This window comes from Methylobacterium sp. NMS14P, assembly GCF_028583545.1.
Classification (GTDB): Bacteria; Pseudomonadota; Alphaproteobacteria; order Rhizobiales; family Beijerinckiaceae; genus Methylobacterium.
In genome coordinates, this window is sequence record NZ_CP087108.1 from 1 (window position 1) to 53,533 (window position 53,533).

Consider the following 53,533-nt stretch of genomic DNA (forward strand, 5'->3'; position numbering starts at 1 on the left):
CGATCATCACCCGAACGACGCAAGCCAAAATAGGAAATCGTGCGGCTACGTACTCCGCCACAGCCGAGCTATGGCCGTCGCATCCGGCTCGTCGGGTGCCCTCCGAAAACCCGGTGAGCACGCCCGGTTTCGGTCTTGGTATCTTATAAGGGTTGGCCGGGTGGGCTCACGGGGTGAGCAGATCCGGTGAGAGGCAACTTCGAGGGATGATCAGCGCAACCATGCCGGCCAGACTTTCGACCCTCGCGGACCTTCGCAAAGCAGGCATCATCAGCAGCCGGGAAATCGTCGCGGCGATCGACTGCTTCATGCGAGATCCGGCGACCGGCCCTTACCGGTTCATGAGCGGCCATAGCCTCGACATCGCAGCCATCGTGGACGCGACGCCCGGCCTCGATCGGGTGGAGCGGGCTGGGCCGCAGGAAAAGACGTTCCGGAACGGGCTGGCGACCGCCCTCATGGCAGCGCGTCCGACCAAACCGTAACTTCCTGCCGCTCGGCATCGCGCCGATCCGTCCAAGAGGCAGGATCTTAGCGCCGCGAGTTCGGTTTGCCTGGGATGGCCCCGCGCTTTGGCGGCCGATCCTCCCAGGAGGCACCGCAATGAGCGACGGTATACCACTCCTGATCCTGGCCCTCGGCACTCTCGGCGGTATCTGGTTCATAGCCGCGGCGGCCCGCAAACAGGTCGCGGACGCCAAAGGCAGCCCGGAACGTTCGAACATTATCCACCATCATGGCGGTGAACCCCGGCCGAACATGGAAGGCACGGAGCATTGAGCCCCGCCAGCCAGGTGAACGACAACCGGCCCCACTGTGGATCGCCCGGCATCGCAGGCGGGCCTCCGGCACCGGCTCGCCTTGGCGAAATCCGCTACGCTGGTGGGTTGGCAGCCCAGGCCGGGATAGCCCTGCTTGTGCTCGCGATCGCTTTGATTTCGGATGGGTCGTGGTAGCTAGCCCAGGTGACCTGACCGGCTGGCTTTGGACCGGGCTGATTGAGAGGATCAGCCAGGACCGAAGGAGTCGGACATGCGGCGAGGTCAGAAGACGAGCGCGGAGCAGGTGGTACTGAAGCTGCGCCAGATCGAGGTGCAGACAGCCCAGGGCAAGAGTTTGTCACTGGCGTGCAAGGAGGCGGAGATCTCCGAGCAGAGTTATTATCGCTGGCGCAAGGAGTACGGCGGCCTCCAAGTCGACCAGGCCAGGAAGATGAAGGACCTGGAGCGCGAGAACGCGCGGCTGCGGCGGCTCGTGGCTGACCTGTCCCTGGAGAAGCAGGTGCTGGCGGACGTCGCCTCGGGAAACTTGTAGCCCCCGAGCGGTGCCGGCAGGCGGTCGACGGCATCCGGGAGAAGTACGGCCTCTCGGAACGTCACGCCTGCCGGATCGTCGGTCAGCACCGCGGCACGCAACGCTACGTGCCGACCGTGCTGACGGACGAGGATGAGCTGACCCGCGCCATCATCGCCCTGGCGTCCGAGTACGGACGCTATGGCTATCGCCGCGTCACCGCGCTGCTGCAGGCAGCAGGGTGGCAGGTGGGCAGGGATCGGGTTCAGCGCATCTGGCGTCGCGAGGGGCTGAAGGTCCCGCAGAAGCACCGGCCGCGCAGCCGGCTTTGGCTGAATGACGGCTCGTGCGTGCGGCTACGGCCGCTCCACCGCAACCACGTCTGGAGCTTCGACTTCGTGCAAGCGCGGACCCACGACGGACGCTCGCTCCCGGTCCTCACGCTGATCGACGAGCATAGCCGGGCTTGTCTGGCGCTGAAGGTGGCGCGACGCATCAACAGCGTCGGCGTGATCGAGACGCTGGCCGACGCCATGTGCCTGCACGGCATCCCGAAGCACATCCGCTGCGATAATGGCCCTGAGATGATCTCGAAGGCGCTGCGCAAATGGGTCGCCAAAGCTGGCTCGCAGATCCAGTACATCGCACCCGGCTCGCCGTGGGAGAACGGGTACTGCGAGAGCTTCAATGGAAAGCTTCAGGATGAGTGCCTGAGACAGGAGATTTTCTACTCGCTGAAGGAGGCACAGATCGTGATCGGTCTTTGGCAAACTACCTACAACCGCGTCCGGCCGCACTCGTCCCTGGGCTATCGGCCGCCCGCGCCTGTCAGCTACCCGGATCTGGCCTTCCGGCTACCCATGGCAGCGGCCATGCAGTAGCCTCCCACTCGGCTCGGTCCAAAATACCGGTCAGGTCACAGGGCTATGCGCCCAACCTCGTGGCAGCGTTCTACCTCCCAGCGGATTTGGGACAGGATCCGCCGTCGAGCTTGAGAGTCAGGAAGGTCTGCCCATAAGCGTAGCAGCTCTTTTGCACTTGTGAGGTCGCTTTCGGGCTCAGCCTGCTGGAAGAATGTCTCGGGCGAGCAGCCAAGCGCCTCAGCGATGTGATGCAGCGCGGCCGCTGCACCCGTGCCCGGCCGATCGCTCGGATCGTCGTCTCTGCGTGTCATGTTCGGGCATCCCGGAGGCCAGGCTACCTACCTCGTGGATGACGAGGCCGCTCGAACACACGTTAGATTTGCGCTGCCGGCTGATCCACGCCGCAATCAATTCTCGGGTGGGTGCCGAGCTGCTACCTCATGGCCACCTTGCGCACCTCGGCGAGAAGAGCTTGGCGCACAGCGGGATCCTCGATCTTAAACCAGAGCCGGACGAGTTCGGCCATCTCATTCGGGTAGGACTCGAGGTGCGCGGCCCGCGTGAGTGTCTCGACGGGACATCCGAGGCTCGTGGCGATGCGGCGAACCGCGTCATGACCACGCTGGCGACGGCTCGTGGAAGCGACTGATCCCCATGCTGGATGACGCATGATCGACCTCTCAGACGCGCAATTCGCTCTCCTGAACACAACTTATGTCTGTGCGGAGGATCTGCCTAGCACCTATCGCGCGAGAACCTTCAAGCGCAGGTAGGCGTGCAGTGAGCATCGGTGCCGACGATGACGAGTTCGACGAGATGGTCGATGCCTGCCGCAAAGCGCACGAGATCGTGTCGGAGCACGGAACACTCGAGATGCAGGCATTCACCAAGGCGCTGCTGCACGCGTTAGCGAAAGAAGCGGCACGCCGGTCGACCTCGGGTAGGGACGGGCATGACGCTTGATCAGGCCCCCGGATCTACGCTGCGCCACCAGACCGACGCTGTAGGCCGGCCGGGTGTCTACAGAGCTATTGACGCTGTCCAAGCTGCTCGAACTGCCGGATGAACCGCTCGGGTGTCGCCTGCCACCGAGCTCGCACCCGCTCGCGTTCGGTTGCCCGCCAGTCGCGCGGCGTCAATCCGAAACGTGCGCGGAAGCTGCGGCTGAAGTAGGCCGACGTGCTGAAGCCGTGCCTCTCGGCCAGGCGAGCCACGCTCCTCATCTCCAGCGGATCGGCGAGTGCACCATGCAGTGCCAGCAACCGCTGCTCGTGCAGGTAAGCTCGAACCCCGCCTAATCGGCCGAACAATCGGTAGAGAGCCGAGCGCGACACCCCCAACTCCAACGCGATCGCGGCCGGCGTCAGATCCGGATCGGCCATGCGCGCCCGTATGTGCCGCTCAGCGAGCACAAGCAGCCCGCGGTCGAGTTCCCTTCTCTCTAAGACATCGGAGGCCCGCGAGCGGTCGAGGATGCCGCGCAGGAACGCGAGGAGTTCGGTCCGTAGCGCGGGTACCTCCGCCATCTCAGTGTGGGCGAGCTGACGATAGAGTGCTGTCAGCCGCGCCGTCAGAAGGCGGTTACGCACGGGGTCGAAGCGCACGCTGCGCCCCTCAAGGTCTAAGCCCGACAGCAGTGCGCGCGGCACGATCAGCCCGAGTGTGTCGGCGGCAGCAAACTGCAGATCGAGGGTCCGCCTCCGATCTGACAGCGCGACGGTGCCCGGCCCGCAGGTAGTGTTCGTATCCTCGACCAGCCCCGAGAAACCGCCAGTGCGCCAGAGCTGGAACGTGATGTGATCTGGGGTGGTCTCGACCCGCCGGCGATCGCGCGTGATGTGTTGGGTGGAGAACAGCGTGCGGTTGGCGATGAGGTCGCCGAGTGGATAGACGATGGTGCTGCCGCCAGGCTGACGCAGACCGTGAGCGCTTGGGCGTATGTCGTACATCGGCGCCATGAGGCGGCGCCACGTCTCAAAGCCGACCTCTGCCGGCAGGGTGGTGGTGTCGATGTAGAGCGACGGCAGGCGCGACATGCAACAAGGACTATCGCCCCTTCGGCGGAGTCAATGCCTATAAGCTCACCAATTGCTTATCCCTTGAGATATCCACCTCCCGAAACAGTGACGCAGGGCTGATGACCGGCTGCTTGCGAGGGGCTTCCTCAGCGAAAGAGGGGCTTCGGCATGGTCCGCCACTCATGCCAAGACCAATCTTAGGATATGTCATCTGGCGTACAATAAATCTCTGGTGCTTCTGAACTACTGCGATTTATTATAAAGCAATACTAAGAAACAATTTTGTCCAATATGTCATTTTAGCCCGAGACACGCACCCGCCGCACAGATATTGCTCGCAGCAAGCTCTACAGCATGGAGCCACGAGGGAGGCCGATGTTTCGGATGTCCGTGTTTGCGCGGGCGTTCAGTGGCACCCTGGAGCGATCCTTGTCCAAGCGCATACCAAAAAACCGAAAGACTGCTCGTTCCAAGCTGGGCTCCGAACAGGTCACGCCCGTTCGGCGCAGAACGCCGCCGAAGGCGGCTCCGGTCATTGCACACTCAAAAACACCCTTGGCATTTGGCGGCATGGTCCACGCGGTGATCCGTGACCGGTGGCAGTCGAACCGTCCCTTCGCGGGGCATACAGAAGACAGTTTGCGCCGGAAGGTTCGAAGCCCGGCGATCGCGAACCACATCAAGGAGCAGGCTCAGCGCGAACTGGCGTTGCGAGAGGGCCTTATATGGCTATGAGGCGATCGCCCACGATTGGGTTGTTCAGATCCGTGGACACCGAGCATGAGTGAAGCGGTTCAACGCACCTCGGTGAGATCGAAGCGTGCTTCGCCGACAGCAACGAATCTGTTCGATCATTGTTTATTATATTTAATTAACCAATATTGCCGCATGAATTGAACCTCCTCGCTGCGGTCCGCATAATTACATATCTTCTATGGGCACCAAAAGCAGAGGAGATATTCGATGTCTCATTGCATTTTTGTCCGCGAATGTATTGGTCCGAAAAACCGCCCTCCCGTTATGCTGGCATACGACATCTCAGATCGCGCAGATGCAGAGGCGATCATCCAGAGCATCGCACAATCATATTCTTCAAACGGGATTGATCTGAGCAGTGGAGTGCATTGGTTTTATCACGGGGATAGGCGGCATGAGATCTACGCCTGGCCACAGGGCTGATCTGCCGCCGTTTCACGAGCCTGATCTGCCGACCAAATTGAGGAGCGTTATGCCGGCCGCAGCGAGTACGTTCCCGCGGCCGCCCCAACGCATCGGTGGGACATGGATCACGATCGCATCGGCCGGGACTTCCGGAAGGGTGACCTCGGGCGCCTCGGCCTCGCGGTCCTGATCGCCGCCGCGCATGTAGACGACCTTGCTCCCATCGTGGTTCTCGGGCGCGGCCAGCGAGGGCTCAGCGTCGGCGCCGGCCTCGTCGTCCGCATCGCCGTCCATGCGATCGAGCACGGCGATGATGCGGTCGGCCGCGTCGAGGGCAGTCTGTGCCGCCTCCTCGAGGCTGGCGCGTAAGTCGGCCCCAGCGAGCGGCGGTAGGGCCTCCGAAGCGGTTGGTTTCGGACGCGGGGTGAAGGTGAGCACGTCGCCCATGGGATCAGGTCTCAGGATGTGATGGGAAGGCACGGCGGGATCCGGCCGGGGCGGTACGCACGGATACGGGAAGGCGGGAGGGATCAGACCCCTCCGTTCCCTGTCTCGGCCTCGACAGCAGCGAGCGAGGCCAAGAGGAAATCGCCGAAAAACTCCTGCTGCGCCTTGGCTCGCCAGTCGGCGCCGAAGGTGAGTTCCGCCTGGTAAGCCGCATGCCGGACGAGCGCGGCACGGCCCTCGGCAGTGCTCGGCACGGTGGCCCAGACCGCCGCGCGGGTGGCTCGTTGATCCCGCTCGATAACCTCCTCTTGGATCCGCTCGGCGTCCGTCATGCGGCGGCCGGCGGCGGACGCGGCAAAGGCCGTCATCGCAGCCTCGGCACTCTGGCTTGAGGCGATGGCCGCGAGAACAGGATCCGGAGTGCGAGGAGCCGGAGCGTCCTCGTCCGACGCCACGGGGTACTCATCCGCATGAGCCAGGGCGAACAGCTCCCCGATGCGCAGTTCGTGGGTGATCTGGGCGAGGTGGAGCTCCCGCTCGCTGGCGATGGGCTGCAGGCGGGCGAACTCGGCCACGGTGATCTCGCCGGCCTCCATGGCTCGGAGCAGACCCCGCGTGGTCCAGGCGCCGCCTGTCGGGTGGTTCAACTCGGGGCAGTCGTGGAGCGGTAGGGCCCGGATCGAATGCTGATGGCAGGCCGCGCGCCAGGCGGCCTTCGCCTCCGCGCTACCGGGCGCGAGCTGCGGAGTCGTGGGGCGACGGGATGCGCCGACACTGGCACGAGCCGAACACTCCGCCCGCTGACGAGGTTTCAGCAGACGGTGACCTACAGGGCCTGACGCGCTTCTTCGCGGGCTTCCGGACCAAGGATCAGTCGTGACTTACACCGTCCAGCAGCTCGCTCCCGGCAGCTACGACGTCCTGCTGGATGGCGCCGTCGTAGCGTCCCTTGTGCGTGAAGTCGACCGCGGCGGGACAGCGCGGGAATGGCTTGTCGACCTCCTCAATGAGCTATCGCCTGCCGAGCGACCTGAGCCCTTCACGGCCCAGCAGCACGCCTTCGACACGCGTGCAGAGGCGCTGGAGTGGCTTGGCATTGAAGAGTCCGACGCAAACTCCGAGCCGACCGGATGAACGTCATCATAGGCCGGATGCTCGCCATCGGCGTGGCGGTGGTGCTCGTGAGCGTCGAACGTGCGCTTGAAGCTGCGGGTTTGAAGTACGCCTTCGAGGACTGTGCCGTCGCGGCTTTCACGGCAGCCATCGTGGTGGTGGCCGCGGATCTACAGGCATGACCGCCGGCCTTTCCATCCTCGAGAACCGCGGCGGGGCGGGATCGGGTTTCGGGAGCGGAAGGGACCAATCTGGCGCCAGCTTCGTTGTGCGTCGTCGGACCATTCCGCTCAGGGACCAAACGTGCGCAGCCTGATCCTCGCTTTCGGCCTCGTTACTATCGTCGCGCCCACCTTGGCGCAGGCGCCCAACCGCGGCAACGCAGACCTACAAACCAACTGTGCGGGTGACGCCCTCGCATTCTGCGCCGGCATTGATCCGAACAGCCCGCAGATGGACGCCTGCTTTAAGAAAAACCTGAGCCGGATGTCCCCGAATTGCCGTCGTGCCATCGACGCCTACGAGAAGGCCGGCGGTAGGTAGCAACTCGACGATCGGTCACAACCCGACTGCCGCGAAGGGAGCGAACCTCAGTTCCATCGGCAGAAGGGATAGATCACCGAGCCAAGCCGTTAGCGCATCAACGAATTCCTCCGACCGGGCATCCAATATGCGAAGCGTCATCCTGGCACTCGGCCTCATCGCCGTCGCGACTCCCGTGCTTGGGGCTCCAGATGCGTCGGCCTCAAAGCGTGGGAATAAAGATCTGAAGACCTACTGCTCCGGCGATGCGGTCACGTTCTGCAGCGGCAATGATCCGGACAGCCCGGAGATGGACGCATGTTTTAAGAAGAACATGGACAAGATTTCGGAGAACTGCCGGCGTGCGATCACGGCCTACAAGGGTGGTGGGGGCAAGTAGCGCCTCCACCTTGCTTGTGAGACAGACACCCACGCCGAAACCGCTCGGCCATAGGAGTAGACGAGGGTGATCACGGGCCCGCAGCTTCTCGCGGCACGGTTCTCCGTAGGCTTAGCGCCAGCGGAGCTAGCCAAGCGTGCCAAGGTGCCTCTGAGTGTCCTGGCGCGAGCAGAGGGCAGCCCAGGCGAGCCGGCCGTCACCACCGCACAGCTCAACGCTCTGATACAGGTCCTGCGCGCTGCCGGCGCCAGCTTCCCGCCTGCCGATCCGCACGTGGGCGTTTCAATCCGTGGCCCGACCGCGGGTCGCTGTTGAGGCCCAACAACGGTACTTCGTCATACACTACACCATTCGCGATCAGTTCCCGGTGCGTGCCGATGGCGGCTGCATCATCGGCAGACCAATCGGGCCTGTTGCTTGCAACGGCGCTGAACCGCACCCACCCACGTCAGCACTCGGATTGCACGTCGTCAAACTGGACCACGAAAGGACCAGTGAGCCCTCACGCGGCTACGGCTAAGCTCGTATGCCGCCTTTCGGACACGCCAGCAGTCTCGGCACTGCTCCCGCCGAACAGATGTCGGTACAAATCTGCCGGGGTCCGAGCCGGGCCGCTTCCATCCGCGATGAGCACATCCGCCATCCCGGCGGCAATCAGGCTCATGCCCTGATCCAGCGCGTTCAGCAGAGAGGCGTGCTGGAAGGCGAACCGGCGCGCAGACTCACGGGCGGTGACGGTGAAGCTCACGGATGATGATCCCAATACGGTCACGGAGCGCGACCGATCGGGCGCTGCCGCTTACCTGTGGTTGCGATAGGGGAAGAGAGCGAAGCGAAGCCCTTGACGAGCATCGCGTCCCACGCGTCATCGTCAGCGATAACGACTGTCTGTTGAAGAAATCGTGTTCAACTTGCGGCTGCGGGCACACCTGCCAGCGACTCACCGTGTGAACTTCGTTTGCGGACCGCGCGGGGCCGCTACTTCACCGTGCGCCACTTCACGGGTGGCAGGGCCTCGCCGGGCGTGGTCGCGTCCCGCTGGTAGAAGGTCCGCCGATCGCCGGTCACGACCTCGGCGACATCATCGATCGCCTCAATCACCTTCGAGGTCGCGTTGTAGAGCGGGCCCTGCGGCGTGGCCCTCGTGAGGACTAGGACGCACTGCTGCCGCCAGCGCCGGACCTCCTCCAGAAAGGCGACCTCCTCGGCCCGCACGAAGACGCCTCGTCTCGCCATTCTGCCGCTCCGCCCGCACGATGAGCAGATAGAACGGGGCGCGAACATAGCTAGCGGGACGATGGAGAACGTCAGGTGGGTCACCCGCGTCCAGCGTCGACGCCGCTCGGCCCTCACCAGTTCGATACCCGCCTGGGTCATGCTCAAGGTCCTAGGATTACTCCTATGACCTCAGCCTCAAAGGGCCAGCTCACAAGGCGGCCTTCGCCGGATGCGTACCGTTCTCAACACCCGAGGCTCGGATCAGGGAAAGGCCTGCCCGATCCGCCGGCGCGGGCTTTTTCAATCTGAGGCGCCTGACCCTCTCCGGCCAACTTCACCCTGGCGCTCAGGCTCAAGTCGCATCATGCCTTGTCATCGAACGATTTGGACAAGGACAGACCGTGCCGCTCCTCGAGCTCAGCTCGGCCGGCATCGGTGATGCGGTACTCGACGTTCTTCGTATCCGGATCCGTTCGCCCCGTGGCTATGACCAATCCCAGCACCTCCATGCGACGCATGTAGCCGCTCACCTGATAGAAGCGGGCGCCGGTCTCGGCGAGCGTGCGAAGCCGGTAGAGGCTTCCAGGCGGGAGCTTGTACATCGTCCGCCAGTGTATCGATTGTCGGCTGACGCGTCAGGGATGAGGGCTCAGCATCTGCCGGTAGCCATGCTGAAGGTGTTTCGCAGGGCGTATCAGGTGGTTCACCGAACCGGCATGGCCCGCTTGTGTTTGCGACAGAGGGGCCCCTGATCCAGGAGGCGTGAGTGTCACGCTACTTCATCAGCACGGCCATCGGTCACGAGGTTCAAGACGAGGAGGGCGTAGAGCTACCGAGTTACGATGCTCTGCGCACTATCCTCCGTCACACGCTGGCGGCGATCCTCCATGACGAGGCGGAAGAAAGTGGAGAGACCGACCTTACAGCACGCGCCTACGACGAGGACGGTCGGTTGGTGATGCAGGCACGAGCCAGCTTCTCCGTCACGGATCAGTAGTACACCGTCTGGCTCAACGCTGCGGCATGCGCCGGATCGAGTCGACGTGTTCAGGCGATAGGTCAGCCTCGAAGGCTCCGTGGTGGCGCGCCTCCGCCCGCCTCATCTCCGCGCGGCGCACCTGTTCGGGCACGACCTTGGTGCCGACCGCCCCTGTCGTCAGCGGAGCATTGCGGTTCGGCCAATCTTCCAGACGGCGCGCCTTCGCGGATTTCTGGTCTCCGCAGCCATCACAAACCGACACCAGCCAGGACTGCCAGAGTCCGTCAGTCTTCTCCTGTGCCGACTCCGCTCGTTCACGGTGCGCCGACGCCAGCTCGAAGGTGTTCAGATCCGACTGTTTCTTCGGTTCGGTCGCTGCACGAAGCTCATCGAGCCGAACGTCGGGCTTTTGCAGAGGCGCCCTTGTTGGAAGAGCGCCTGTTGCGCTCGGATCGGGCCCGCAGCCGATACAGATGCTTCTGCCGATCTTATCATCCGTCGCCTGACGAGATGTCCGGCGCTCGATAGGCTTGAACGATGTAGGGCTGGCATCACGGCTCGGTGGCTTTGTCTGCCCGACCGTAGTGGTGTTTGGTGCCTTTTCAGCGGAGAGCGGGCCACCGCCGGTTCCGGTAGTGCCTGTCTGAGCCGAGAGGGGCACTCCGCATAATATGCAGAGCACGAGACTGGCAGGAAGAGCGCGAAGGTCTGTCATGGCCACCTCCATGACCTGTCAATTGCTTGAGGTGGATCCAGTTCTGTACCTCTTAAGGATAGGCTCTAAGGCTCACACGCTGGTGAGATCTGGCGCTCCCCCGCCCCGTGAGCAGATCGGGTCGGGGCCGAGTGGACGGTTAGCGGACCGGCAACCATTCGGCCGTATCCCGCCGGCACGTCCGAACTTCTCGCCCGCCGTCGCCTCCTGGCGCGACCAGATCGAGCCTTTGAGCCAGTCGGTTGCACATGGCATATGAAGCCATGACCTACCGCGTTGAATTTCGCCGAGATGGCGCTGTTATCGGCGAGGCCGAGGGCCTCGAAGATCGTACTGCGGCCAAGCGGCTCGCAGAGGCAGAGATTGCCCAGCGCGACGCCGAGATCGCGCTCGTGATCGACGTGGACGGAACTGGAATGGAGGTCGCGTCGATCAGGCTGGATGCCATGAAGTGGGATGACGAGTAGGCGCCCCACGGTGCACCTGTTCGGCGTCCGTCCGGAGCACGCAGCTTCCTGCGTGTGGAATATGCCAACGCCTTGATGGCCAACGGCTCAGAACCGTCGCTCGTCAGCTCGCTCGCTTGGCACTCCAACTCCCGCTGCACTCCACCAAGCCGCCCGACGTGCGCCACGTGCCACTGCCGCTGCCCTTTGCGGTCAGGCTGCCGGCGATCGGCACCTTGTTCGAGCCCTGGGTGATCGTGGCCTGCACGGTGCCGCCGGCCGACACGCCACCATCAATGTCGACTTCCTCTCCGGGGATTGAGGCGTCGCTGTCCTTAATCTGCACCCGGTAGCTCGTGCTGGCCGAGCAGGGGCCCTCAACCGTGGTCGCCACGATCGTCCAGGCGCCGTCGAACTGGTTCGGTACCTGCACCTTCTTCGTCGCGGCATCCGCTGGGAGGAGGGCGCCTGCCGCCAGGCAAGCCGCGAGGATCAGGGTAGGGGTACGTGCCACAGATGGCTCCGGCGATTGCGAGGCCAGAGTGACCACGCCCACGGAGAACAGAGGCTGCAGCTAAATAGTTTCAGAGAGCCATGAGCAAGAGTATCGATCGGCGCCTGAATTTTTCTGGCCCGCTCATCCGCAACAGCAGGCCTATTGTATCTATCATTTGATGGGTACTACGCAAAAGTCGATTGCTTTCAGGAACCCAGTCGAGCGTCGTGGGCTTTCGTCAGCCATGCGGGCGATCAGTCCGTGGTCCTAGGGAGATCTCGCATGAAGATGACTTTTGCGCTTGCGGCGGCTGCCCTGCTCAGCAGCGTCGCCCTCGGTGCCAGTTCGGTGTCAGCTGCACCAATGTTTGTCAGCGGCCTTCAGGCCGGCCAGTCTAGCGTCGCCCAGGTTCGCATGACGCACAGCGAGCGCATGATGATGAAGAAGCGGATGATGCGGAAGAAGATGATGCGCAAGCGGATGATGCACCGCATGTGAGGCACTTATCGCCAACCGGAAGGGCCCTTGCCGGGGCTCTTCCGACTTCACGGCTTTGTCTGATCAATGAGGCTGAAGCCTTGTCCCGCACATACAGGCTCGCGGCGGTGCCCTGCCCTTCGTACCCTGGGTGTTTCCGCTGGATCGTATCATCCTCGGATGGCATCTTCTCCGAGCAGTCGACCTATCCATACGCGACCAAAGCAGCGGCCATGATTGTAGGCCGGATCCGAATGGCCGATCTAAGTGGCGGACGGCAGGGAAAGGACCCGCTTACCCCCGGATCGGAAAGCCCATGACGACGGCGGTTTTCACCATCGTGCGGCGCAGCCCGGGCGTGGTGTCTTTGTCCGCGAGGAGCTTCTTGGCCTGCGGGTGCATCTCGATCGCCTTAGCCACGTCGACGGTGTGGCCCGACTTGAAGGCGAACGGTCCGGCGTTCTCATCCTTCAGATAGGCAGCGGTAGCCGCCTCGATCTCCTCGTCCGTCACCTCGGACTTCCGGCGCAGGTCGACGACGCTGGGGATCTCTTTTGCCATGCCGGAGGCCTACCGCGGCGCCCCTGCCCCGTCCATGACCTGCCTCAGCGCCCACTCATTCGGTGCCAGCCAACTGAGCCGGAACATCGCCGTTTGGACTCCGGTTACGGCTGCTCAACAGGGAGTGAGACCGATGGTCGATGTCGCGCAGATCCAGGAGCATGCCGAGGTAGTTGGCTCGGACGGGAAACACGTCGGAACCGTCGATCATATCGACAAGGGCGAGATCAAGCTGACCAAGAAGGACGCAGCCGCGGGTGGCCTGCACCACTTCATCCCGGTCGATTTCGTGCGCGCGATCGAGGGCGGAGAGGTTCATCTCGACCGACCAGCGGATGAGGTCATGCGCGAGTGGTCGACGTCCTGACATGTCCGCGTCAACGGCAGACGGAAGCTTCCGATGCTGGCCGGGCGGCCATATCATCACGGCTCGCTCGGTCTCGCGCACATCCCGACCGCGTCCGCGGCTGGTGTGTTAGAGATAAGGTCACAGCGTTGCGCCGCTATGGCGCCATCACACCACAGCACTGTCATGCTGTAGCACTACAGAACTATGATCGCTTTCTGCATCGGAATGCAATTGCCGGCACGCCCGAGCGCCAGTGGCAGATGCCCTACTAGGCGACGCCATCCTGTCGCGATGTAGAACCCCTCTGCCGCTGCGGCCGCATTCACCAACAAGACGCGGATGCCGAGCCGGTGTGCGCACTCCTCCACCTTGGCGTTCAAGATACGTCCATGGCCCTGCCCGCGATCGGGTGCGGCGATGGCTACGAGCCTCACGATGCCCGTACCGTCCCGAAGGTCGTCGAGCCTTGTTGTGCCGATGCCCCTTCCTTTGAAGATCTGCAGGAGCGGATGGTGATTGGGTAGCCGCTCTTCGGCGAGGGTCTCGTCATATCCGCTGAGACCCCGGTCCTCCCAGAGAACGGTGCGCCGGATGGCGTGATAGGTCCGCCAGTCAGCCTCGTTGGCGACGCGAATGAGGATGTGGGCCATTGGCTGAGGATACTAAGCGGCCGTCCGTTCTCCATTCATTGGGATACAGGTCGGCGCTCAAGCCGTGAAGCGGCGCGCTATCGTGCTGTAGCGCTACAGCATGACCGCGCTTTGGCGCTGTAGCATGATGGAGCCATAGCGCTTTCCTACTGTCACGCTTCCCTGCTACAGCGCGACAGCACTACGAGGTCCCATGCGCACGATCACACTCGTCACACAAAAAGGCGGAAGCGGCAAAACCACGATCACAGCGAGCCTCGCAGTCGCGGCGGCCGAGGCTGGCGAGAAGGTGGTAGCCCTCGACTTGGACCCGCAGGGATCGCTTGCGGCATGGGGCGACAACCGGACGGAGGAGGCGCCGGCGGTTGATCGCCTCGGCGCCGATCGGCTGGCTGAGTTGCCGCAGATCCTGGCCGCGCTCGGCCAGCAAGGGTTCACACTCGCGGTTCTCGACACGGCCGGCGTGGCTTCGACTGGCGGCAACCTCGCAATGCAGGCGGCAGACCTGGCTCTCATCCCCGCCCGCCCCTCGCGCCTTGATCTCCAAGCGACCATGCCGACCATCGAGACGCTGATGCGGCTCGGCATGCGGGACCGGTTCGCCTTCGTGCTCAACCAATGCCCGGCGGGACGGTCGGCTCGAACCTCTGAGGCCGCGAGCGGCTTGGGTATGTTCGGCGTCTTGGCTGAGCCGGCACTGACCCAGAGGGCAGACCATCAAGACGCGCTGGCGGCCGGGAAAGGCGTCACGGAGTATGCGCCCGAGGGCAAGGCGGCCGACGAGCTGCGTGCCCTCTGGGCCTGGGCGGATCGCAAGATGAAGGCAGCCAAGGCATGACGAAGCGCCCTTCCCTGATCGGCGGGCTGATCCTACCGGGATCTGCGCCGAGCGAGCCAGCGGCGGCAGACGAACGCACATCCCCATCCGTCGAGCCTTCGGCTGCGGCACCGGCTCCGAAGCCCACCGGCCGTCGCCCCCGGCCCGACGTCGTCCATACATCTGTCTACTTGCCGCGAGAGGTGCATCGACGCCTTCGCGAGATCGCGTTCACCCGTGACGTGAAGGTGCACGACGTCATCATGGAAGGGATCGACGCCGCCCTGCAAAAGTATGGGCATCCGTCAGCAGCCTCCCTCAAGACCAAGGGCGACGCGTAGCGCCATAGCGTGGTAGCGCTACGGCATCATCCCGCTATCATGCTCTCATGCTGTAGCATTACGACGCCAGGACGCTGCAGCTAGGCTGCGGCTAGAGAAGCTGCTCGATCTGCTGCTTCGAGAGCTTACCGCCGTTGGCGAGGCAGGCCGTCGCGATTGTCTCTACCTGAGCCCAGATATCAGGCCGCGCGAGACGCTGCTCCGCTAGCTGGAGCCCAACCCGGAACACGATTTCGCGCTCTTCCTGCACTTCAGCTGGATCTCTGCCGGCCGTCGGGATCAAAGGGGATCGCGCGATCGTATCCCGCGCGATCTGCACATCGCTTGGCTGTGACTGGAGCGCCTCGCCGATGAGGCACCCCTTGGTTCGCGCATCGGCGGCAGCACCCGCGAGGATGATCGCGACGTTTCGACCAAGATCTTTCTTCTGCTCCTCTTCGGGCAGGTCTGGGTCGTGGATCAGCGTTGCGACGCCGGCATTGCCGAAGGCGCCGGCCACCGAGGTCGGGGCATCGATGTCGATCCCATGCCCAATCGGGCCGCCTCGGAAGATGTGAGAGATGACCACGTGGGCCGCCTCGCGGTGCGCGACCTGCTCTCGGTAGTCCATGCGATCGCCTGGGCTCAGAAGGGGGCGACGGCCATACACCAAGGCCTTCCGGCACCGGACCCCCGACCGCCGATCCAGCAGGGCCATTCTTCCGCATCCGAGCATTGTAGCATTACAGCGCTATCATGCTTTAGCGTTGCGTTGCTGCTGGATTTGATGTAACTTGCGATAAATGGTATTCTCGAAAGTTGTGGCTAGGCGGGTTGGAAGGGGCGCGATGAAATGAAGCCTCAGCTAACTTCGCCCGCCGACGCGTTCGCGCCGCTCCGCGATGCCGCATCGAGCGCCGTCCGCAATCTCGGCCTGACGTGTGCGCCTTGGCAGCTCTCACCCGAGCACTGGCAGCGCGTGCTCAATGCTGTCGAGGCACGGGCTAGGATGCGGGGCCATGCCCTGTCGTTCGGCTGGCGAGCCGAGCTGGCCGTGCAGATGGGGCGGGACGAGCCTTGATTGGCCGTTGCCAAGTTGTTCCGACACTTAGAGGTGAGGGGGCATGTCGCACGGCTTAGGCAAAAGCCAGCGCCTCATACTGCAAGCACTGGCATCGCTTGAGGCCGAACATGGCCGCGATGAAGACTTGTTCTACGTCTGGGCCATCGTGGATCGCGCCTACGCGCTCTCGCCCGAGATGCAAGGGCGCTATCGCACTCAGAATGAGGCGAGCGCCACGCAGGCTGCCGCGTTGAAGGTACGCGCGGATGCCGGCGAAGAATTGGCGATGCGGTATCTACATCTCACTCGAACACTCACCTGCACGCGGCCAGGGGCACGCGCCCGGCGCACAACTCCTTTTTGGTTCACGGAAGGCGACTTCAATCCTTCTCGGGTCCTAACAAGCCTTGAGCGGCGAGGGCTCGTCACGCGCCGCGCCGTGAGGGGCGGCGGGTCTGCCGGGCTGACGGATGAGGGGCGGCCGACCGCTGTTTTGTTAAGTGTCGGAACAACTCTGCCGGTAGCAGGGGCGGCCGATGTCTGAGCTCAAAGCGGCAGAGGCCACCCCGATCGCCCTCATAGACGGCACGGCCGGCGCTCGGCTGCCGATCAAGCCCGCTCACGGCAGTCCGTACAACGGGTGCGGGCTCTGCTGCGCCATGGAGCCGTGCGCTGTCGCCCGCGGGTTCATCCCCGACCATCCGGAGGAGGGGCCATGCCTCGCCCTCGAATGGGAGGCGGGCCGGTTCGCTTGCGGCATGATCCGTCGGCCAAGCCACTACATGCGGCTCCAGAACGACTGGGCGGATAGGGTGCTCGGCGACATGATTGCGGACGCGCTTGGTGCCGGCCGGGGCTGCGATGCCGAGATCTGAGTCTGATAATGCGCTGATCAGCCAGGTTCCCCCCGGATCGAGGGAAAATTCCTCGGCTGAGTTTTACGGGGAAGTCGCGAAACTCCCGGACGGGGCTGCCCGCAACTTTGGGGAGACCCTGCCAGCTGAGGCTGCTGCGATAGTTCGAGCCTATCAGCGTGCCAGCAAGGCCGATGCGACCGTGCGGGCCTATACGTCCGATGCGCGGGTGTTTCAGGATTGGTGTGCCCAGTTCGGCTTCCGGTCCCTGCCATCGACACCCGAGGCCGTGGCCGCGTTCATCGTCTCGGAAGCGGAGGCTGGGCGCGCCGCCTCGACACTCGGCCGGCGGCTCGCCGCGATCCGGTACGCACACAAGCTGGCTAGGGCCGCCGACCCGACAGATGATGAAGGTGTGCGGGCCGCCATGAAGGGCGCCAGGCGCAAGGTTGGCGTCGCCCCGACTCAGAAGGCCGCCGCGACTGCGGAGATCCTAGCCGCGCTTCTGATGCGGACGCCGGACACTCTGACTGGCAAGCGCGATCGGGCGTTGCTCGCTCTCGGCTTCGCGGGGGCCTTCCGCCGGTCCGAGTTGGTGGCCCTCGATGTCGAGGACCTGCGCGACGATCCTGAGGGCCTGCGCGTCATGGTGCGCCGGTCCAAGGTGGACCAGGAGGGCAGGGGGTTTGAAAAGGCCATCCCGCACGGGCGCTTCATCCGCCCGGTCGCCCTGGTGCGCGAATGGCTGGATGCAGCCGGCATCACGTCGGGTCCGGTGTTCCGACCGGTGTCCCGATCAGGGAGGGTGCGCAAATCTGCGCAGGGGGGCAACGAGGGGGTGTTGAGTGCCCAACCGTTTGAGGATGGAGTGCAAGATCAGCACCCCGCAGAACGTGGGTCGCGCGTCCCCCACCTCTCGGACCCTTCGCATCAATCTGATGCAAAGCCACCACGGCTGACGACGCAGGCCGTGGCCGACATCATCAAGCGGTACTGCACTGCCGCCGGCCTCGATGCGTCGACCTTCGGGGCGCACAGCTTACGGGCTGGCTACATCACGACGGCGGCCGAGCGCGGCGCGGATCTCGCGCGGATCATGGACCAGTCTGGCCACCGGGATCCGCGGACAGTAGTCGGCTACATCCGGCGGGCGAACGCTTTCAAGGGACATTCGGGGAGCGGGTTCTTATAGGGGACCGTTGCCTGACACGGAGCTTGTTAGTCCTCTGGCGTGACGCAGGTCCCCATGAAGGCCTTTCGCTCCGGCCCATCCTTCAGCTTCTGACTATCCGCCCGTTGCCGACAGCGATCGAGCACTGCCGGGTCGACGGCCGAAGCGGCCTCCTCTCCTGAGGATACCGCCGCTGCAGGAGGTTTCTGTTTCGGCTCAGCGACGCGTTGTGCGCGTCCTGCGGCCGGAAGGCAGGCAAGGGCAATCGCGATCGGAAGAAGCTTGAGAGAGCGTAGCATGAGCGTCGGCTTATGCTTCGCGGGTCGGGCCGGGGGCATGGGCGCATTCCAAGGCTGAGGTGCAGCCAGAATGGCAAACGCCCCAGGAGCGGGTGGGCTCCTGAGGCGCTGCCGACCTCGCGGCCAGATTGATCGGGCTGGGGATGCGAAGTCTAACCCAGGGGTTAGCACCTTCCACGGCGGAGGGCGATAAGGAGGACCAACACCTCTCGCCCGCCCGCTGAATCTCCCGCCATATCGGCCGAAAGCCGCTTGATCCGCTCTTAGTACGAGCCGAACTTGTAGTTCAGGCCGGCGCGGACGACGGCGAACTCGTCGTCGCGACGACCGATGGCGCTGTAGTAGACCGGGACGAGGTTGGCGGCGTTGACCACCAGAGCGCCCTGGTTGCGGTTGCCGCGCTCCAGGTTCACGTACAGACCTTCGATCTTCAGCGTCACGGCCGAGGAGCGGAAGAAGTTCAGGAACGACTCGGTCGGCAGAGCGAATTCGACGCCGCCGCCAACGGCGTAGCCGGTGCGGAAGCTGTCGTTACCAGCGTAGCCGCCGAAGGAGCGGTCAGCGCTGCCCGAGCCGTAGGCAAAGCCGCCGGTGGCGTACACGAGGGTCCGGTCGAAGGCGTAGCCGAGGCGGCCGCGCACCGTACCGAAGTAGTCGAGGCTCGACAGACCGCGCGGGTCAGTCACGTAGAAGCCCGGACGGACGCCGCCGCCGGTGATGAAGGCGTTGTTCCGGTTACGGCCGAAGTCGAGGTACTGGGCGTCGGCCTCGAAGCCGACGACCACGCCCGAACCCGGGGTGAACTGGTAGTTGTAGCCGATCTGCGCGCCGCCCGAGAAGCCGTCCTGGCTGCGGTTGCGGAACGTGGCAGCGGTGCCGGCCACGGCGTAGGGGGCCGGGATGCCAAAAGTCGAGTTGTTGTCACGGCTGCTGGCATCGAAGGCATAGCCGGCGTTGATACCGAAGTAGGCGCCGGTCCAGGTGAAGACCGGGACGGGGGTGAACACCGGCGGCGGCGCGGCGCGGCGCGGCAGGTCGGCAGCCGAAGCGGCGACGGTCAGGGCAGAGAACGCGGCCAGCGAGGCCAGAAGCTTCTTCACGGGTGTACTTTCCCCAGCGAACTACGCGGTTGAGGGCCACCATAGCTATCTGTGCACAGCCAAGCTGTATCTCGCCAGACACACTTACGGCTAAGCTGAGGCGCTGCCAGCTCTGGCTCGTCGAAATGACTCTCCCGCCTTCGCAGCCAGGTTGGAGGAGCGGGCCGGATCCCGTGATGACGTGGTTCGGCCCTATGCCGTTCGGCCTGTAGGCCGGAGCGACGGACGCGATGTAGCGCAGGGTCGGCACGGCGTGGGCGCGGCGACTACGGAGAGCGCGCGAAATAAAAGAGGCCGCCCCCGAGGGAGCGGCCCGAAGTCAAGGGAGGAAACGCCCTCGGAAGGGCTGCAGCGCAGCGGCGCTGGCGCAATCGCTTTGCTGCAATGCAATAAGCAATTGCGTCCCGTTAGGTTCCGCACCGTCCCGCTGCCGATGCGTCAGCCCCACCGGCCCAGCCTGCGGGGGAGGGGGGTCACCTTGGACCAAGCCGGTGGGTGTCCCTTGGGAGGACGCTAGGTAGCTTGGTACGGCAGTGCAGCAAATGAAGAGCCCTGAATGAGCAAAGCCCGCCCTGATGTTACAGGTGCGGGCTTGTTGCGACTGCGCCGACGAGGCCGCACCCTGGATTTCGGTGCCTCTCTTCCGGCGCTCAGCCCCCCAGCCGATCGCTGGGTGTTGGATGCTACGCTATAGTTAACGGATCGTTGCCGTCGATGGGCAATCGCGCGGCATGCCGTAGCGCTCACCAGACCTATCGATCGTCACCCGGTCGCCGTCATGGTGCTGCGTCAGGGCATGTGCCGTCAGCTCGCTATAGCCCGCATCTCGGGGGCGCCTTCGCGCAGCACATAACCGCGACCCCAGATAGTCTCGATATAGTTCTTGCCCTGGCTGGCGTTGGTGAGCTTCTTGCGCAGCTTGCAGATGAAGACGTCGATGATCTTCAGCTCCGGCTCGTCCATGCCGCCGTAGAGATGGTTGAGGAACATCTCCTTGGTGAGCGTCGTGCCCTTCCGGAGCGAGAGGAGTTCCAGCATCTGGTACTCCTTGCCGGTCAGGTGCACTCGGGCGCCGCCGACCTCGACGGTCTTCTGATCGAGGTTCACGATCAGGTCGCCGGTGGTGATGACCGACTGGGCGTGGCCCTTCGAGCGGCGCACGATGGCGTGGATGCGCGCCACCAGCTCGTCCTTGTGGAACGGCTTGGTGAGGTAGTCGTCGGCACCGAAGCCGAGGCCCTTCACCTTGTCCTCGATGCCGGCCATGCCGGACAGCACGAGGATGGGTGTCTGTATCTTAGCCACGCGCAGCGAGCGGAGCACCTCGTAGCCCGACATGTCGGGCAGGTTCAGATCGAGGAGGATGATGTCGTAATCGTAGAGCTTACCGAGATCGACACCCTCTTCCCCGAGGTCGGTGGTGTAGGTGACGAAGCTCTCGGACTTGAGCATCAGTTCGATGCTCTGCGCAACCGTAGTATCGTCTTCGACCAGCAGAACACGCATGACGCCACCTCGAACTGCGATGGCTCATACACCCTCAGCGATACTGAACCGTTAACAGGCGTCCCCGCTGTTCAGCGCTTGGTCACGAACCATGCGACCCGCTCGTCGGGCAGCAGCTCGAGGCCTGAGAGGAAGAGCACGCCGTTGCTGATGGTCGTCCCGTCTCAGGCTCGTTTCGCCACTACGCCGGCGCTCCACTCGCGGTATTCCTCTGCTGGCGCTGGCGCTCAATAAACTACTGAAGCCGTCGGCAGCCCTTCGAAATACCGGTTCCGGGTTCGCTCGCAAGGCCTCGGCTGTGGAAGCGTAGTCCTTGCCGTATTTGGCTGCGACTCGGTCCATGCGGAGCGCAATCTCACGCTCCAACTCCTCTTCCGACATACCGGCGAACGGGTTGGCCCGGTGGATCGCCTCCAGCTTGGCAATACGGGCCTCGATCTCTCTCAGCCGCATGTCCAGGCCTCCTTGGATGTGAGCCCTTCTCGGGCAAGCAGCGCGGCTGCCCAGGCATCGTGCTCGGGCTCGATCGGCTCGGTGTGCCGGTCTTCAGGCGGTTCTGACGGCGCTCGCTCTCGGTCTCGGTGTGGCCATCGAGGCTGTGCTTCAGCCGCTTCGACATCCCCTTGTGGGACTTCCGTGCCGCGGGTGTCCAACCTGGACGTCTCGAGGTGGGTTCAGGTGTCTCGTTCTCGTCCGACATAGGTTCGCCTCCGTATGAGAGGCCCCCTATCCATACCGGATCGACGCAAGACACAAACGGCCGAGCTTCAGTAGAGCCTTAGTGTCCCCATCGGCTGGCCCGGCGATGTCATCGGATGGCGCCGGCTCGGTCAGCCGATGACGTTCAAGGTGTTAGCTCTTCACGGGAGGGCCTCTCCAACTCTTTGAGGCAGGTCTACTGATCACAATGGCCCCTATCCCCGACCGCTCATCTGCGCTGGACAGCACCCGCTGCGGTGGTCGACCGAAGGTCTGCGCCCACGTCAGTCTGACGATTTCGCTGAGCGGTCTCTCCGAACTCGAAACCTGCGTGGCCGAAGCGACCATAGCAAGACGATCTCGCCGTCTATGCGCGGCACCGATCCAGCGGGTGATGAGACGCTCCGACTGAAAACGCCGCGTCAGCCAAATTCTCCGCGCTTTCCGTGGTCGATAGCCGTCTGCTGGATTACAGATGCTTTTCGCGGCGTCCATGATCTGGTCCCATTTGGACTCGCGAGCACAGTCTTTAGCCACGCTCGCGCATGCCATCTGCGCTACGCGCCAGAAGGCTTCATGGACAACTTAAGACCCAAGCGTTCCGGAAACTGCGTCCCAACAATCGGCAGGGCTGGACGTATTTTCCGGGCGCGCGGTTGCGGCGATCGCTTAAGCCTGTCGTGTCGTGAGCAGGAGATCACCATGGGACGATCCCCGACAGTCGATGGATCCGACGAGGGGCCGTATGCATCATCCGCCGCCCCCGAGCCCGTCCTTCTGCGGTTCGATCGGCAGACCCATCCCGACCCCAGCGCTCGAGCCCGCGCGTGGCAGGCTGCGATGTCCGTTTCGATGGACACTGTGTTCGAACCCGGCGACCTCGAAAACTTCGTCGGCATTGCCGGCGTTCGCCCGCTCGGCCCATTCATTCTGTGCGATCTCACGACAACCACCGGCACCGCCCTGCGCCAACGGATGACCCGAGCCAAGTGGAAGCATGATCACGTCATCCTGGACGTCCTCGTGTCAGGTACGCTCCGGGGTGAGATCGGCGGCACAGCCGTGTCGCTCGGCGTGGGCGACTGCGTAATGTTTGATCTCTGCGGCGGTATGCGCCTGCGATTGGACCGCACGCGCGTCATCGGTCTCATCATGCCCCGGGCCGTGTTCGACAAACACGTGGGCGGACACATCGCCGTCGATGGCCTCGTCTTCGAAGCCACGACCCCGCAGGCGCAGGTGATCGGGCCTCTTCTCACCTCGCTCAATGCGCAAGCTGCTCACCTGCCCGACCCTGTTGTGCGGGCTCTCGCCCTGGCGGTCGTCAGCGTCACGGCCGCATGCATAGCGCCGGTGCGCGCTGTCAAAGATCGGAGCCAGCGCAAGCACACGTCGAAGCCGTCCGCGACCCTGGCTCGACTACGCCGATTCATCGACCGGCAAGCGGCACAGCCTGAGTTCGGGGTCGAGACCTTGTGCACACAGTTCGAACTGTCGCGTACGGCGCTCTACCGTCTGTTCAAGCCAGCCGGTGGCGTAGCCGAAGCAATCAGACGGCGTCGCGCGGCACTGGCGGTACAAATACTTATGCGGCCGGGCTCATCACCAGTCAAAGGGGCCGAGATCGCTCACGCGAGTGGGTTCGGCAACGAGCGAAGTCTACGCAACGCGCTACGTGAATTTTACAGCGCATCACCGCGAGAAATCATACGGGATAGGGGCGCGAACCTGAAGCAGCGCGAGCGACCCGCCGCGGACTTCGGCCAGTTATTCGATGGGTTGTAGTGGCTCACCCGCACCCACTGTGAACGAGTCCTAGAGCCGCCTCGGCCGATTGAAGCAGGCGCAAGTGCCGGAGGAAGCCTGCCAGAGGCCGCCCAGCGGCGGTGGCGCTCCATTGAGGCATCAGTGCGCGGACGCGAGCCGACCCCTTTAGTTCGCGTTTGGTCCGCCCCCAAATTGGGACGCGCTGGCCGCTCTTCGCCTGCGGTTCCGCTTGGGTTCGTGGTCGGTACCCGCCGGGCCTCGATCAGGCCGGAGTGTCTCGGCCTCGGCCTCCGTCACCTTCCCTTCCCCGTACAGCGTGCCGCCTCAGCCCCGGCCCTCGTCTTGACCGATAAATTAGATTTGTTCTAATTAGTAACTGAGCGCGGCCGCCGGCCGTCACCCAATTTCAGGAGCCCGATCATGGCCAACGCCAAGTGTGAGACCTGCCGCTTCTTCGACGAGCACAAGGGCAACGGCGCCGTCGCGCAGAACGATGCCGGCCTGTGTCGCTTCAACCCGCCGGTCAGCCAGCCCGCGCCCGAGTCGAAGGGCCTCTGGCCGGTGGTCGCCGCCCAGGATTGGTGCGGCCACTACACCGCCGAGATGACCGCCGCTGAGTGAGGCAGATCGTTCCAAGTGGGACGCTGGGCCGGCCTCGAGGCCGGCCCTTTTTGTTTGCGGATAAGGGTCCGTGGAGCAGACTGGACCACGGCTGGAAGCCACGGGACCAGTTCAATCGACGCCGTTCGCGCAGCCGGGTTGCTCGACAGGCCTACGAGGTCTCAGACGCTTCAGTGCGTGTGGTGTGATACCTCCAAGCTTATGGCAGGCTGCTGGCAAGCTTGCTGGCAACGACTGGCACCCTGTTAGTCCCTGTAGCCCGTCTTGGCCTCAGCCCTCCTTCATTCACTACGCCGACGGCGCGTCGGATGGGTGGCGACGTCGCACGTCAGCGGAGGCATGGCAGGATACGGTCGAGTCCAGCGAAAGGCGGTGACTGAAAGTGCGGACTGCACGAACCGGCACGTTTTGAGGAAGCCCCGCAGCTCAGTGGCTGCGGGATCGGTCCCGCCGAAACTACATGCGGGAGCGGCGCATGTGATGACGCCGGTGGCGGGACATGTGTCGCATGCCTATCATGTCCCGCTGCGCGCCCATCCGCTTCTGCGACGGGCTTTTCACGCTACCCGGGTTGTTCATATTGCCCTCGGCGCTTCCGCCGCCAGCAGGGGTCTGAGCGAGAGCCGCGCCTGCAATCGTGAACGACAGTGCTGCAGCGAGAGCGAAAGTCTTTATCATCATGGCGTTTTCCTCCAGACGGATCGGTTCGATCGGCCTGGGTCTGAACATCGTTGTGGCAGATATTGTTCAGGCACCTGTCATAGCTGTGATTACAAATCTCGTTTTCGCCGCAGCCGGAGAGCCAGGATTAGCGCGCCAGGCCAGAACACGAGGCTGAGTAGGGCGATCGGAACGATGGGGCGACCTTTCCACCAGACGATGATGACCGGCAGGAACAGGCCTGGGATCGCCACCGTGAGAAAGGCCCAGAACTCGAGGTCGGACAGGTCCATATGCCGTTCGTAGCAGCCTTCTGCGGCTACGCTTTCGCTCCGACCGGTGGCATGGTGCCGCCACCATGCCGATCCGGCCCGAGCACCGCTTCTTCTATCCCATCGATTGGGCGCAGCTCTCGGCCGTGATCCGGTTCGGCCGGGCGAAAGGCTGCTGTGAGGGCTGTGGGCGTCCGCACGGGCGGTTGGTCTACCATCTCGGCGACGGGTGCTGGTGGGACGCGGAAGCTGGCCGGTGGCGCGATGGATGGGGCAGGCGGATCCGGGTCGCGGTAGAGGCCGATATCCTCAAACGGGTGCGCCGGACCCGGGTCGTCCTAGCGGCTGCCCATCGGGACCACGACACCTCGAACAACGCGGACGCTAACCTCGCGGCCTTCTGCCAGCGATGCCATATGATCCACGACCGACCCGAGCATCAGCGGCGACGGTGGCGAACCCTGTTTCGGCGGAAGGCGCTGGGCGATCTGTTTGGAGGGCCCTACGCCTAATTTGCCTTTTCGGTCAGGGGCTCAAGAACGAACCGCAAGCAGCCCGGTCCCGTAGTTTCGTGCCGCGGCTTCGGCGGCCGACCGCGCCTGTTGCTCATCGCGACGCTCGCCAAAAGCCACGGTGACGGTGCCGTGCTGAAGCTTCCAAGACCAGATGGGCAGCAGCGTCCCATCGGCCTCCGACTTCTGGCGGACCGTATGGACGAACTTAGCCGCATCGGGTTTCAATGTCGTACCGCACCTTCCGAGTGGAACACGAAGTAGCCGATGAACCGCGTCGCCTCCTCCGCACGCGCATGGCGGAAGCCGGCCGGCGGCGGCTCCGAGGGGCGCACGGTTCCGACGAACTCCCAGTCAGCGTCTTGGATGAAGGACGGCACCGGCCTGCCATGAACGATGGCGCAGCGGATTGCGGGCTCGAAGCGGCGACGGAACACGGTGTAGAAGTGGGCCGGCATCTTGGCCCTCCTCCGCCAGGTAGCGCTCCCGACAGGGTACCGCGTTCTCGGCCCGCTGTCGTGGGCAGGCGGTTGCTGGGCCTGCCGATCGACAAACGCGAGCGCTAGATCGGGCTTATGGGCATCACAGCTGAGAGCTACCTAGCGATTGTCGAAGGCCTATCGCGTACTACCAGTTCGAAATCATCGGAGGATGGCTTGTAGGCGCACCAGCCACACTGACCAAGGTCGGCAGCCCTGGGCGCGTTCCATTGGGAACACTCCGGACAGACTTTGAGTACGAGTTTTGTGCCGTGCGCGAAGGCTAGGCCGCGGCCGCGAAAGGTTACGCGACCTTGAGGCGGATCAGCGGGCATCTCTGCTCCCTGACTGCTACACAGGTTGTTTTCTAGAACCTGTCTGAGCTACCGATTTTGTCAACCTTTCGTGACGGCACTGCCCGCAATTTGCGCAGGTAGCAGGGTGCCACATGAACACTCCTGACCGAGGAACTGACGCTGCGCCAGACGCGGCGGGTGAAGATGGCGCTGATGACGGCGCGGATCACGACGGTGAAGACGTTGGCCAGCTTCGACTTCGCCTTCCAACCCTCGCTGGACCGCAACCGCGTCCTGGCGCTGGCGGGCCTGGACTTCATCGACCGGCGCGAGGCCGTCCACCTGCTCGGTCCACCCGGCACGGGCAAGAGCCACCTCGCTGTGGCCTTGGGCGTGGAGGCGATCAAGGCAAGGCGCGGGGTCTACTTTGCGACGCTGGCCGACATCATCGCTTCCCTGGCCAAGGCGGAGCGAGAGGGTACGTTGCGCGAGCGCATCCGCTTCCTCGCGGCCTTCGCCCTCCTGATCGTAGACGAGATCGGCTATCTGCCGGTGGTACCGGGCGGGGGCAACCTGTTCTTCCAACTTGTCAACGCGCGCTACGAGCGGGGCGCGATGATCCTGACCTCGAACCGCGGCTTTGCGGAATGGGGCGAGGTGTTCGGCGATCCGGTCGTGGCCACCGCGCTCCTCGACCGCCTGCTGCATCACGCGGTCGTCGTACAGATCGAGGGGGCGAGCTATCGGCTGCGCCAGCACGCCGACCTGGTGCCCGAGCACGTGCGCTCGAAGGCGACGATCACGCCGCCGCCGGCCCCCAAGCGCCGCGGTCGTCCGCCAATGCGTCACGAGCCCGACCCCAATGCGGCCTGACCCACGGGAGTGGGGATTTTTGCTTCGGCGGATCTGAGGACGATGCAGGTTCTCCGTCACTTCGTGTGGTGGGGTGAGCGGACCGGGACGCCGGGACGAGCCGCCGAACTGGGCGAAGCCGGCGCGCCCGTGCCTCATCGACCCTTACCGGGCCTATCTCGACCAGCGCTGGAGCGGGGGCTGCCGCAACGCGGCGGCCCTGGCCCGCGAACTCGATCGCCTTGGGGCTCGTATCAATCCACGAGTAGTGCGCGCTTGGGCGACGGCGCGGCGCCGGCTTGGCGGCGACACGCTCGATGCCGGCGGCCAGGGCGTCGCTCCCCCGTGGAAGCCGCCCGGAACGAGGCGGATCGCCCGGCTTCTGCAGAGCGACGCCGGGGGATAGCCGGCGCGGACGGCGTGTTCATCGCGCGCTTGAGGCGCACTGCACCGAAACTGGCCAACGCGGCCGACTTGGCAGTTCGCTTCGCGCGCATGCTGCGCGATCAGTCCTCGGAGCCAGTCGCGGATTGGCTGGCCGCGGCTCGCTCGAGCGTGCTGAAGCGGTTTGCCGCCGGCCTGCAACGTGATGTGGCTGGGATCGAGAATGCCATCGCCCTGCCGTGGTCGACAGGGCCAGCGGAGGGCGAGATCAGCCGACTGAAGACGATCAAGCGACAGATGTATGGCCGCGCCGGCTTCGAACTCCTGCGTCAGCGCGTCCTCAACGCGGTCTGACCCACCACACGAAGTGACGGAGAACCACGATGCACTCGGCGTTGACAGAGGGCTACAGCTTGTAGGCAGTGACCAAGATCCGTCGAAAGTCGCCATCTGCCTTGTGCCACACAGAGCGGACGGGCGGCAGCGTGCCGTTGGCAGCTCGAAGCGGGCCCTCATAGACGTACTTGGTGCCGAAGCCTGTCGGCACCTCACGCACGAGGTGGCTCGGCTTCCCATGCTCGAACAGGGCATGGATCAGGATGTGGATGGCCTCGGCGCTGAAGCCACGGCTGAAGAAGAACTCGGCCTTGCCCTGATTGTCCCGGTGCTCGGGGTTGAGCAGGTAGCCTTTGATCTTCTCGTCCGCGATGGCGAGATCGGGCGTCCAGTCGTCGCTCACCGATGCGGCTCAGGCCGCACGCAGGGCATCGGCAGACAGGGTGCAGTTGCCGACCACTGGACAGGCGAACTCGACTTCGTAGGCCTTGCCGCCGCCATAAACGGCCACGACCGTCCCGTGACTGCCAGCGGGAACCGGCAGCCCATCGTCCGTCTCGACAGCGCGCAGAACCGCGACCACGCTCAATTCCGCGAAGAGCGGATGCGCGGCGGGATCCCGGAACTGATGCATCGTCTCGTAGGACATGCGCTAAATCTGGCGCATCGCATCAGATCTAGCAAGCCTGGCGCGATCATGCCGAACAGCGCGCAGGCCGGAGTTGAGAGATCGGGCGCCCCATCGAGGAAGGCGCCCGACGACCATCGCCTTACGCGTGCTGCATGTCGGCAGGCACCTTGCCGCCGTTCTCAGCGAGCTTCTGGACCACCTGCTTGTGCAGCCAGACGTTCATCGTCGCCGAGTCGTCCTTGTCGCCGGTATAGTGCAGTTCGTCGGCGAGCTGCTTGCGAGCGGTGAGGCTGCTGTCGAGGTCGAGCAGCTTCAGAAGGTCGACGATCGACTGCTTGTAGTTCAGGTTCTCACCCTTCTTGGCAGCCATGTCGCTCAGGATCTGACCGACGTCGACGTTCGCTGCCGAGCCCGTCTGCGCCCTCGTGGGCGAAGGAGCACCGCTCGTCGAGGGGGCGGCCGCACCGCTGGAGCCGCTGCCGGCTCCGGTAGCGGCAGGCGATACCGTCGGCGTCCCGGATGCATGCGATCCGGAGGCTTGCGCGCTCGCGCTACCACCGCCGAAAATCTTCGAGATGATTGATCCGAACAGGCTCATGACATCGTCCTCGGCATCTACGGGCTTAGCCCGGGAGCCGCAGTAACCGAGCCACATGGTACGGCGTTCCGCCCTGACTGGGCCTTACGAGACGTTCTGACGTGGTGGCTGTCGCCTCGATCGTCATGCCGCTTGGCGGCAGGATGTCACGGCAGGCATCGGGCAGAAGTCGCACGCCCGACTTGTCGAGGTTCAACCCAGGCAGCTACAGCCTGCCAATGTCCGATAAGCTCGACGCTCTCCTCGAACGCCTCAAGGCGCATCAGCGCACGCTCATCCTGGCGATGGCCGAGCATGACGGCTTGCCGGCGCAGAGTGTGCTCCGTCAGGTGGCCGAGCTGGAGAACGTCATCGCTGCGGTTGAGGCAGTTGCGGCTGAGGAGGCGGACCAACGAAAGCGAGATCACAGATAACCAACCGACAAGCTTAGGTAGTCGGCCATTTTCTGCCGCCACAGAAGAAATTCTTTATACAAAACTGCCCATAGCGATCTCAAGCTAATCGTTCTATGGGTCAGGAAGCGCCATGCTTGCCAATATGCGCTTAAGTTCAAAAGTCGTCACGGGCTATGCCGCCATACTCTCGACAATGGCAGCTCTAACCATCTACGGAGTCGCCGAGGTTCGCTCAATCGATAATAGCCTTGGGACAATAAACGATCTAAATTCCGTCAAGCAGCGATACGCCATCAATTTTCGCGGCAGCGTTCATGACCGTGCAATCAGTCTCCGCGATTTCACCTTAGTATCCGATCAACACTCACGTGAGACTGTCCTCACCGATATCTCCCGGCTGTCGGATGCATATGCTCGCTCCGCCGCCAGCATGGATCGCATGTTTGCTGAGCACCCCGACACTTCGGCTGAGGAGCGCACGATCCTCGGCACCATCAAGCAGACCGAGGCTAGAACGCTGCCTTTGATGAAGGAGGTCATCGAGCTTCAGCAGGCCAGTCAGTTCGACAAGGCCCGCTCGCTCCTGATGCAGGAGGCCCGTCCCGCCTTCGTTGAGTGGCTCGGGCGTATCAACCAATTCATCGACCTCCAGGAAGCTCGCAACCAGAGCATCGGGGCCGACGTGCGGGCAGTTTCGCATGCCTTCACCCTCCTCATGCTCGGCCTGCTTGGATTGGCCGCTGCCGTCGGCGTAGGGTTCGGCCTCTGGGCCTACCGCGCCATCCGACCGCTGCGGCCGCTGACAGCTGTCATGCTCAAGCTGGCTCACGGAGATCTCAACGTCGTAGTTCCGTCGACGAAGCAGCGTGATGAGGTTCGCGACATCACACAGGCGGTCCAGGCCTTCAAGGACAATGCCCTCGCAGCGCAAGCCTTGGCCGAAGAGCGGCAAGCCGAGCAAGGGCAGAAGATCCAGCAGGCCGAGCGGATCGATGCGACAACGCGCGTTTTCGAGAGCACGATGAACGCCATCGTCGGGCACGTGTCGGCTGCCGCCAATGACATGCAGAACACCGCGCGGGTCATGGAGAGCACAGCAGGGAACACGGCAGCTCGTTCGAACTCGGTCGCTGCGGCCGCGCATGAGGCTGGCGTGAACGTCACCACAGTCGCTGCAGCCGCTGAGGAACTTGGCCTGTCGGTGCAGGAGATCGGCCGCCAGGTGGCCGGCTCTGCCGACTTGGCCAGAACCGCGGTCACAGAAGCCGATCAGACTGGAGCTTTGGTGCGAGAGCTGAGCGATGCAGTCGCCCGCATCGGTGACGTGGTCGGGCTCATTTCCTCGATCGCCGGCCAGACGAACCTGCTGGCCCTGAACGCCACGATCGAGGCGGCGCGCGCGGGCGCCGCGGGTCGGGGGTTCGCGGTAGTCGCCTCAGAAGTGAAGGCGCTCGCTGAGCAGACCGCCAAGGCCACGGGCGAGATTTCTGGGCAGATCGCACGCATCCAGGGGGTGACGGGCCAAGCGGTGAGCGCCATCGGAGCGATCACGACACGGATCCGCGAGATCAGCGGCGTCGCCACCTCGATCGCCGCCGCCGTGGAAGAGCAAGGCGCAGCGACTCAGGAGATCGTACGCAACGTCAGCCAGGCGGCGGCGGGTACGGAGGAGGTCACGGGCAACATCGCCGGTGTGGCGGGGGCCGCCGAGGAGACGGGGGCTGCCGCGAGCCAGGTGCTGGGCGCCGCTTCCGAACTGTCGCGCCAGTCCGAACATCTCTCAGCTGAGGTCGGACGCTTTCTGGCCACCGTTCGGGCTGCGTGAGATGGCGATGAGCACGGGGCCGCATCGGGATGATGCCACCTCTTTCGACGCCATCCAGGCTCTCAGAGAGGCATTGGCCGGTGCGTTCGCCGAGAAGGTCGATCTCGGCCCCCGCGCAGAGCAGATCCGTCAGCTAGGCCGGTCGTTGGAGATGATGATCGAGGCGCTGCGCATCAGGCTCGTTGAGCTTGGTGCCGAGGTACAGACCGACGGCCAGCCCCTACGTCTCGAGCAGCTCACGCGTATGGCGCGGGCTGTTCGTGCCGACGGACTCGAAGAGAAGGGCGTCTGCTTCGATCACGGCCCCATCAAGAGCCTGTCGCGTTGATCGCGCCCTGGTGATCGTCGCCGCTCCGTGGCACCCGTCGAGCATGGCTATTCCCGATAAGACCGGATGCGAGGTGCGGATCGACGGCGCGTGGCAGCTCGTGCCGTTGACCGAGGTGCATGCACTACCGCGCCGCCGAGAAGCGCTGCCCGACCTGCCAGGGCCGGGTGCGCACGCAAGGGCTCTACTCGGGTGAGGGGGGCGTCGCGATGATGCATCAGCGGGCGCACGATGGTTGCCCCAGGATCCCCAAGCACTACGCCGGCACACTGAAGCGGCACCCACAGGCATTGGACTGAGGCACGTTCGTCGTCCGTCTTTCTGAGCGATCGGGTGACGACCCTGGCGCACCCAGAATTCACCTCGGCCCCCCGTTAGTAGAAGCCAGCCGATGACCGCTCAGGCGGCGTCATCCGATGACGGCTTCCGGCGCTTCGATCCCGATGGCCGAGGCGTCGTGTTCGTCCAGGGCATCGTGCCGTCCGGCCGGCGCGGCATTGATCGGACCTTGCCTGCACGGTCGCCTTTCCGTTCAGGACGAGGGCCTTTGCAACCGCCATGACGCCATGCTCGGAACGTGCGGCCATAGATCCACTCCTCGAAGTCGTGGTCGGCTCGGACGATCATGTCGGCGATCACCCGCTCGGCCTCCTCCTTGTTGAAGAGCGCTTGGCCGAGCAGGGCGATCGTGTAGCGCCGTATCTCCTGAGGGCCCTCCAAATGCGGGTTGCGATCCATGGCTCGCAGCACCGCGTGCAGCACCGCCCTGCCGACATCGTCCCGCTTCGGCGTGCCGGTCTTCAGGCGGTTCTGTCGGCGCTCGCCCTCAGTCTCGGCGTGGGCATCGAGGCTGTGCTTAAGCCGCTTCGACATGCTCTTACGGGACTTCCGGGCCGCGGGTGTCCAACCTGGACGTCTCGGGGTGGGTTCGGGGGTCTCGTTCTCGTCCGACATAGGTGCGCCTCCGTATGAGAGGCCCCCTATCGATACCGGATCGACGCAAGACACAAACGGCCAAGCCGCGGCAGGTCTTTGGCCGCGCCACCGGCTGACCCGGCGACATCATCGGATGATGCCGACTCGGTCAGCCGCTGACGTTTAAGGTTTTGGACTTCTTAGCCGACTGCATGCGCCGCCTCGCGTACCTGGCGTGTCGCCACGTCGACCTTCTCGCTCGCCCTGGCAATCGCCTCCATGCCGCCGGCGATCGTCGTCACGCCGTGCGCGGCCGTGTGCATGCTGCCCGACATCTCCCGGGTCACAGCCGACTGCTCCTCCACCGCCGCCGCAATCGCAGCCGATACCTCGTCCAGCCCTTGAATGGTGCCCTGGATCGAGCTGATCGCCTCGACTGCTTCGCGCGTGGCCGCCTGCGTCGCGGTGATCTGGCGCGCAATCTCCTGCGTCGCCTTGGCGGTCTGCTCCGAGAGCGCCTTCACCTCTGTGGCCACGACCGCGAAGCCCCGACCCGCGGCGCCCGCGCGCGCCGCCTCGATCGTGGCATTGAGCGCGAGGAGATTGGTCTGTGATGCGATCCCCTGGATCATCGTCACCACGTCGCCGATCTGTGCTGCATGGCCGCTCAAGCCCTCGACGATGCCGCTTGTGTGCCGGGCCTGCTCGACCGCCTCCCCAGCCATGCGCGCCGCGTGACTGACCTGCTGGCTGATCTCGCCGACCGAAGCCGACAGCTGTTCAGCCCCCGAGGCTACGATCTGGATGTCGTTCGAAACCTGACCGACCGTCCCGGCGGCTTCAGCGGTCTGCCGCGAGACGTCTTCGACGGCGGAGCCGATCGCGTCGAGATCCGCGCTGATCGTCCGCTGTGCCTCGATGCGGCGTTGGCGCTCGTGCACCTGCGTGGTGATGTCGACGGCGAACTTCACCACCTTCAGAACGCAACCGCCGGCGTCGAGGATGGGGTTGTAGGTCGCCTGGATCCACGCCTCGCGACCGCCCTTGGCGACACGCTGGAACTCTCCTGCGGCGAACTCGCCCCGGCCTAAGCGCTCCCAGAACCCGCGATAAGCTGCACCGCTCCGCTCGGTCGCGTCCACGAACAGGCTGTGATGCCGCCCTCGGACCTCGTCGAGGCGGTAGCCCATCGCGTCGAGGAAGTTCTGGTTGGCATCGATGATCGTTCCGTTCGGCTCGAACTCGATCACGGCCTGCGAGCGGTGCAGGGCGGCGATCTGGCCCTCCAGGTCGAGCATGCGCAACTTCTGCGCCGTGATGTCTGATGCGAACTTGACGACCTTCACGACGCGGCCTGCCCGGTCGAGCACCGGGTTGTAGCTCGCCTGGATCCAGACGTGCCGACCGCCCTTGGCGATCCGCTCGAACTCGGAGGACTGGAACCTGCCCTGGCGCAGAGCGTCCCAGAACGCACAGTACCCGGCGCTGTCGCGGTAGCTTGGTTCCACGAACAGGGCGTGGTGCTGACCCTGCACCTCGGACAGCGTGTAGCCCATGACGGCCAGGAAATTGGCATTGGCCGTGAGGATCGTACCATCAGGCTGGAACTCGATGACCGCTTGTGAGCGATCAAGCGCGTCGAGTTTGGCCGCCTGATCCGCCGCGACGCGGGTTCCGCCGAACATGATCGTACTGTCCCCAGAGTTGCGTTGGCTCGGCTAGCGAGGTTGTCGGCGATCAATGGGGCGATGCGCGGCCACGTTCCGCGGCCAATACCCGATGGCACAACACAGTCGTGTCCAATGATTAATTCTCTATTACGAAAATCATAGACGAAAGAAAATAGCTAAACAGAGCCAATACTGCTGTCATAATACGATCATCACAGGGCCGTGATGCGCGTTTATACAACCCTGACGTGCTGAAATGTTTTTGCAAGTCGGGGGCTTGATGCCCCGAGGGAGCTAGCCGTCCTCAGCATGCCTGAGGGGGGCACCTTCCCGCTACGCTTCGTCCTCAACAGGTGGCAGAATGCCACCACCATGCCGATCCGGCCCGAGCACCGCTTCTTCTACCCCATCGATTGGGCGCAGCTCTCGGCCGTGATCCGGTTCGGCCGGGCGAAAGGCTGCTGCGAGGGGTGCGGGCGGCCGCACGGGCGATTGGTCTACCACCTCGGCGACGGCCGTTGGTGGGATGCTGAAGCCGGCCGGTGGCGCGACGGTTGGGGCCGCCGGACCCGCGTAGGGTCGGGGACCGACATCCTCGGCCTCGCCCGTCAGACCCGGGTTATCCTGGCGGCAGCCCACCGGGATCACGACACCTCGAACAACGCGGACGCCAATCTAGCGGCCTTCTGTCAGCGGTGCCACATGATCCACGATCGGCCCGAGCATCAGCGACGGCGATGGCGCACGCTGTTCCGGAGAAAGGCGCTCGGTGATCTTTTCGGCGGCCCCTACGCCTAGCCTGCGAGTTCAAAACCGTGTTGTCTCTTGGATTATCTGGATCCGCTTCGCCCTTTTATCACTGGCTCAACTGCCCAAGCGCCGCCTAAGCCGAAGCGTTCTGCAAACTCCTCTGCCGGCATCGGACGCCCGAACAGGTAGCCTTGTGCTGTCTCGCACCCCTTCGCGATCAGGCGGCGGCGCTGCTCCTCCGTCTCAACCCCTTCCGCGATGACGTCCAGACCGAAGCTGCGGCTCAGCGCTATGATCGCCCGCACGATCGCTGCATCCTGCGGGTCATCGCACAAGTTCTGCACGAAGCTGCGGTCGATCTTCAGCCGCGTCAGAGGAAACCGCTTGAGCAGACTGAGCGAGGCGTAACCCGTGCCGTAATCGTCGAACGCCACGCCGACACCCAACCACCGCAGGTCGCGCAAGGCATCGACCAGCACCTCATCGTGGCGCAGGATGATGTTCTCGGTAATCTCAAGTTCCAGGTTCGCACCGGGCAATCCGGTCTTGACGAGAGCCCGGCTGACCGCCTCGGCGAGGTCGCCACGTGCGAACTGTGCCCCGAACAGGTTCACCCCGATCCGAAAATCGGGAGAGCCATTCTGACGCCAAGCCTCTGCCTGAGCGCAGGCCGTGTGGAGGACCCAGTTGCCGACCACCGCCGCGTGCGGGCCCGTCTCCAGCGTCGCCAGGAACGCGGCTGGCCCGATCAGTCCGTGATCCGGATGTCGCCAGCGGAGCAGCGCTTCTGCCCCGAGGAGTGTGCCGTCGGACAGCCGCACCTGCGGTTGATAGTGCAACTCGAACTCGTCGTGCTCGACGGCTCGACGGAGCCCATCGCGGCAGGTTCGCTCGCGTTGGGCAGCCTCGCGCAGGTCGGGCGTGAACAGGCGATGGCGGCCGCGACCGTCGGCTTTTGCCCGGTATAGTGCCGCATCCGCACAAGCCAGAAGATCTTCCGTGTCGTTGCTGTGGGCCGGACTCAAAGCGACGCCGACGCTGGCACTGAGGCGCAGCAGGTGATCTCCGACCGGGAACGGCTCAGACATGGCGTTCAGGATCGCTTCGGCCGACGCGACCGCGATGAGGGGGTTACCCACGTTGGGCAAAACGACTACGAACTCGTCACCGCCCAAGCGTGCCGCGACGGCGTCCGATCCGATGCAGGCTTGCACGCGCTCGGCCGTCTGGCGCAGCACCGCATCGCCGACGGCATGCCCGTGACCGTCGTTGACGTCCTTGAACCCATCGAGATCGAGCATCAGCACCGCGGTGGGCAGCGTCGCAGCCAAGGCTGCCCCTAGCCGAGCGTGCAGGACGTCGCGGTTGAGCAGGCCGGTCAGCGCATCGTGGTGGGCGAGGCGGAACAAGCGGCCTTCGGTCGCGTGACGGTCGCTGACGTCGCGCGCAATCGCGCCGAAGGCTGCAGCCTCGCCCTCGCGCCACGTCGACAGTGACAACTCGATCGGAAACTCGTGGCCGTCCCGGCGACAGCCGAAAAGCTCGACAGTGCGGCCAATCAAGGGTCCAGGGATGCCATCGGCAAGCCGACGCAGGCTGCCCTCATGACCACCGCGCATCCGTTCCGGCACGATCAGGTCGATATGTTGTCCGACCGCTTCGTCAGCGGCATGGCCGAAGATGCGCGCCGCGGCGGCGTTCCAGAAGGTGATACGTCCGTGCTGGTCGGCGCAGATAATGCCATCGGGCGAGGTGCCAGCGATCTGCTCGAACCGGTTCTGCGTGGCACGTCGTAAGACGTCAATGCGGCGCAACTCCAGTTGGTCGAGCACGAGGCGAGCGAGACTGGTCAGGACACGCTGATCGCTGGCTGTGAATGCAGGGCGCGGCTCGGAGCCGAGAAGGCAAAGCGTGCCGATCGCGTGTCCGTCACCGGTGCGCAATGGCGCACCCGCATAGAAACGGATGAATGGGTCGCCGGTGACCAGCGGGTTGTCGCGGAAGCGCAGATCGCGCGCCGCATCGAGAACGAAGAGGACGTCGTCTTGCAGGATGGTGCGCGCGCAGAACGCAACATCACGACCAGTCTCATTCAGCTCCAGACCGTGCTTGGCATGGAACACCTGACGATCGCGATCGACGAACGACACGAAGGCTACCGGCGCATCGAGCAGCTGGGCAGCTAGCTCGACGATGTTGGTAAGCGCAGGATCCGGGGCGGCCTCCAGGATGTCATGCTCGGCCAGCGCCTTCAGCCGACCCTCCTCGTCCGTCGATATCTGAATAGGTGACACGCTGGGCCTCGATCGGGGATGAGTCTACGGTTTGAGGGATCCTCGAAGACGGCTGGCCTCTGAGGCAGCGAGAGAGGCTTCGTGCTAGGTCGTGGATGGATAGGCCTGCGCGATTACGCCGAGCCGCGTGAGGGCTGCAGCCAGGCGACGGAGGTTGTCGCGAAAAGCCTCGGGCAATGTGTCGAGTGGCAAGACTGCCCAGTTGATCTCCTGCTCAAGGTCGCGGCTCAGCTGCTGCAACGAGAGCCCGAGCGCCCTGATCTGTGCCCAGCGCGGGCCCAGATCCACGTTGGCTGAAAAGGCTTGTTCCAGAGCCTTGACGAGGCGCTCAGCACCTTCGTGGTTGAACCTGTGTGGCAGCGGGTGAACCTCGGCCATCGCCGCCTCACGCTGCACGCACTGTGGCGAGGAAGCGCCCGACCTCGGCCGAGAGGTGCTCGGACTGGCGCGACAGCTCCGAGGCCGCCCCGAGCACCTGGCTAGCGGCCGCGCCGGTCTCCTCGGCTGCGCCTGCCACGCCCGCGATGTTGCCGGTCACCTCGCCGGTGCCCATCGCCGCCTGGCTGACGTTGCGCACGATCTCCTGGGTTGCCGCGCCCTGCTGCTCGACCGCGGCCGCGATCGAGGCCGCGACCGCGTTGATCTCGCGGATCCGCCCGGTGATCCCGGCAATCGACGTGACGGCCTGACCGGTCGAGGTCTGGATCTGTGCGATCTGCCCCGAGATCTCGTTCGTGGCCTTAGCGGTCTGCTCAGCGAGCGCCTTCACCTCGGAGGCGACGACGGCGAAGCCTTTACCAGCCGCTCCAGCACGAGCAGCTTCGATAGTGGCATTCAGCGCCAGCAGGTTGGTCTGGCCGGCGATGGTCGAGATCAGCCCGACCACGTCGCCGATGCGCGCCACCGCTGCGCTCAGTTCCTGAACGAGTGCGCCGGTCTGGTCTGCCTCGTGGACGGCACGCTGGGCCAATTCGGCCGAGCCGCTGACCTGCCGGCCAATCTCTTGGACGGACGAACCCAACTCCTCGGCGGCAGCGGCCACGGTGTTGACGTTGGAGGCGGCCTCCTCGGCGGCGGCAGCCACCATAGTCGACTGAGTGGCCGTCTCGGTGGCTGTGGCGGTCATGGTCTGCGCGGTGGCCTGCAGCTCGGTGGCTGAGGACGACACCATGCCGATGATGCCGCCGACCGCGGCCTCGAACCCGTCGGCCATTTGGCGCATGCCGGCCTTGCGCTGTTCCTCGGCGGCGAGTCGTGCCTGGGCAGTCTCCGCCTCCAGCGCACGGGTGCGGATCAGGTTGTCCTTGAACACCTGCACAGCGGCCGCCATCGCACCGATCTCGTCGCGTCGGGCGCGGTAAGGCACCTCGGCTTCTGAGTTGCCGCCGGCGAGCACACCCATCGTCACCGTCATGGTCTGGATCGGACGGGAAATGCGCAAAAGGCCGATGACAGCGGCGCCACAAGCGGCCAGCACCGCTAGAGCAACAGCGACGTAGGCGGCCATCGTGGCGGCATCAGCCTCGGCCATGGCAGCGTTGGCATCCTTGCGCGCGCCCTCCTCATTCAGGGTGATGTCATGGGCTAGGTCAGCTCGCGCTTCATCGTAGAGCTTCACGGCATCCGGTCCGCTCATCGCTGCGAGTGCCGCGGCCTGCTGTCCGGCCTCCATCAGGCGGCGCATCTCGGCATCGACCCGCTGGAACTGGCTCCAAGCCGCCGCGAAGGCCTCATAGACCGCACGTTCCTCGGATGAGGCGATCTGCGGCTCGTAGATCTTACGGGCTTGGGCAAGCTTGTCGTGAGTGGCAGCGAGATTGGCCTCATTACTGGACAGATGGGCCGGTGTGTCGGACAGGCTGAGCAGGCGCAGTTGCTTGATACGGACCTCGGATGCAGCTTCTCTCACTGCACCCAAGGCGACGACGGAAGGTAGCCAGTTCGTGGCAACTTCCCTGACGCTGTGACGGATGCCTGTGAGCTTGAGGATCGAGAGCGCGCCTTGCCCCGCGGTGATGAGAGCGAGCAGGCCAAAGGCGCCCACGAGCGTCGCCTTGATTGTCAGGCGCGGACGGACCAGGGCGGTTTGGGAAGAAGCCATGACGCGCAGGTCCCCTTTCAAGAGGTCCAACCCATGTCTGCCCGGCCCCTGTGCTGAGAGCACACGAGCGGCTGCGCAGCCACACGGGCAAAGATGAGGACTTGGTCAGTGGGCACGTTATGCGTGCTCCCCACCACAAGTTACCAGAAGCTGCGCTTAAGTTATTAATTAGGTGTTAATGGACCAACCTCATGGAGAGAAGCGTCCGGAATAGAACATGATTTAGATTACATTCGGACTCGCTTTGCAATGCATTGAACCTAACTCACATTATATTCCGCGCTGAATACGCCCAGTTCACGTAGGGCGCCGGTAAACGAGTCGTTACTTAGGTCGGCAGGCTCATAGCGGCCCGCTTGGCCCGAGGCTGGCCGTCCGAGCCGCCGCGTAACCTCTCGTTCGAAAGCGATGAACGCGAACACCTTGCCAAGGGGATCCTGACACGGTCGGCAGTCGAGCTCGACGCGGTACTTGGTACCGTCAGCGCGGTAGTTGGTGAGATAGCCCTGAAAGCGGTCGCCGCCCGCAAGAGCGCGGTGAAAGGCGTCGAGGGCAGTCCGCCGGGTTTCCTTCCCCTGCATGAACCGTGGGCTTTGTCCGACGAGGTCATTTGGATCGCGGCCAGTGAGCTGCCCAAAGGCAGGGTTGGCATAGAGGATCGTCGGACCGGGCCGCGTGAGATCGGCGTTTGTGACGACAACGCCCACCGGAGCATCGTGCAGGAAGACGCGGACAAACTCGACGATCGTCATCCCGATGCCGGCTCTCTCATCGCGTCACCTGTTCGGCATATCAGTCCAGCCACTTGCACCTAACGCATAGCGCTGCCCGCCATACCACCCGTAAGAATTTTCGCATGGTCTGATCGGTCGAGGTCGCCCGCTGCCCCTCGGCAGCCTTCTTTCGGTTCCGCTGGCCTCGTTTTCCCCAGATCTGGAACCTTAGTAGGCGTGCTGGTTACGCTTTTGACCCCTCCCCCCTGAGAGGTGGGGCCGTGACGCCCCTTCCCCTGCGCGGGGGTAGGCCGGGCAGCATCCCCCTTTCGGGCCAACCGGATCCAGGCGAGCCACTCCGGGCTGAGGATGCGGATCACGTTGGTGTCGTTGCGGAAACCGGTGATCTGGCGCTCCTCGACCGTCAGAAGGCCGAGCTGCCGTGCCTCACGGATGGCGTTCTTCACCGTCGAGCGGCACACGCCTGCCACAGCGGCCATGTTCTCGATCGACAGGCGGCAGTCCTTCCGCCGGGCGACCTCGGCCGCCACGAGGCTGAGGACCGCCTGCTCGGCTAGGGTGAAGCGGGCTGCGATGGCCGGAGGGAGCCGTCCAGAGGCCGCCCAGCGCCGACGGCGCTCCATTGAGGCATCCGTGCGAGGGCGCGAGCCGACGGCCCTCCTGACGGCTTGTAACAATTTCCGGGGATCGGCTGTTCCCTCCCCGGCGCCAGTTCCTGTTGGGTTCGGGCTCTGTCCGGGCCTAGGGCTGCTTTCGGATAATGTCCGCCCCTCAATGAGAACGGACAGCTCCTCGGCCTCGCCCTCCGTGATCTGGCCCTCCCCGTAGGCGCGCCAAAGCAGCGCCGTTACCTTCGGCAGAGTGAGTCGGGTGGCCGCCTCGATCGCGCGGCGGATCTCGTCTGCGAACACGTATTTCGGCCCTTATCCACAGGGCCACAGAGGGACGTTCGGCGGCGCACGCTGTGCGCTCCGTTCAAGACAAGCCGATATCGTTGCGGGAATTGGCGTTCCCGCTTGACGCCAGGGGCGTCTTCATGGCTTGTGGGGATTGGAAAAGCGGCCCCACAGGCCATCTCGATTTTCGACGGGCTCCTCGTTTGGCGACGGGGGGCCCGTTGGCTTTTCAGGGTCCTACTGCGGCGGTTGCTCTCCTGAATGGCCGGCTCACGACTCGCCGAGGCGAGCATGGCCGTGACCGCCCATGTCGGCTGGGGCGCACGGTTAAGTCAACGTTGGCGGTTTATCAGGGAGAAGCGGCGGCACAACGGATCGAGCGAAAGGCTGCGGGTATGAGCCAAGCTCCCGAGCGGCCGGCAGAACAGGGGTTCGAACTTGACGTCCCTGACGTCGGCGATCCCGTGCCGTGTTTTGGCTTCCAAGCCGATACGATGAGTCCTGAGGATAACGCGGCGGCTTGGCGCGAGGCGGTCGGCACCCTGTTCGAGGTCGACGAACTCGCGTGGGGCGAGCTTGGCCCCTTCCGCGCCGATCTCGTCAGCTACGCGCTCGGACCGGTCGTGTTGGGGGCCACACGAGCTAGCAGCCAGCGCTTCCGCCGGACGCCGGAAACCATCGCTCGCAGTGGCGTCGATCATGTCATCGTCCAGCTCTACACCAGCGGTGGCTACGATGGGGTTGCCGGAAACCGACCTATGCAGGTCCGGGCAGGAGATATCTGCGTCTTCGATCTGGCTCAGACACTTGAGACCCGTGCGACGGCATTCGCGAACGTGACGCTGGTCATTCCCCGCCCACGGATGGAGGCCTGCCTTTCGCATCCCGAGGCGCTGCACGGTCTCGTCCTGCCTGGCACGAACGTCGCGGCTGCCTTGATCGGTCGGCATCTCCAGGCCCTGATCGAATTGGCACCGGCGATGACGCTTGCGGATTGCGCACCCGTCATCGAGGGGTCGGTCGGGCTGATCGCGGCTTGCCTGCGCGCTGAGATGGATCCCCCCGACAGCAGGGCGGTTGCGGGGGAAGCAGATCTGCTAATCCGCATCAAACGACAGATCGAGGGGCATCTTGGTGATCCGGGCCTATCCGGTGCATCGGTCGCTCGGCACTTCGGCCTGTCCCGCTCCACCCTCTACAGATTGTTCACCCCCTACGGCGGCGTCGCTGCCTACGTGCGCAGCCGGCGGCTACACCGGGCCTTCTTCGAGCTGACCGCACCGGGCGCCCGGGTCAAGGAAGTCGCACGGCGCTGGCAGTTGGGTTCCAGCGAGGTGTTCAACCGCTCCTTCAAGGCGGCTTACGGCATCACGCCGAGGATGGCGCGGTCGGCTTCGGCGCTCGCGGCGGAGGGGCGGCACGCCAATGACGACGCGCCGAGGTCTCAACTCTCGAGATGGATGCGGAGCATGGGGGCGCCATCGCGGACGCCGTAACATGGAATGCCAGCCAGGATGATCCAGATTGTCAAGCCGAAGGGTTGATCTTGCGCAATCGATCTAGGATGACGCGCTGATCCCAAACATGAGGATCGAGTGATCAAAACCCGGTGGTAAACGAAGTGACACAAGAAAACGAAGCACTTAGCTCCAGTTTCATCGAACTAGCTGGCGATATTGTCGCCGCCTACGTTTCCAACAATTCGGTGCCCCTATCAGAGCTTCCGAGTCTCATTCAGAGCGTGCACGATGCAGTTCGCGGCCTGACTTCTGGTAGTATGTCGGGTCCGACCGCTGCAACGATCGAGGTCGAGAAGCCGAGCGCGGGCCAGATCCGCAAGTCGGTTCGCGATGACGGGATCGTCAGCTTCATCGACGGCAAAGCTTACAAGACGCTGAAGCGCCACCTGACCAGCCACGGCCTGGATCCGAAGAGCTACCGCGACCGCTACGGCCTGCCGGCCGACTATCCGATGGTCGCCCCGAGCTACGCCGAGCGGCGTTCCGCCCTCGCCAAGGCGATCGGACTAGGCCAGCCCGGCGCCATGGCCCGTAGCGAGCGGAAAGGCCGTAAAGCCGGCTGACGTTGAAGATCCTGAAGCAGCCGCGAGCTACTGTTTGGGCGCTCGAAAGCGACCATTGTCACGGCGCCGGACTCGGCCACATCGCGTCCCGTCGGCCGCTCGACCCCGCTAGGATTTAAGGCCACGGGCAGGAGAGCGGCCGACATCACCAGTGCAAGCCGATACGCAACGTGGCTCGGCCGAGACATTGCCGCGAACCGGTTGCGGTCAGGTGAACGACACGGCAACCTTGCTGCTATGATCCGGTCCGAGCTTATCGCCCGCATCGCCGAGCAGAACCCGCACCTCTACGCGAAGGATGTCGAGGCGGTCGTAGACGCCATCCTCGGCCGGATCGGCGATGCTCTGGCGGACGGCGATCGCGTCGAACTGCGCGACTTCGGCATGTTCAGCGTCCGAGAGCACGAGGCCCGTTCCGGCCGGAACCCGCACACAGGTGCCGTGGTAGCGGTCCCGGCCAGAACGCGCGTCCACTTCAAGCCGAGCAAGGCCATGCGAGCGCGACTCAACCTCGAGAGGGCCGACTCCGATCGGGAAGCGAAGCGGATCCTGCGCGCCTCGTGATCTGCGCTGGAGGCTGCAAGGTGAACCGGACGGGCGTCTTGGCCTCCTTCAGCCGCTCCCGGTAGCCTTGCTGGCTAGTCCGAAAACCCGGTGAGCACGCCCGGTTTCGGTCTTGGTATCCTATAGGGGTTGGCCGGGTGGGCTCACGGGTGAGCAGATCCAGTGGGGGACAACGTTCGGAGACGACAAGCGCGACCATGCCGGCCGGACCTTCGACCCTCGCGGACCTTCGCAAAGCGGGCATCATCAGCAGCCGGGAAATCGTCGCGGCGATCGACTGCTTCATGCGAGATCCGGCGACCGGCCCTTACCGGTTCATGAGCGGCCATAGCCTCGACATCGCAGCCATCGTGAACGCGACGCCTGGCCTCAACCAAGTGGAAGAGCGGGCCGATCCGCAGGAGAAGGCGCTCCAGACGGCGGCTGCAGCCATCGTCATGCCCGCCTATCCGACGACGCCGTAATCTATCGGCAGCTAGGCCCCACCGAGGTCTAAAATTACCTGCGGGAGAGCGGCCGAGTTCATCATCGCGAGCCGGTATGTGACGCAGATCGACCGAATGGAGGTCAGCCAGCACCGGGTCGTTGTTAGTCACAAGCCGCCATATAGTAATCGAGATCAATTGACGCGAACTGAACGGTGCTGTATTCGGCGCTTATATTCAACGGAACGCGCCCACGAGGAGTGCATCCGATGAGGACGCTTTGCCGAAATAGAGCTAGATGCGATCTACTCGCACTAGTGATTGTTCTGACATTCTCGACACCGGCATGGGCGCAGGTTGGGGACAGTGTTCGACTCACCGATAGCGCGGCATTGAACACTAGGAATGATATAGATACCGCGCCGAACGAGACACCTGATATATCGATCATCGTCCATGATGCGACTGGAGAATTTGGCGCCGCCGTACCAATAGAAGTCAAGATAATACCGACAAAAATGGTCGTCGTTCAAGCGATCAGGTTGCTCGGACTGCCCTCTGGCACGACGATTAGCGACGATGTCAACACGTTCTCTCCGTCAGAAGACAATGACGATATCGACCTCAGCTCATGGGATATTTCAAAGCTACAGATTACACACAAAGATAAGCGCAACAAAAATTTCACGCTCACAATAGCGGCAATTTGGACTTTAAAAAACGGCGGCCGCTTAGATGTCACGACCAGCCGCTTCAATGTCAGCTTTGTACAAGGAAGTTGGGATCGCGCTGCTGCTGCCAGCAGTGGCCCCAGTAGCTCAAAGCGTCCTGCTGCCCAGATCCGCGAGACAACCCCTGCTAACCAGCGTGTTGCCGCCATCTTTAGTCATGATGCGTCGGTCTCAGGTGTCTTCGCGCCGGAAGTGCGTGCAAGGCATCTTGAGGGCCCAGTGGTAGTCAAGCATCCGGAAGTTCCGGCGGTTGCGGAGGGGGAACCTAGTGCTGAAGCGAAGGCTGCGGCCCTTCCACGATCGCCGGCGTCACCACAGCCAACATCGCGAGTTGATCCGCTTGTCGAGCGAGCAAAGGGTCTAATCCGGCTCGGTGACATCAGTGGCGCACGGCTTTTGCTGGAGCGCGCCCGCGTGCGCAATGCGCCGAACGCGACCTTTCTTCTAGCGCAGACTTGGGACCCAGTCATGTTGCGGACCTGGAGGGTGCGTGGACTGCAGGCGGACCCGGACCTCGCCAGAAGCCTGTATGCGAGGGCCGCAGGTGAGGAAGGGCCGGATGAACGGCTGCTCGCCGCAACGGGTCGTTGAGAGCACGCGCAAGGACAGCCGGACGATCATCGAGGGACGCATAGATGCCAAGGCTTGCCCAGTTTGCCGCTCTTCTATGGCTCGCTACCCTAATGTCCTGCCCTGCCGCGCGAGCCGAGGCGAGACCCGCCGATGCCAGCCCCGAAACGGAGGGTGCCCTGGGCGAGCGGATGAACGCCAATACCGTTACGGTGGTGACGGGTACACCTGGCGGGACCTACTTCCGCATCGGGGCCGATCTAGCCTTCGTGTTGGATGACGGCGATAAGCTGCGGGTCCTTCCGATCCTCGGCAAGGGGGCGGGCGAGAACGCCTACGACATCCGCTTCCTAAAGGGTGTTGATCTGGGCTTCGTCCGCACCGATACACTGGATCAGCTGCGACAGGACAAACGGCTCAAAAACATCGAGCGGCACATCCAGTTCATCGCCAAGCTCTTCGACGACGAGTTGCACATCATCGCGCCGAAGGCGGTTCAGGCGGTCGGCGATCTCAGCGGCAAGCGGGTCAGCTTCGACGTCAAAGGCAGCGGCACCGATTATAGCGGCCGAGCCATGTTCCGCGAGTTCGGCGTCACCGTGGAGGCGATCAACGTCGATCAGCCGACCGCCCTGGAAATGCTGCGCAAGGGTGAGATCGAGGCTGTCGTCTCGGTGGCGGCTAAGCCGGTGGCCTTCGTCGCAGGCTTCGAGCCGGGGGATCGCTTCCACTTCGTGAAGGCGCCCTACCCTGACACGATGAACGAGGCCTACGTCCCCGCTACCCTGACGCGGGCCGATTATCCAAAGCTCGTCGGCGTTGAGGCGGTAGAGACTGTCGCTGTGGGCACGATCCTCGGTGTCTACAACAGTCCGAAGGGGTCGGCGCGCTACGGGAAGTTGGTCCGCTTCGTCGACGCCTTCTTCGGTCAGTTCGACAAGTTTCTGGCTCCGCAGCGGCACCCGAAATGGCGAGAAGTCAACCTCGCGGCATCAGTAAGCGGCTGGACTCGCTTTGGGCCCGCCCAAGAATGGCTTGACCGCCACCGGGAGCAGGAGGTCGCTACCAGGCCGGATCTCGACCGGTTCTTCCAATCACAGCTCGACCAGCCAGCCGGAAAAGAAGAGATCTACCAAGCCTATCTGAAGTGGCGGCAGGCTCGGTGATTAGGTGAAAGGACTGAGCGTCACGTTGGCAGGCCTCGGGATCACGCACGCTTCAGTAGCTCGACGAGCAACGAGCCAGCCGCTGCGATGACGTTCCCACGACCTCGCCAAGGCAGGACGATCGAGCTTGCCACCGGGACAACCGCCATCTGCGGCAGCACGGCCTTGGACGCCTCTTCCTCACGGTCCTGATCGTTTCCGCGCATGTAGACGACCTGGCTCCCATCCAGGATGTGCTTCGACGATCCCGCGATCCCGGCGTTCGGTGTCTACGCGCCGGAGTAGATAGACCCCGACAGGCATGGCGTTCGCTGCTAAGCTTGTCGGCGTGAGCCGCGCCCGCATTGATCCCAGCACCCTGTCGGACCTCGTCGTTTACGCCGACGAGAGCGGTGACCACGGCCTCGTCACGATCGACGCGGGCTACCCCATCTTCGCGCTCGCCTTCATCGTCATGACCCGTGACGAGTACGTGGGTACGGTGACGCCTGCCCTCCAGCGGCTCAAGTTCGCCTACTGGGGCCACGATCAGGTCGTGTTTCACGAGCGCGACATCCGGAAGAAGATCGGCCCCTTCGCGATGCTGGCGGACCCAGCCACCAACGCCGACTTCATGGCTGACCTCACGGGGATGATCGGAGCGGCCCCATTCCGCCTCTGCGTCGGGACCATCGACAAGCTCAGGCTCAAGGCCAAGTACGCGAACCCGTGGAGCCCCTACGAGATCGCGCTGCGCTTCTGCATGGAGCGTCTGCTCAACTGCCTCCAGCGTCACGAGCAGGAGGGGCGGCTCGTCCACGTCGTGTTCGAGAGCCGAGGCAAGAACGAAGACGCCGAGTTGGAGTTGGAATTTCGTCGGATCACCGCGAACCAAGCCAACTGGGGCTACCGTTCGCCCGACTTCTCCTACGCTCGGTTCGAGCCGGTCTTCGCGCGCAAGGATGCCAACGCTGCTGGGCTACAGTTGGCGGATCTCGTCGCTCGCCCCTGCGGATTGCGGGCTCTCCGTCCCAATCAGCCGAACCGAGCGTTCGAGGTGCTCATCCCCAAACTGACCGGCCATTCCGGGTTGAAGATGTTCCCCTGAAAAAACAAAGGGGTCCGGGCGAACCCGGAACCCCCTTGCCGACCAGGATATCCCCAATCCTGAGGACAATATGAGCCTCCTCGCAGCCGATGTCGATGCTCACGGAGGCCGCAGCGTGCTGCTCTTGGCGATCGTGCTGAGCGTGGAGGACCTACTCCACCGTGCGCCACTTCACGGGCGGCAGGGCCTCATCGGGCGTAGTCGCGTCCCTCTGGTAGAAGGTCCGCCGCTCGCCGGTTGCGACATCGTCGATCGCCTCGATCACCTTCGAGGTCGCGTTGTAGAGCGGCCCCTGCGGCTTGGCCCTCGTAAGGACCAGGACGCACTGCTGCCGCCACCGCCGGACCTCCTCTGGAAGGCGACCTCTTCGGCCCGCACGAAGACCCTTCGCTCCGCCATTCTGCCGCTGCGCACCGCCCGTGCGAGGAGATAGAACGGGGCGCGAACATGGCTATGCGAATGACCGACGCTGCTCGCATATGTGAGGGCGTGTCACGCAGTGGCGTGAACAGAACGGCACCGAGGTCCCGGCGATCTTCGCCGTGAGACGCATCGCGTACTGGTCCCGGCCTTGAGGAACGGCACCAAGTTCCCTGAGCCGGCGATCAGACCGGGCGGCAGGGCCGAGCTGAACTCCAGAGCCCCTAAGCCTTTCGGCGTCCTCAGAACAGGGGATGCGACGCAGATTGCGGCTACGCTACCGATAAGGCTCCGAAGCTGCACCGAGGGCATCACGCCATGTCTTCAGCCCCACGCGACAACAGCCGCCCGCTCCAGCGCTGGTCGAAGCCGGAGGCAGCCCCAGAAACTCGCCGCGGACGTGAGCACTGGGTCGTGCGCTGGATCGGCGCTGCCAAACGGCGTCCGAAGAAAACGACCGACATCGCTGCAAGCGAGCCAATGAGCGGGGGTATCATCCGGCTGAGTTGTGCGGCGACCTTCAGCCGGCCAGTGCGTCCTGATCTTGCCGGCATGGCCGCGCAACTCTTGACGTTCCCGGCCAAGCGAGACGTTGGTTGCACAAGCTCGCTGGCGGCTTTCACTGCCCTCGTGACTATCTTGGCGGCTTGCGGGCTTACGGGGTTAGTGCCGTAAACATACCCTCAACCGCCAATAGTAGCCTTCAGGGACTGAGCAACAGCGTTGGCCTGATCTCGGGTCAGGCCCGTCACCAGAATGGCATCGTCCCGGTACACCGTGTACGTGCCGTCGTCAGTCGCGCGGATGCGGATCATGTCGGCCCCCGTGGCGAACTGCGTAGCAGCGTATACTCAGGTGGGGTATTAGCAAGGGCCGGCCGGTAAGACTCTGTTTGCCACCGCGTCGCAGGTTACGCCCGCGGCCGGAGCGCGACCTCCGAGCGTCGGCAGAGCAGCGCCAGGGCGCAATCTCGTCCCGGCCCGGGTGCGGTCGCCGTCGCAGTCGCGCTTGCCTAGCGTGGGCCGCTATTCTCGGATCTGACGCCGTGCACGAGGCTCGCCAGGTAGATGGCGGATGCGATCACGGCGCAGGCCATGACACCGAGGGCTTGAGCTGTTGGCAAGGTCATACCGGCGATCATGCCGCCCGGTTGTGGCGAGCATGTTGCCGGATATGGGCAGGGCATTCACGAGCTAGCGATATGGCGCACCGGACTCCGCGACGGGCGTTTAGGTCACTGTCATGCTCTGGTCCTGCCTGATCCTCATCGCCGAACAGGCGTTCGTGCCCGCGCAATGGGAGCGCGCCTCTGTGCGAAAGGAGGCGGTTCTCGAAGGGATCGTACTCGGTGTCGTGGGTGCCGTCGTTGGCACCGGGGCTCTCGTGTTCTCGATGGGGGCAATCGAGATCAGCGGCATAACCCACTGTGTGGACTGGCAGCGGAGGCACGACTTGGTGCGGCTGGACGATGGGCCGCTACCGCCGCTGGTCCCCGAGCACCCCATCCCTCGGCTGCTCAAGCACCATGCTGCCGCTCCTGGTCGAACCGCCAGGATGTAGAACGATGGGGAGTGCCGGTCCGTCCAATCTCAACCTGGACGGACTGACGTGGCCTCACAAGAACCTCGCGCGTCGCATCAGTGCGAGAAGATTAATTCAGCATCACCCCTATGTTTCTAAATGTAACTCGGGTGCGCGGGCGCACATAGATGTCCGTGGCATAAAACATTTATGGATCAGTCGCGCGCAACATGAATTGCCGCAAGCTTCAGGAGTTTCCTGCCGCACCTGTTTCGTCAGGAGTCCAACGTGAATAAGCTCGCCCTTGCTGCCGTCATCTCTACGGCTTTCATTTCGCCCGTCCTTGCGCAGGCCGTCATCGAGACGCCCACAAGCACGACGGTCATCGTGCCGCCCGGCGCGCCTGGCGTCGTGACCCGGCAACCCGGCTCGACTGGGGACGCGCCTGCGGCCACGTATTCACCGACTGGCCGTGCAGCGGACGGCATCGCCACAGACTCCGCTGCTGCGGGCAATGAGGGTCAGCCCTCTCGCGTAGGTTCGACCGGCAGCGGCGGCAGCAAGTGAAGGCTTCGTCATCGATATGAGACAGGCGGTGCTTTAAGCGCATCACAGTTCGTTCCTGAGACCGCGGACCACCTTGAGCCCGCCCGGAACCCCGTGGCGGGCTTCTCCATCTGAGAGAGCGTGATAAACTCATGCTGGCGACCGTCTCAACAGCGACGCCAGTACATCCGGGACCCCGCGGTGACGCCTACGGTCCTGGGTAAGAAGCCCGCTCGGCACCGCCGCAGCGGGCTTCTGCTCTTCAGCGCGACAAGCAGCGCGAGAAATCCCCTTACCAATTCGCTTGACCGATACGCAGCCGGTCGATCATGGCCAGCGCTTGAGCACGTGCCTTGTCCTCGGTGGAGAGCGGTGTATCGGAACGCTGCACGAGCTTGCCATGCTTGCGGATCGCCCAGTGGTAGCCACCAGCCTCGCGCTGCGATGGGACGAGTTCGAATGTGAAGACCCGACGCTGTTCGGCTTCGCTCATCCGAGAGGTGTTCCTTGTCGGATTTCAGGCTGGAAGGATGTGGAGCATGCCGCCGATCACGCCGAGTGCTCCGATCCCTATCAACCCCACGGCAATGTAGAGCCGCATCCGGCTCTCGTCAGCCGCCCACGAAGGCTCCCTGACCTCGGGATCGTCAAACCAGTCTGTCACGGAGGCCCGTCGGGTCCAGTAAAGGGGAAGCCCGCCCCTCTATGCATCCGGCACGACGGTGAGATGACCTTGACCGTACTCCTCGGCGCGACACCCCCGCCTCGAGCACGAGCGGTGCAGTTCGCATTTCGTCGTGGGAGCGGTATCGCATAAGCGGCATGGCAAAGCTTGGTGATCGATGCTCGACCGGCCTATCATCAGTCTCGCCGTGTGGCTCTCGAAGCCCGTGGGCTTCCTGGCGACCTGCTTCACGGTCACGGCGGGGCTCGCCGCTGGCGCTCTGCTGAGCTTCAACGACCACTGGGCGCTCGTCTTCAACCTGTTTCTGTCCATTGCCGCCATGCTCTTGGCCGGTGTGATCCTCGTGGCCGGAGCACGCGACACCGCTGCCATCCAGATCAAGCTCGATGAACTCATCCGCGCCGTGGCGGATACGGACGAGCGCTTGATCGGGATTGAGGACCGCAGCGCCGAGGAATTGGAACTTCTCAGGCAGGACAAGGCTACGGTGCCGCCTCCTTCGGAGGGCGCTGAACGAGCGTAATCGCATTGTCGCGGCGGGTAGCTTAAGAGGCGGCCAGCGGATTGGCGGAGGGTGGCACAATGGCCAAGGACAAAAAGAGCACCTTTCCCGGCTCCTTGCGGGACCACAAGGACGCGGCGAAGGCTGAGGCCGAAAAGGTCAGCGCCAAGATCGAAGAAGCATTCCAGAAGCTCGCCAAGAAGATGCGCGAGCGGGCCGACAAGGCAAAGGCCAAGATGGAGGATACCCGCAAGCCCGAAAAACGTGCTGTCCTGCTCCGGCGCTTCGAACTGTACGCCGATGCGGCAACTCACCTCGAAGAGCGTCTCCCCCAGCGCGACGACTGACGGGTAAAACCCGGCCTCGGGAGGGGCATTCGGATGTGGGAGCTCGCCAAGAAAGGCGCGGGTTGTTGAGCAGCCGGCTCTTCGCGCAGATCGGCAGCACGGGTTCGTTGCTGGCCTTCACTGCTTTCGTGACGATCTTAGCGGCCTGTGGGCTTACGGGCCTGCTGCCATGATCCGCGACCGTTGGATCCACTTCTCGATCTCAGCCTGGCCCTGTAGGAGGGCGACAGGGGTTGGGAGGCCAGTTCGTGACGTTGCCGTGGATCGAGGCGCTCGTCGCCGCGAACAGGGATATCATCGCCTGCGAGCGGCGCTTCCACGATCAGTGCGCCTTGATCGTCGCGAGGGCAGCAGAGGGCCGAGACACGGCTCAAGATGAACTGCTGCTCGCGTCCTACATGACGAGCCTTACTCTCATGCGCGTTCGCCGGGACAGCCTCCTAGTGGAAGCCTCAACCGACGCATGAGTGATCCGCGTGTACGCGGCGAACGACACGCTCCCGCGGCCGGACCCATCGCGCCAGACAACGGCGCCCAAGTGGATCGTCAGCCCGCCTGCGGTCGTGGTGATCCGTCCTCCTCGGTGAGAGCGCGCGCCGCTTCTGTCCGCGGTTCTCGCGCGCTGCTGCCGAGAACTCTCCTGGACCTCGGGTTGCGCACAGTGTCGATGCGCGTATGCTGAGGCAATCGCTGGCCAGGACCCCTGGGCGTCAGCGGCTGAGAGACCGTCGTGCTCCCGCCTGATCGGCTACGGAGCGTGTCTCATGCCCCAGACTCAATCGTCGCAGTACGTCATCACCGGCAAGGCTCAGGAAGGCTTTGTGCAGCAAACGCGTGTGAGGGCGGCAAGCGCCGTCGTGCTCGCGAAATCCTGGGTCGCGGCTGGCCACGCCGACGTTCAGATCGTCGACCCTCTCGGCACGACGCTCCATCCTGATGGCTACCGCCACGCGATCAAGAGCGGCCTCAAGTCCTACCGCTAAGCCTCTCGCGCCGCTTTCCTCTCGGCGCGCAGGTCCTTCAGCAAGGTCTTGAAGTCGATGATCTCAACCACAGGCGCCTTCTTGGTACGCCTACGGCTCGGTGTGGCCTTTGGCGGCCGTTCGACGCGCCTCTGCTGCTCTCGAAATCGGGCGATGTCCTCGGGATCGAACCGCTTGCGAACGCGCTGCAGACCAAGCCCGACCGCGATGTAGGCGATGTCCCCCCGGGCAACGTGCCCGTCGAAGGTTCGCCGGCCGATCCGCAGCAGCTTGGCTGCCTCGTCGGCTGTGAGGAGATCGGGTTCGGGCATAGGATCCTCTCGGAGCGCACGCCATTGAGCGCGGACTCGCAGAGGATGCCTGCCGATGCAGCCGATGCCAGAGCCGACCGTCGCCGAGATCGAAGGTGAGGTCGTGCATATGACCTACATCGTCGGTCGCTACGGGGAGCGATACCGGCCGATCCTCGATAGCCTCACCGGCCATCTTGAGGCGCGCCGACGCCTCCGCCCGTCGCCGGAGAGGAGCATGCCGAAACGCCTCCGTCCCCTCCCCGACCGATCCGAGGTCACTGACGACACGCCGCTGCATCTGGACACCGCGGCCCGCCTCGCCTTCCCCGATGGCGTTGTGACGGGTCTGACCCTGCGGAACGGGGCCGCCTGTGATTAGGCGTGGAATAAGGACCCCGTTTTCGGGGTGATCGGCGTCCAAACGGGACCCCCAGGACAAGTCATCCACACTGCCTTCCGGCTCGAACGGGAGGCTTGCGCGGGATGTTGGTCGTGGAGACGGTCGCAAAGATCCGCCGCGCTTACTTCGTGCAGCAGAAGCCGATCAAGCAGATCTGCCGGGAGCTGAGGGTCTCGCGTAAGGTCGTGCGCAAGGTCATCCGCTCCGAGGCGACGGCGTTCCAATACACCCGCGCCATCCAACCTGCCCCGAAGCTCGGATCGTGGCGGGACGAGCTCGATCGGATGCTCCTGGCGAACGCCAGCAAGGCGCGGCGCGAGCGACTGACGCTGATGCGCGTCTACGAGGCTCTGCGTG

65 protein-coding genes and 3 pseudogenes (1 of these 68 cut by a window edge) are annotated in these 53,533 nt (G+C 64.1%); 39 read left to right on the top strand and 29 right to left on the bottom strand.

From position 1 onward, the window contains the following. The first annotated feature begins 206 nt into the window (after positions 1–206). The 4 genes from LOK46_RS32400 to LOK46_RS32415 all read left to right on the top strand — a co-directional run bounded on the left by LOK46_RS32400 (position 207) and on the right by LOK46_RS32415 (position 3,119). Positions 207–485 carry a hypothetical protein gene (locus tag LOK46_RS32400; protein WP_273565257.1) on the top strand — a complete coding sequence of 93 codons (279 nt, stop codon included), beginning with the start codon at positions 207–209 and terminating at the stop codon, positions 483–485. 118 nt (positions 486–603) lie between these two features. After that, positions 604–780 carry a hypothetical protein gene (locus LOK46_RS32405; protein WP_273565258.1) on the top strand — a complete coding sequence of 59 codons (177 nt, stop codon included), beginning with the start codon at positions 604–606 and terminating at the stop codon, positions 778–780. Between the two features lie 252 nt (positions 781–1,032). Next, a protein-coding gene (locus LOK46_RS32410) for an IS3 family transposase (RefSeq protein ID WP_273565259.1) occupies positions 1,033–2,174 on the top strand; the annotation gives its coding sequence in 2 pieces (ribosomal slippage) (positions 1,033–1,300 and positions 1,300–2,174; 1,143 coding nt in all). Positions 2,175–2,936: 762 nt separating this feature from the next. After that, positions 2,937–3,119: a hypothetical protein gene (locus LOK46_RS32415; RefSeq protein WP_273565260.1), complete on the top strand. Its 183-nt coding sequence runs from the start codon at positions 2,937–2,939 to the stop codon at positions 3,117–3,119. A 65-nt stretch (positions 3,120–3,184) separates the two neighbouring features. On the opposite strand, the gene LOK46_RS32420 is transcribed toward LOK46_RS32415, so the two are convergent. Beyond that, complete coding sequence (locus LOK46_RS32420) at positions 3,185–4,192, bottom strand: helix-turn-helix domain-containing protein (protein ID WP_273565261.1); 1,008 nt, start codon at positions 4,190–4,192, stop codon at positions 3,185–3,187. Positions 4,193–4,603: 411 nt separating this feature from the next. Here LOK46_RS32420 and LOK46_RS32425 point away from each other — a divergent pair, with 411 nt between their 5' ends. Continuing rightward, positions 4,604–4,909 (top strand): hypothetical protein, encoded by a 306-nt coding sequence (locus LOK46_RS32425; RefSeq protein ID WP_273565262.1) that lies wholly within the window; start codon positions 4,604–4,606, stop codon positions 4,907–4,909. A 456-nt stretch (positions 4,910–5,365) separates the two neighbouring features. Here LOK46_RS32425 and LOK46_RS32430 read toward each other — a convergent pair whose 3' ends face one another. Together LOK46_RS32430 and LOK46_RS32435 are read right to left on the bottom strand one after the other, a co-directional pair. Beyond that, on the bottom strand, positions 5,366–5,782 hold the full coding sequence (locus LOK46_RS32430) for a hypothetical protein (protein ID WP_273565263.1): 417 nt from the start codon (positions 5,780–5,782) through the stop codon (positions 5,366–5,368). Positions 5,783–5,865: 83 nt separating this feature from the next. Continuing rightward, positions 5,866–6,357, bottom strand: coding sequence for a hypothetical protein (locus tag LOK46_RS32435; RefSeq protein ID WP_273565264.1), 492 nt, complete (start codon positions 6,355–6,357; stop codon positions 5,866–5,868). A gap of 301 nt (positions 6,358–6,658) precedes the next feature. Between LOK46_RS32435 and LOK46_RS32440 the strand changes: the two genes are divergently transcribed. The 4 genes from LOK46_RS32440 (at position 6,659) to LOK46_RS32455 (ending at position 7,817) form a co-directional block, all read left to right on the top strand. Next, on the top strand, positions 6,659–6,916 hold the full coding sequence (locus LOK46_RS32440) for a hypothetical protein (RefSeq protein ID WP_273565265.1): 258 nt from the start codon (positions 6,659–6,661) through the stop codon (positions 6,914–6,916). Next, complete coding sequence (locus LOK46_RS32445; RefSeq protein WP_273565266.1) at positions 6,913–7,077, top strand: hypothetical protein; 165 nt, start codon at positions 6,913–6,915, stop codon at positions 7,075–7,077. Before LOK46_RS32440 ends, LOK46_RS32445 begins: the two co-directional genes overlap by 4 nt. A 121-nt stretch (positions 7,078–7,198) precedes the next feature. After that, on the top strand, positions 7,199–7,438 hold the full coding sequence (locus LOK46_RS32450) for a 3',5'-cyclic-nucleotide phosphodiesterase (RefSeq protein WP_273565267.1): 240 nt from the start codon (positions 7,199–7,201) through the stop codon (positions 7,436–7,438). A gap of 127 nt (positions 7,439–7,565) precedes the next feature. After that, a complete protein-coding gene (locus LOK46_RS32455; RefSeq protein WP_273565268.1) occupies positions 7,566–7,817 on the top strand; it encodes a 3',5'-cyclic-nucleotide phosphodiesterase in 252 nt (83 codons plus the stop codon). 502 nt (positions 7,818–8,319) lie between these two features. Here LOK46_RS32455 and LOK46_RS32460 read toward each other — a convergent pair. From LOK46_RS32460 to LOK46_RS32470, 3 genes are all read right to left on the bottom strand, one after another. Next, positions 8,320–8,565: a hypothetical protein gene (locus LOK46_RS32460; protein ID WP_273565269.1), complete on the bottom strand. Its 246-nt coding sequence runs from the start codon at positions 8,563–8,565 to the stop codon at positions 8,320–8,322. Positions 8,566–8,795: 230 nt separating this feature from the next. Beyond that, positions 8,796–9,053, bottom strand: coding sequence for a hypothetical protein (locus LOK46_RS32465; protein WP_273565270.1), 258 nt, complete (start codon positions 9,051–9,053; stop codon positions 8,796–8,798). A gap of 344 nt (positions 9,054–9,397) precedes the next feature. Beyond that, positions 9,398–9,637 carry a hypothetical protein gene (locus LOK46_RS32470; protein ID WP_273565271.1) on the bottom strand — a complete coding sequence of 80 codons (240 nt, stop codon included), beginning with the start codon at positions 9,635–9,637 and terminating at the stop codon, positions 9,398–9,400. Between the two features lie 164 nt (positions 9,638–9,801). Between LOK46_RS32470 and LOK46_RS32475 the strand changes: the two genes are divergently transcribed. Then, entirely contained in the window at positions 9,802–10,032 is a 231-nt protein-coding gene (locus LOK46_RS32475; RefSeq protein ID WP_273565272.1) for a DUF6894 family protein, read from the top strand. Between the two features lie 13 nt (positions 10,033–10,045). On the opposite strand, the gene LOK46_RS32480 is transcribed toward LOK46_RS32475, so the two are convergent. Next, positions 10,046–10,729 (bottom strand): hypothetical protein, encoded by a 684-nt coding sequence (locus LOK46_RS32480; protein ID WP_273565273.1) that lies wholly within the window; start codon positions 10,727–10,729, stop codon positions 10,046–10,048. A gap of 263 nt (positions 10,730–10,992) precedes the next feature. Between LOK46_RS32480 and LOK46_RS32485 the strand changes: the two genes are divergently transcribed. Then, complete coding sequence (locus LOK46_RS32485; protein ID WP_273565274.1) at positions 10,993–11,196, top strand: hypothetical protein; 204 nt, start codon at positions 10,993–10,995, stop codon at positions 11,194–11,196. Positions 11,197–11,299: 103 nt separating this feature from the next. On the opposite strand, the gene LOK46_RS32490 is transcribed toward LOK46_RS32485, so the two are convergent. Beyond that, entirely contained in the window at positions 11,300–11,689 is a 390-nt protein-coding gene (locus LOK46_RS32490; protein ID WP_273565275.1) for a heme utilization protein, read from the bottom strand. Positions 11,690–11,953: 264 nt separating this feature from the next. Here LOK46_RS32490 and LOK46_RS32495 point away from each other — a divergent pair, with 264 nt between their 5' ends. Further along, on the top strand, positions 11,954–12,169 hold the full coding sequence (locus tag LOK46_RS32495) for a hypothetical protein (protein WP_273565276.1): 216 nt from the start codon (positions 11,954–11,956) through the stop codon (positions 12,167–12,169). A 273-nt stretch (positions 12,170–12,442) separates the two neighbouring features. Here the strand turns inward: LOK46_RS32495 and LOK46_RS32500 are convergent, their stop codons facing one another. Then, positions 12,443–12,709, bottom strand: a complete 267-nt coding sequence (locus LOK46_RS32500) for a hypothetical protein (RefSeq protein ID WP_273565277.1) — start codon at positions 12,707–12,709, stop codon at positions 12,443–12,445. A 133-nt stretch (positions 12,710–12,842) separates the two neighbouring features. On the opposite strand from LOK46_RS32500, the gene LOK46_RS32505 reads away from it, so the two are divergent. Then, positions 12,843–13,076 (top strand): DUF2171 domain-containing protein, encoded by a 234-nt coding sequence (locus LOK46_RS32505; RefSeq protein ID WP_273565278.1) that lies wholly within the window; start codon positions 12,843–12,845, stop codon positions 13,074–13,076. Between the two features lie 176 nt (positions 13,077–13,252). Here LOK46_RS32505 and LOK46_RS32510 read toward each other — a convergent pair whose 3' ends face one another. Then, the gene (locus LOK46_RS32510) at positions 13,253–13,708 is read right to left on the bottom strand and encodes a GNAT family N-acetyltransferase (RefSeq protein WP_273565279.1); all 456 of its coding nucleotides are present in this window, start codon (positions 13,706–13,708) and stop codon (positions 13,253–13,255) included. A gap of 193 nt (positions 13,709–13,901) precedes the next feature. On the opposite strand from LOK46_RS32510, the gene LOK46_RS32515 reads away from it, so the two are divergent. Beyond that, positions 13,902–14,546: a nucleotide-binding protein gene (locus LOK46_RS32515; RefSeq protein WP_273565280.1), complete on the top strand. Its 645-nt coding sequence runs from the start codon at positions 13,902–13,904 to the stop codon at positions 14,544–14,546. A 411-nt stretch (positions 14,547–14,957) separates the two neighbouring features. Here the strand turns inward: LOK46_RS32515 and LOK46_RS32520 are convergent, their stop codons facing one another. After that, entirely contained in the window at positions 14,958–15,476 is a 519-nt protein-coding gene (locus tag LOK46_RS32520; RefSeq protein ID WP_273565281.1) for a hypothetical protein, read from the bottom strand. A 493-nt stretch (positions 15,477–15,969) separates the two neighbouring features. Between LOK46_RS32520 and LOK46_RS32525 the strand changes: the two genes are divergently transcribed. The 3 genes from LOK46_RS32525 to LOK46_RS32535 all read left to right on the top strand — a co-directional run bounded on the left by LOK46_RS32525 (position 15,970) and on the right by LOK46_RS32535 (position 17,954). Further along, a complete protein-coding gene (locus LOK46_RS32525; RefSeq protein ID WP_273565282.1) occupies positions 15,970–16,452 on the top strand; it encodes a hypothetical protein in 483 nt (160 codons plus the stop codon). Continuing rightward, entirely contained in the window at positions 16,445–16,783 is a 339-nt protein-coding gene (locus LOK46_RS32530; protein WP_273565283.1) for a hypothetical protein, read from the top strand. The genes LOK46_RS32525 and LOK46_RS32530 overlap by 8 nt, the downstream gene beginning before the upstream one ends. Before the next feature lie 181 nt (positions 16,784–16,964). Next, positions 16,965–17,954, top strand: a complete 990-nt coding sequence (locus LOK46_RS32535) for a site-specific integrase (protein ID WP_273565284.1) — start codon at positions 16,965–16,967, stop codon at positions 17,952–17,954. 541 nt (positions 17,955–18,495) lie between these two features. On the opposite strand, the gene LOK46_RS32540 is transcribed toward LOK46_RS32535, so the two are convergent. Together LOK46_RS32540 and ctrA are read right to left on the bottom strand one after the other, a co-directional pair. Continuing rightward, positions 18,496–19,332, bottom strand: coding sequence for an outer membrane protein (locus LOK46_RS32540; protein ID WP_273565285.1), 837 nt, complete (start codon positions 19,330–19,332; stop codon positions 18,496–18,498). A gap of 804 nt (positions 19,333–20,136) precedes the next feature. Continuing rightward, entirely contained in the window at positions 20,137–20,838 is a 702-nt protein-coding gene (gene ctrA, locus LOK46_RS32545; protein ID WP_273565286.1) for a response regulator transcription factor CtrA, read from the bottom strand. A 1,401-nt stretch (positions 20,839–22,239) separates the two neighbouring features. Between ctrA and LOK46_RS32550 the strand changes: the two genes are divergently transcribed. Continuing rightward, on the top strand, positions 22,240–23,322 hold the full coding sequence (locus LOK46_RS32550; protein ID WP_273565287.1) for an AraC family transcriptional regulator: 1,083 nt from the start codon (positions 22,240–22,242) through the stop codon (positions 23,320–23,322). A gap of 59 nt (positions 23,323–23,381) precedes the next feature. On the opposite strand, the pseudogene LOK46_RS33010 reads toward LOK46_RS32550, so the two are convergent. After that, a pseudogene (locus tag LOK46_RS33010) lies at positions 23,382–23,468 on the bottom strand (helix-turn-helix domain-containing protein); the annotation flags it as partial. A 256-nt stretch (positions 23,469–23,724) separates the two neighbouring features. Here LOK46_RS33010 and LOK46_RS32560 point away from each other — a divergent pair. Continuing rightward, positions 23,725–23,925, top strand: a complete 201-nt coding sequence (locus LOK46_RS32560) for a hypothetical protein (protein ID WP_273565288.1) — start codon at positions 23,725–23,727, stop codon at positions 23,923–23,925. Positions 23,926–24,695: 770 nt separating this feature from the next. On the opposite strand, the gene LOK46_RS32565 is transcribed toward LOK46_RS32560, so the two are convergent. Continuing rightward, the gene (locus tag LOK46_RS32565; protein WP_273565289.1) at positions 24,696–24,878 is read right to left on the bottom strand and encodes a hypothetical protein; all 183 of its coding nucleotides are present in this window, start codon (positions 24,876–24,878) and stop codon (positions 24,696–24,698) included. A 65-nt stretch (positions 24,879–24,943) separates the two neighbouring features. On the opposite strand from LOK46_RS32565, the gene LOK46_RS32570 reads away from it, so the two are divergent. Continuing rightward, on the top strand, positions 24,944–25,369 hold the full coding sequence (locus LOK46_RS32570; protein ID WP_273565290.1) for a hypothetical protein: 426 nt from the start codon (positions 24,944–24,946) through the stop codon (positions 25,367–25,369). Between the two features lie 224 nt (positions 25,370–25,593). Here the strand turns inward: LOK46_RS32570 and LOK46_RS32575 are convergent, their stop codons facing one another. Continuing rightward, a complete protein-coding gene (locus LOK46_RS32575) occupies positions 25,594–25,827 on the bottom strand; it encodes a hypothetical protein (RefSeq protein WP_273565291.1) in 234 nt (77 codons plus the stop codon). 476 nt (positions 25,828–26,303) lie between these two features. Between LOK46_RS32575 and istB the strand changes: the two are divergent. Together istB and LOK46_RS32590 are read left to right on the top strand one after the other, a co-directional pair. After that, positions 26,304–27,017: pseudogene (gene istB / locus LOK46_RS32585) on the top strand (IS21-like element helper ATPase IstB); the annotation flags it as partial. A gap of 399 nt (positions 27,018–27,416) precedes the next feature. Continuing rightward, positions 27,417–27,734: a transposase gene (locus LOK46_RS32590; protein WP_273565293.1), complete on the top strand. Its 318-nt coding sequence runs from the start codon at positions 27,417–27,419 to the stop codon at positions 27,732–27,734. Positions 27,735–27,786: 52 nt separating this feature from the next. Here LOK46_RS32590 and LOK46_RS32595 read toward each other — a convergent pair whose 3' ends face one another. The 3 genes from LOK46_RS32595 to LOK46_RS32605 form a co-directional block, all read right to left on the bottom strand. Further along, complete coding sequence (locus LOK46_RS32595) at positions 27,787–28,119, bottom strand: DUF6883 domain-containing protein (protein WP_273565294.1); 333 nt, start codon at positions 28,117–28,119, stop codon at positions 27,787–27,789. A 9-nt stretch (positions 28,120–28,128) separates the two neighbouring features. After that, the gene (locus tag LOK46_RS32600; RefSeq protein WP_273565295.1) at positions 28,129–28,365 is read right to left on the bottom strand and encodes a DUF4926 domain-containing protein; all 237 of its coding nucleotides are present in this window, start codon (positions 28,363–28,365) and stop codon (positions 28,129–28,131) included. A 121-nt stretch (positions 28,366–28,486) separates the two neighbouring features. After that, positions 28,487–28,945, bottom strand: coding sequence for a DUF3597 domain-containing protein (locus LOK46_RS32605; protein ID WP_273565296.1), 459 nt, complete (start codon positions 28,943–28,945; stop codon positions 28,487–28,489). A gap of 101 nt (positions 28,946–29,046) precedes the next feature. On the opposite strand from LOK46_RS32605, the gene LOK46_RS32610 reads away from it, so the two are divergent. The 3 genes from LOK46_RS32610 to LOK46_RS32620 all read left to right on the top strand — a co-directional run bounded on the left by LOK46_RS32610 (position 29,047) and on the right by LOK46_RS32620 (position 31,493). Beyond that, positions 29,047–29,358 (top strand): hypothetical protein, encoded by a 312-nt coding sequence (locus LOK46_RS32610; protein ID WP_273565297.1) that lies wholly within the window; start codon positions 29,047–29,049, stop codon positions 29,356–29,358. A gap of 112 nt (positions 29,359–29,470) precedes the next feature. After that, positions 29,471–31,165, top strand: coding sequence for a methyl-accepting chemotaxis protein (locus LOK46_RS32615; protein ID WP_273565298.1), 1,695 nt, complete (start codon positions 29,471–29,473; stop codon positions 31,163–31,165). A 1-nt stretch (position 31,166) separates the two neighbouring features. Continuing rightward, a complete protein-coding gene (locus tag LOK46_RS32620) occupies positions 31,167–31,493 on the top strand; it encodes a hypothetical protein (RefSeq protein WP_273565299.1) in 327 nt (108 codons plus the stop codon). A gap of 399 nt (positions 31,494–31,892) precedes the next feature. Here LOK46_RS32620 and LOK46_RS32625 read toward each other — a convergent pair whose 3' ends face one another. Then, positions 31,893–32,366 carry a hypothetical protein gene (locus tag LOK46_RS32625; RefSeq protein ID WP_273565300.1) on the bottom strand — a complete coding sequence of 158 codons (474 nt, stop codon included), beginning with the start codon at positions 32,364–32,366 and terminating at the stop codon, positions 31,893–31,895. A gap of 242 nt (positions 32,367–32,608) precedes the next feature. Further along, positions 32,609–34,093, bottom strand: coding sequence for a methyl-accepting chemotaxis protein (locus tag LOK46_RS32630; protein ID WP_273565301.1), 1,485 nt, complete (start codon positions 34,091–34,093; stop codon positions 32,609–32,611). A gap of 357 nt (positions 34,094–34,450) precedes the next feature. Between LOK46_RS32630 and LOK46_RS32635 the strand changes: the two genes are divergently transcribed. Beyond that, positions 34,451–34,876: a hypothetical protein gene (locus LOK46_RS32635; RefSeq protein WP_273565223.1), complete on the top strand. Its 426-nt coding sequence runs from the start codon at positions 34,451–34,453 to the stop codon at positions 34,874–34,876. 32 nt (positions 34,877–34,908) lie between these two features. On the opposite strand, the gene LOK46_RS32640 is transcribed toward LOK46_RS32635, so the two are convergent. From LOK46_RS32640 to LOK46_RS32660, 5 genes are all read right to left on the bottom strand, one after another. Further along, positions 34,909–37,122: a putative bifunctional diguanylate cyclase/phosphodiesterase gene (locus tag LOK46_RS32640; RefSeq protein ID WP_273565224.1), complete on the bottom strand. Its 2,214-nt coding sequence runs from the start codon at positions 37,120–37,122 to the stop codon at positions 34,909–34,911. 84 nt (positions 37,123–37,206) lie between these two features. After that, positions 37,207–37,500 (bottom strand): hypothetical protein, encoded by a 294-nt coding sequence (locus tag LOK46_RS32645; protein WP_273565225.1) that lies wholly within the window; start codon positions 37,498–37,500, stop codon positions 37,207–37,209. Positions 37,501–37,507: 7 nt separating this feature from the next. Next, on the bottom strand, positions 37,508–39,223 hold the full coding sequence (locus LOK46_RS32650; protein WP_273565302.1) for a methyl-accepting chemotaxis protein: 1,716 nt from the start codon (positions 39,221–39,223) through the stop codon (positions 37,508–37,510). Positions 39,224–39,483: 260 nt separating this feature from the next. Next, on the bottom strand, positions 39,484–39,975 hold the full coding sequence (locus LOK46_RS32655; RefSeq protein ID WP_273565226.1) for a PAS domain-containing protein: 492 nt from the start codon (positions 39,973–39,975) through the stop codon (positions 39,484–39,486). A gap of 59 nt (positions 39,976–40,034) precedes the next feature. Next, positions 40,035–40,868 (bottom strand): helix-turn-helix domain-containing protein, encoded by an 834-nt coding sequence (locus tag LOK46_RS32660; RefSeq protein ID WP_273565227.1) that lies wholly within the window; start codon positions 40,866–40,868, stop codon positions 40,035–40,037. A gap of 380 nt (positions 40,869–41,248) precedes the next feature. Between LOK46_RS32660 and LOK46_RS32665 the strand changes: the two genes are divergently transcribed. The 7 genes from LOK46_RS32665 (at position 41,249) to LOK46_RS32695 (ending at position 47,479) form a co-directional block, all read left to right on the top strand. After that, the gene (locus LOK46_RS32665; protein ID WP_273565228.1) at positions 41,249–42,349 is read left to right on the top strand and encodes an AraC family transcriptional regulator; all 1,101 of its coding nucleotides are present in this window, start codon (positions 41,249–41,251) and stop codon (positions 42,347–42,349) included. A gap of 113 nt (positions 42,350–42,462) precedes the next feature. Beyond that, positions 42,463–42,936 carry a MucR family transcriptional regulator gene (locus tag LOK46_RS32670; RefSeq protein WP_443192930.1) on the top strand — a complete coding sequence of 158 codons (474 nt, stop codon included), beginning with the start codon at positions 42,463–42,465 and terminating at the stop codon, positions 42,934–42,936. Between the two features lie 237 nt (positions 42,937–43,173). After that, positions 43,174–43,500 carry an HU family DNA-binding protein gene (locus LOK46_RS32675; protein ID WP_273565229.1) on the top strand — a complete coding sequence of 109 codons (327 nt, stop codon included), beginning with the start codon at positions 43,174–43,176 and terminating at the stop codon, positions 43,498–43,500. Positions 43,501–43,697: 197 nt separating this feature from the next. Beyond that, a complete protein-coding gene (locus LOK46_RS32680) occupies positions 43,698–43,964 on the top strand; it encodes a hypothetical protein (protein ID WP_273565230.1) in 267 nt (88 codons plus the stop codon). 278 nt (positions 43,965–44,242) lie between these two features. Next, positions 44,243–45,247, top strand: a complete 1,005-nt coding sequence (locus tag LOK46_RS32685) for a hypothetical protein (protein WP_273565231.1) — start codon at positions 44,243–44,245, stop codon at positions 45,245–45,247. 44 nt (positions 45,248–45,291) lie between these two features. Then, positions 45,292–46,392 (top strand): TAXI family TRAP transporter solute-binding subunit, encoded by a 1,101-nt coding sequence (locus LOK46_RS32690; protein ID WP_273565232.1) that lies wholly within the window; start codon positions 45,292–45,294, stop codon positions 46,390–46,392. 301 nt (positions 46,393–46,693) lie between these two features. After that, positions 46,694–47,479, top strand: coding sequence for a DUF3800 domain-containing protein (locus LOK46_RS32695; protein WP_273565233.1), 786 nt, complete (start codon positions 46,694–46,696; stop codon positions 47,477–47,479). Between the two features lie 1,103 nt (positions 47,480–48,582). On the opposite strand, the gene LOK46_RS32700 is transcribed toward LOK46_RS32695, so the two are convergent. Both LOK46_RS32700 and LOK46_RS32705 read right to left on the bottom strand, forming a co-directional pair. After that, positions 48,583–48,714, bottom strand: coding sequence for a hypothetical protein (locus tag LOK46_RS32700; protein ID WP_273565234.1), 132 nt, complete (start codon positions 48,712–48,714; stop codon positions 48,583–48,585). Between the two features lie 1,544 nt (positions 48,715–50,258). Next, positions 50,259–50,459: a hypothetical protein gene (locus LOK46_RS32705; RefSeq protein ID WP_273565235.1), complete on the bottom strand. Its 201-nt coding sequence runs from the start codon at positions 50,457–50,459 to the stop codon at positions 50,259–50,261. Between the two features lie 349 nt (positions 50,460–50,808). On the opposite strand from LOK46_RS32705, the gene LOK46_RS32710 reads away from it, so the two are divergent. The 4 genes from LOK46_RS32710 (at position 50,809) to LOK46_RS32725 (ending at position 52,483) form a co-directional block, all read left to right on the top strand. Then, on the top strand, positions 50,809–51,174 hold the full coding sequence (locus tag LOK46_RS32710) for a low affinity iron permease family protein (protein ID WP_273565236.1): 366 nt from the start codon (positions 50,809–50,811) through the stop codon (positions 51,172–51,174). Positions 51,175–51,233: 59 nt separating this feature from the next. Then, positions 51,234–51,500, top strand: a complete 267-nt coding sequence (locus LOK46_RS32715) for a hypothetical protein (protein WP_273565237.1) — start codon at positions 51,234–51,236, stop codon at positions 51,498–51,500. 248 nt (positions 51,501–51,748) lie between these two features. After that, on the top strand, positions 51,749–51,967 hold the full coding sequence (locus LOK46_RS32720) for a hypothetical protein (protein ID WP_273565238.1): 219 nt from the start codon (positions 51,749–51,751) through the stop codon (positions 51,965–51,967). A 297-nt stretch (positions 51,968–52,264) separates the two neighbouring features. Then, complete coding sequence (locus tag LOK46_RS32725) at positions 52,265–52,483, top strand: hypothetical protein (RefSeq protein ID WP_273565239.1); 219 nt, start codon at positions 52,265–52,267, stop codon at positions 52,481–52,483. On the opposite strand, the gene LOK46_RS32730 is transcribed toward LOK46_RS32725, so the two are convergent. Next, the gene (locus tag LOK46_RS32730) at positions 52,480–52,794 is read right to left on the bottom strand and encodes a helix-turn-helix domain-containing protein (RefSeq protein WP_273565240.1); all 315 of its coding nucleotides are present in this window, start codon (positions 52,792–52,794) and stop codon (positions 52,480–52,482) included. The genes LOK46_RS32725 and LOK46_RS32730 overlap by 4 nt on opposite strands. A gap of 55 nt (positions 52,795–52,849) precedes the next feature. Here LOK46_RS32730 and LOK46_RS32735 point away from each other — a divergent pair, with 55 nt between their 5' ends. Together LOK46_RS32735 and LOK46_RS32740 are read left to right on the top strand one after the other, a co-directional pair. Then, on the top strand, positions 52,850–53,155 hold the full coding sequence (locus LOK46_RS32735; protein WP_273565241.1) for a hypothetical protein: 306 nt from the start codon (positions 52,850–52,852) through the stop codon (positions 53,153–53,155). A gap of 104 nt (positions 53,156–53,259) precedes the next feature. Beyond that, positions 53,260–53,533: pseudogene (locus LOK46_RS32740) on the top strand (IS21 family transposase) (its annotated part continues 11 nt past the right edge of the window); the annotation flags it as partial.

Coding starts and splice junctions, on each gene's coding strand:
- LOK46_RS32680 (WP_273565230.1), top strand. CDS start 43,698: ATGCCGGCCGGACCTTCGACCCTCGCGGACCTTCGCAAAGCGGGCATC.
- LOK46_RS32570 (WP_273565290.1), top strand. CDS start 24,944: ATGCCGATCCGGCCCGAGCACCGCTTCTTCTATCCCATCGATTGGGCG.
- LOK46_RS32705 (WP_273565235.1), bottom strand. CDS start 50,459: ATGAGCGAAGCCGAACAGCGTCGGGTCTTCACATTCGAACTCGTCCCA.
- LOK46_RS32605 (WP_273565296.1), bottom strand. CDS start 28,945: ATGAGCCTGTTCGGATCAATCATCTCGAAGATTTTCGGCGGTGGTAGC.
- LOK46_RS32620 (WP_273565299.1), top strand. CDS start 31,167: ATGGCGATGAGCACGGGGCCGCATCGGGATGATGCCACCTCTTTCGAC.
- LOK46_RS32715 (WP_273565237.1), top strand. CDS start 51,234: ATGGCCAAGGACAAAAAGAGCACCTTTCCCGGCTCCTTGCGGGACCAC.
- LOK46_RS32520 (WP_273565281.1), bottom strand. CDS start 15,476: ATGGACTACCGAGAGCAGGTCGCGCACCGCGAGGCGGCCCACGTGGTC.
- LOK46_RS32635 (WP_273565223.1), top strand. CDS start 34,451: ATGCCGATCCGGCCCGAGCACCGCTTCTTCTACCCCATCGATTGGGCG.
- LOK46_RS32690 (WP_273565232.1), top strand. CDS start 45,292: ATGCCAAGGCTTGCCCAGTTTGCCGCTCTTCTATGGCTCGCTACCCTA.
- LOK46_RS32405 (WP_273565258.1), top strand. CDS start 604: ATGAGCGACGGTATACCACTCCTGATCCTGGCCCTCGGCACTCTCGGC.
- LOK46_RS32530 (WP_273565283.1), top strand. CDS start 16,445: ATGTCTGAGCTCAAAGCGGCAGAGGCCACCCCGATCGCCCTCATAGAC.
- LOK46_RS32655 (WP_273565226.1), bottom strand. CDS start 39,975: ATGACGATCGTCGAGTTTGTCCGCGTCTTCCTGCACGATGCTCCGGTG.
- LOK46_RS32600 (WP_273565295.1), bottom strand. CDS start 28,365: ATGTCCTACGAGACGATGCATCAGTTCCGGGATCCCGCCGCGCATCCG.
- LOK46_RS32675 (WP_273565229.1), top strand. CDS start 43,174: ATGATCCGGTCCGAGCTTATCGCCCGCATCGCCGAGCAGAACCCGCAC.
- LOK46_RS32480 (WP_273565273.1), bottom strand. CDS start 10,729: ATGACAGACCTTCGCGCTCTTCCTGCCAGTCTCGTGCTCTGCATATTA.
- LOK46_RS32630 (WP_273565301.1), bottom strand. CDS start 34,093: ATGTTCGGCGGAACCCGCGTCGCGGCGGATCAGGCGGCCAAACTCGAC.
- LOK46_RS32430 (WP_273565263.1), bottom strand. CDS start 5,782: ATGGGCGACGTGCTCACCTTCACCCCGCGTCCGAAACCAACCGCTTCG.
- LOK46_RS32565 (WP_273565289.1), bottom strand. CDS start 24,878: ATGGACCTGTCCGACCTCGAGTTCTGGGCCTTTCTCACGGTGGCGATC.
- LOK46_RS32730 (WP_273565240.1), bottom strand. CDS start 52,794: ATGCCCGAACCCGATCTCCTCACAGCCGACGAGGCAGCCAAGCTGCTG.
- LOK46_RS32505 (WP_273565278.1), top strand. CDS start 12,843: ATGGTCGATGTCGCGCAGATCCAGGAGCATGCCGAGGTAGTTGGCTCG.
- LOK46_RS32510 (WP_273565279.1), bottom strand. CDS start 13,708: ATGGCCCACATCCTCATTCGCGTCGCCAACGAGGCTGACTGGCGGACC.
- LOK46_RS32400 (WP_273565257.1), top strand. CDS start 207: ATGATCAGCGCAACCATGCCGGCCAGACTTTCGACCCTCGCGGACCTT.
- LOK46_RS32645 (WP_273565225.1), bottom strand. CDS start 37,500: ATGGCCGAGGTTCACCCGCTGCCACACAGGTTCAACCACGAAGGTGCT.
- LOK46_RS32735 (WP_273565241.1), top strand. CDS start 52,850: ATGCAGCCGATGCCAGAGCCGACCGTCGCCGAGATCGAAGGTGAGGTC.
- LOK46_RS32445 (WP_273565266.1), top strand. CDS start 6,913: ATGAACGTCATCATAGGCCGGATGCTCGCCATCGGCGTGGCGGTGGTG.
- LOK46_RS32485 (WP_273565274.1), top strand. CDS start 10,993: ATGACCTACCGCGTTGAATTTCGCCGAGATGGCGCTGTTATCGGCGAG.
- LOK46_RS32515 (WP_273565280.1), top strand. CDS start 13,902: ATGCGCACGATCACACTCGTCACACAAAAAGGCGGAAGCGGCAAAACC.
- LOK46_RS32650 (WP_273565302.1), bottom strand. CDS start 39,223: ATGGCTTCTTCCCAAACCGCCCTGGTCCGTCCGCGCCTGACAATCAAG.
- LOK46_RS32700 (WP_273565234.1), bottom strand. CDS start 48,714: ATGATCCGCATCCGCGCGACTGACGACGGCACGTACACGGTGTACCGG.
- LOK46_RS32465 (WP_273565270.1), bottom strand. CDS start 9,053: ATGGCGAGACGAGGCGTCTTCGTGCGGGCCGAGGAGGTCGCCTTTCTG.
- LOK46_RS32695 (WP_273565233.1), top strand. CDS start 46,694: ATGGCGTTCGCTGCTAAGCTTGTCGGCGTGAGCCGCGCCCGCATTGAT.
- LOK46_RS32500 (WP_273565277.1), bottom strand. CDS start 12,709: ATGGCAAAAGAGATCCCCAGCGTCGTCGACCTGCGCCGGAAGTCCGAG.
- LOK46_RS32725 (WP_273565239.1), top strand. CDS start 52,265: ATGCCCCAGACTCAATCGTCGCAGTACGTCATCACCGGCAAGGCTCAG.
- LOK46_RS32470 (WP_273565271.1), bottom strand. CDS start 9,637: ATGTACAAGCTCCCGCCTGGAAGCCTCTACCGGCTTCGCACGCTCGCC.
- LOK46_RS32625 (WP_273565300.1), bottom strand. CDS start 32,366: ATGTCGAAGCGGCTTAAGCACAGCCTCGATGCCCACGCCGAGACTGAG.
- LOK46_RS32575 (WP_273565291.1), bottom strand. CDS start 25,827: ATGCCGGCCCACTTCTACACCGTGTTCCGTCGCCGCTTCGAGCCCGCA.
- LOK46_RS32455 (WP_273565268.1), top strand. CDS start 7,566: ATGCGAAGCGTCATCCTGGCACTCGGCCTCATCGCCGTCGCGACTCCC.
- LOK46_RS32665 (WP_273565228.1), top strand. CDS start 41,249: ATGAGCCAAGCTCCCGAGCGGCCGGCAGAACAGGGGTTCGAACTTGAC.
- LOK46_RS32495 (WP_273565276.1), top strand. CDS start 11,954: ATGAAGATGACTTTTGCGCTTGCGGCGGCTGCCCTGCTCAGCAGCGTC.
- LOK46_RS32420 (WP_273565261.1), bottom strand. CDS start 4,192: ATGTCGCGCCTGCCGTCGCTCTACATCGACACCACCACCCTGCCGGCA.
- LOK46_RS32560 (WP_273565288.1), top strand. CDS start 23,725: ATGGCCAACGCCAAGTGTGAGACCTGCCGCTTCTTCGACGAGCACAAG.
- LOK46_RS32550 (WP_273565287.1), top strand. CDS start 22,240: ATGGGACGATCCCCGACAGTCGATGGATCCGACGAGGGGCCGTATGCA.
- LOK46_RS32710 (WP_273565236.1), top strand. CDS start 50,809: ATGCTCGACCGGCCTATCATCAGTCTCGCCGTGTGGCTCTCGAAGCCC.
- ctrA (WP_273565286.1), bottom strand. CDS start 20,838: ATGCGTGTTCTGCTGGTCGAAGACGATACTACGGTTGCGCAGAGCATC.
- LOK46_RS32615 (WP_273565298.1), top strand. CDS start 29,471: ATGCTTGCCAATATGCGCTTAAGTTCAAAAGTCGTCACGGGCTATGCC.
- LOK46_RS32525 (WP_273565282.1), top strand. CDS start 15,970: ATGTCGCACGGCTTAGGCAAAAGCCAGCGCCTCATACTGCAAGCACTG.